Here is a 57671-nt window from a genome sequence, read left to right on the forward strand (position 1 = left end):
AAAAAGATATATTTGTAAAAATTAATTTATCATTTTTGCTTTGAAAAAAAATCTTTTAAAAAAAATTCCATCATTTAACTTACAGGAAATGTTGATTGTTCTCGCCATTATTGGAATTTTACTCTTAATAGCTTTGCCTAATCTAATGCCTTTGATAACTAAAGCTAAAAGTGTAGAAGCACAGGTGCAGTTGAAGGCAATTTATAATGCTGAAAAGCAATATTATTTTATGTATTCTAAATACAGTCCTAATTTTACTGAAATAGATTTTGAAGCACCAAAAACTACAAAAGAAAACGGAAGTGCTAATTACAGCTATGAAATTATTCAATCTACCAATAATGAGTTTAAAGTAAAGGCAACAGCAATTACTGATTTTAACGGAAATGGAGTTTTTAATGTTTGGGAAATTGACCAAAATGGTGTTCCAAAGCAAATTGTAAATGATTAATGTGGTACCTCAAATTAATATTGGTACTGGTATTTGCTTTTGTGTTATATCAGGATTTTAAAACTAGATTAGTATATTGGTTTTTATACCCTATGATCGGAATACTGGCATTCTTACTCCAGACTAACGCCGTACCGCTATCAGTTGCTTTGATTAATTGCGGCATTAACTTATTTTTTGTATCGTCAATTTTATTCATAAGCTTTTTATATGTTAAATTCAGAAAGTTAAAATTTAAAAATACTGTAGGTATTGGTGATGTATTATTTTTTATTTTTATTGCCTGTACATTTGCAATAATTACATTTTTGGTTTTGTTTGTTTTTTCACTGCTGTTTTCTTTGATTTTGCATTTTATTTTTAGTCACAAAAAAGAACAGGATACTGTTCCTTTAGCAGGTTACATGTCGCTTTTTTTTTGTGTAGTTTATCTCGCTTCTTTTTACAACGATACATTTTTATACGCATATTAAATGGGAAGTTTTGATATTCCAATAGAATTTTTGCAGCTTGTAAAATCCGAACAGGCTTACCATTACAGAATAATACCAGTGGATAAAAATCAACACAATGTTGTTTTAAAAACTGATGCATCTGATATTTCCAGCCTGCATAATGAACTAAGCATATTACTTAGTTTTCAAGTTGAGTTAGAAAAAGATACTACAGAAAATATAAATCGTTATCTAAGTACAAATTATCGCAAGACTTCCAGCGACGTATCGGATATGCATTATACATCTGATTTCTTAGAGAAAATTGTATTAGATGCTAAGGAAATAGGAAGCAGCGATATTCATTTTGAACCGTATGAAAAAATTGCAAGGGTTCGTTTTCGTTTGGACGGCAAGCTGAAAGAACAGTTTCATATTTCGGTAGAAGAATATCCTGTTATTGTAAATAAAATTAAAATACGGGCACAACTGGATATTTCAGAAAAAAGACTTCCTCAGGATGGCCGTATTACAATGATTACAGATTACCATGATTTTGATGTTCGTGTTTCTGTACTGCCTACTTTGCATGGTGAAAAAGTCGTCTTACGTATTTTAAGTAAAGATACCAGTCATATAGATATTAATTCGCTCGGTTTTACCGATAAAGAATTAGCAGTTTATCTTGAAAACATAAAGCGCCCAAACGGTATTGTTCTTATTTCAGGTCCAACAGGATCGGGAAAAACGACAACACTTTATGCGACTTTAAAAAAATTGAATCTTCCAAATACAAATATTTTGACTGTTGAAGATCCGATCGAATATACACTTGAAGGAATTAATCAAGTACAGCTCAGAGAAAATATCGGGCTTGATTTTGCAGCAACATTGCGTACTTTTTTGAGGCAGGATCCTGATATTATAATGGTTGGAGAAATACGTGATGTTAATACTGCAAATATGGCAATTCGAGCTGCTCTGACAGGTCACTTAGTTTTATCAACGATACACACCAATTCAGCCTGGGCAACAGTATCAAGATTAATTGATATGGGAGTTCCAGCCTTTTTAATTGCCACTACACTCAATATGAGTGTCGCACAGCGTTTAGTTCGTAAATTGTGTAATTCTTGTAAAAAGGAAAATTCTGTTTCTCAGGAAATTTTTCCTAATGGTTTTGAAATTCCTAATTATCTAACATTTCATTACACTGCAGTTGGCTGTGAGCATTGTTATCATACAGGATATTCCGGCAGAAAGGCAATTTATGAAATCTTACCAATTGATCCTTCACTATCCATTTTAATAAAGAACAATCAACTGGAAATCAATAACTATCTTAATGATAAAGATGTTTTTACACTAAAACGCAACGCTCTGTTATTAATAAAAGAGGGAATTACTTCTGTTGATGAAGTTTTTTCACTACTCTTGTAGCATCATAAAACAAATAAAATCTTACAATACAATATAGGTTCATGAAAAATATAATTACGCTTTTTTTTATACTAATTTTTCAGATTTCATTTTCACAGGAGAATCGGATTTTGCAGCTCAAAAATAATATCGAATCGATTTCTGCCGACGCTCCAGGTTTAAATGAAAAGGTCAATATTAATATAAAAGAAGCATCATTGTCTAGTTTTTTACTGGCTGTTTCTCAAATTCATAAACTAAACTTTAGTGTAGCACCAAATTTAAATCAAATAAATATCGTAAATAATTTCTCTAATGTAACTGTTGGAGATCTGCTTATATTTTTATGCAAAGAATACAATCTTACAATTGATTTTACAGGAAATATTCTGGCAATAAAATCATATACGAAACCTGCTGAAATTCAAAAAACAAGAAATATTGATACAGCATACGACTTATCTAATAATCTACTTTCTTTGAATTTGAAAGATGATAAATTATATGATGTGTTTATAAAAATCATGGACGAAAGCGGTAAAAACTTAGTATTTGCTCCAGGTTTGGAAAATCAATTATTGACAGCTTACATTAAAAATATGCCATTTGATGCAGCGCTTAATAAATTGGCATTTTCTAATAATTTGAGTGTAACCAGATCGCGAGATAATTTTTATATTTTTGATAAACTTGAAGGAAACTATACTGCAGAAGGAACTACTGATTCTAATGGAACTATAAGGCAAAATAAACCGCAGCGTCCACGAAAATCGAACTTTTTCTTTACTATAGTCGATACTGATAAAAAGTTATTGAATGTTGATTTTGAAAACACTCCTATTTCAAGTATCGTTTACGATATAGGACATGAACTAGATATAGACATGTTTATATCAAGCCCTTTAGAAAGTGCAGGCAACGGGACTGTTAAAGCAAAAAATATAACCTTTGATGATCTTTTGGTAAAACTTTTTGAAATAAAAACTGATAATAATTCCCCTTCTCAAACTAATAATTCACAATCTTTTAATAATAATAGTTCCTCCCAATCACTATCTTCCGGCGGTAATTATACTTTCAAGAAAAGCGGAACTGTATACTACTTTGGCACAAAAGATCAATTAGTGGTTAGAAATATAAAATCGATTCCATTAATGTATCGATCGATAGAAATTTTAAGTGATCCATCAAAAGAAGGAAGAAGCGCGGGCAGATTAAACAATCCTAATAATTTTTCAAATTACAGCTCTTTTGACAGCAATAACAATAGATCAGTCTCTAACTCCAATTATTCTAATCAGAATAACAATTTTGGCAATAATGGTAATTCTAATTATTCTTCATCTTCAGGCGCAAGCAGCAGTAATCCTTCAGAATCTATACTCACTATTATTCCTGATGAGATAAAAAAAGATTTAGACATCAAAATTGACAAGGAATTAAATAGCTTTTTAGTAAACGGTCCAGCTGCTAATATTGAACGATTTGAATCTTTTATAAATTATATTGATAAAGCAGTTCCTGTTATTTTGATCGAAGTAATGCTGTTAGAGGTTAATCGAAGTAGTACTGTAGAAACGGGAATTAAAGCAGGAATAGGAGAAAAACCTGTAACAACAACAGGAACAGTTTTTCCTAATGCTGATATTAATTTAGGCGCTTCTACAATCAATAAAATTATTGACGGTTTCAGCGGATTTGGTTCTTTAAATATTGGACAGGTAGTTCCTAATTTTTATTTAAGCATAAAAGCTTTGGAAACAAACGGTAATCTTAAAGTACGCTCCTCCCCTAGATTATCCACTTTAAATGGACATAAAGCTTATTTGTCTATTGGAGAAACAACTTATTATGTTGTTACAAATCAGAATTATTACGGATCACAGATTCCGCAGGCTTCTGAAGTTAAAAATTATCAGCCCATAGATGCAGAACTTTCTGTAACTATAATGCCTTTGGTTTCTGGCAACGGGCAGATTACTATGGATATCAAAGTAATACAATCTAGTTTTAATGGCCAGAAAGTAGATAAAGATGCTCCTCCCGGAATTAATTCCCGAGAATTTACATCAATTATCAGAGTTAAAGATCAAGACTTAATTGTTTTAGGAGGACTGGAAGAATCTATAAAAAATGATTCCGGATCAGGAACACCTTTATTATCAAGAATTCCCATTATAAAATGGATATTTAGCTCTCGTAAACGAGAAGACTCAAAGAAAAAATTAAGTGTACTAATTAAACCTACTGTTATTTATTAATGGCTTTATTATTCTTAAATACTTTTTTGTTAGGAAGACACTATATCGGCGTTGAACACTTCAGCTTAAATAATGAAGATAAGACTGCAATATTATTAGTAGAAAAAAACAAAGAGGGACTGATAATTTTAAAAAAAGACAGAGTTAGTTATAGTAGAAAAATTGCTGAAAAATGGAATTCTAAATTACCTTTTTTCTTAATTATCAATTCAAATCAGATTATTCAAAAAGAAATTTTAGGAATTGATGGATCAGATGAAAAACTACTTCATAAATCTTTTCCGAATTCCGATTGGGATGAATTTTATTATGAAATCTGGAGATTAAAAACAAAATCTGTAATTGCAATTGCAAGAAAGTCTTATGTCGATGGAATATTAAAAAATTATAATAATCAAAATATAAAAGTTGCCGGAATCAGTCTTGGCATTTGTTCTTTAGCTGATATTATTGAATATACAGATGAGCATGAATTATATACCAATCATCAGCTCATATCAAAAGAGGAAGATCTAATAATCTCTACCAATTCTTTAGAATCTGCAGTAACTTATAATATTAATGATCTTGAGATTGAAAATAGACAATTATTGGCTTTTTCAGGTGTTTTGCGATTGATTTTGAATAAGACGCGGAATACTGGTTCTATATTATCTTTCAGTAATTTACTTTACGATGATTATAATCAAAAGATGTTTTTCAATAAAGGCATTAAAATTATGGTTAGTGTTCTCCTTGGAATATTACTCCTGAATTTTGTGTTTTTTTCTCATTATTACAAACTTGCTCAGGAATCATCAGAAACATTGTTAGTTAACAAGTCTTCAGTTAAAGATCTTAATAAAATAAAACAAAGAATTATTGTAAAAGAAGAAAAAGTTAAAGACATTGACGATAGAATGATGTCCCAGAGTTCTCTCATTATCAATGAAATTACAAATAGAGTTCCATCCTCTATTCTATTGACTGAATTAATTTACAATCCGTTAGAAAAGAAAATAAAAATTGACGAGCCCATACTAACCAAAGATAAAACTATTGTTATTTCAGGAACAGCTATTGTGAATCAAGACTTTACAAAATGGGTCGAGAATATCGAAAAACTCAAATGGGTCGACAAAGTTCTAATTACACATTTTGGCAAAAATGAAGAGAATGAAACTACGTTTTCTATAAATTTAACATTAAAATGAATCTAAACAGAACAAATAAATTGCTGCTTGTTGGTTTCTGCATCGTACTTTACATTTGTTATTCTTTTGCAATTTCAAATACAATAATGTACTATACTCAATATAAAAAAAAACAACAGGAGATAGCCACAGACAGTTCTATGCCAAAACTGACTATGCAATTAGTCCAAAAAGAAAAACAGCTGGATGAAATATTATCTAATTATGATATAAACATATCAGAATCTTTTCAGAATGACTTATTGAAGCAGTTGACATTATACAGTAATAATTATAGTCTCAAGATTGTTGATTTTAAAGAACCGCATATTGTATCGCAAAAAGGATTTACTGTTACCAGTTATACGTTTTCTCTTGAAGGTTCCTTTAACGGCTGTCTGGCATTGATTAACCAAGTAGAAAATAACCCAATGCTGGGAAATATTAAGCATTTAAACTTTAGTAAGAAGCGAAATTATAAAACCAATACGGACCAATTATTTTTAGAAGTTGTAATGCAAAAAAATAAAGGTATTTAAAGTAAACTCACTGAAATTATAAAATAAAATGAATTTAGGGGAAATGAAATTGTTACAAAAAATTGAAGTACTTACTCTTTATACAATTGAACTAGAAAATAAAAATAGGATTTAATATCAAGAAATAGATTTGTTAAAAAAAGAATAATCAAAAATTTGAATTAATTCTTGAAAGAACTATTAAATTAAAAATCAATCAAAATAAAATTTTACCATATGAAAAATATATTTATAATTATCGTGATAATAACATTTTCATTATCAATAAATGCTCAAATTTATACGCCCGCCGGTATAATTCAAGGCGCGTCAATAAATGATAATATAGGAATTGGAACTAGTAATACAATAGCAAAACTTACTATTCAAGCAGGACCAAATAATTATCCCACTCCTCTAAAAGCTATTAGTATTTGGGGACCGACTTCGCCTGCAAATTCAAATTCAGCTCAGGATATAAGTTGGGATTTTGCAGCTGCAGGCTCGGCAGTAATTCGGAGCTTTAGAGGTTCACATTGGGATACTTATTTACAATTTTTAACTAATAGCAGCTTAGGTGGAAATGCACCACAGGTTCGTATGCAGATTAATGATAACGGAAATGTTGGGATTGGTACAGAATATCCATCCCAAAAATTAGATGTAAATGGTAATGCATTATTTCAAGGAACACTTAGTAGTTCTATATCAGGAGTTATAGGAGGTCAGTTGCAACTAAAAAATCCTGCAAAAACAGCTAGTGGTTCTGCAAGTTCTTGGAATATTTATAATATGACTGAAGGTTATGGAAACAGCTTACAATTTTGGGCTTATGATAATTTAGGTTGTGGAACGGGATTATGTAATAATCGTTTTACCATCATGGACAATGGAAATGTTGGTATTGGGGCTGTAAATCCTCAAAATAAATTAGATGTAAACGGAATAATTCATTCCAAAGAAGTAAAAGTTGATATGAGCGGCTGGTCTGACTTTGTATTTAAAAAAGAATATAATTTACCAACACTTGAAGACGTTGAAAAATATATAACTGAGAAAGGACATCTGGAAAATATTCCTAATGAAGAAGAAGTTTTAAAAAATGGAATCAATTTAGGTGAAATGAATGCTAAACTTTTACAGAAAATTGAAGAATTAACCTTATATGTAATTGAGATAAAAAAGGAAAATTCTAAAATGAAAATTAAACAAAAACAGCTAGATAAAAAAATTTTACAACTTTCAAATAGATATAAATCATGAATAAAACATTTTTCACATCAATTATTGCAATATTCTGTGTGTTAAGTTTAAAAGCTCAAACATTATCAGATCTTCAGTTACAGAATGCCAGAGCTACTGGTTATGCAGTTATGGCTGCTAGAAATCCCGGCAAAAATTTTACAGTGTACATGATAAAATGGGATGGTGTAAATAGCTTAGAATACAATGCAAACAGCCAAATTAATTCACTTTGGCATGCTCAAGCAGTTGTTAAAGGAAATTACTTTGACCAAACCTTTAATAACAATAATTTTTCTACTTACAGCAGTGTAATCGTAAGCCAGTCAGAATTTGATATTTATAAATCTACTGGCACAGATTGGTGGATTGTATGTTCAACATTGCCTTCTTTTAGTAATTTGGGACCTTATGTTTTAGACAATGGAAATGTAGGCATTGGTACTACTAATCCACAAAATAAATTAGATGTAAACGGAATAATTCATTCTCAAGGAGTGAAAGTTGATATGAGCGGCTGGTCGGACTTTGTATTTAAAAAAGAATACAATTTACCCAATCTTGATCAAGTCGAAAAACATATTATAAATAAAGGACACTTGCAAAATATTCCTAATGAAGAAGAAGTTTTAAAAAATGGAATCAATTTAGGTGAAATGAATGCTAAACTGCTTCAAAAAATTGAAGAACTAACGTTATACATGATAGATATAAATAAAAAAGTCAACAAATTGGAGATTAATAATATAAGACTTGTAGAAGATAATAAAATACTTCAAGCTAAAATTAAAAGTTTAAGCGCAAAATAATTATTACAATCTATACCATTAAATTAAAATTGGAAAGAGTATTTAAAAAACATAGTTTATTAATGCTAAGTTAAATAATTACCAATAAAACTTATAGATATTTCGGTAAAATAAAAATTAAATTTAACAATATATTACATCTATTTTGTTAGATTTGTTAAAATTAATTAAAAAAAATAACACACTAAAACTGATGATTTTGTTAAAAAAATTGTTTGGTAAAATTAAAAAAGGAGATATGTTAAAAAAAATTGTTATCCTCACAATATTAACATCCATCTCCTGCCAAACCACCAAAATTAAAAATGACAACTATAAATTTTCTTCTTCAACAGTAGAATTAGGAAGCATAGGAACCTCTAAATTATCATTCAATCAAAATACTTTTGAATCAAGGGGTTTAGCTAATCTTGAAAACAATATTCGTTTAGAAATTGGAATCATTCCGTACAACAAAAAACTGAACAAAATTTATAAATCCAAAGCTAAATATAATCAAACGCAAAGAAATATTACTTATACAGACAGTTTGCCCATAAAACCGGAATTAGTTACTATAAAAATTTCAGATATTACCAGTCTTGTTCAAGAAATAAATTCAGATCATAATACCCCTATTTTAAAGTTATTGACAGATACTCAAAATTTAAAAATAATTTCAAGTCTGGCCGTTAATTTGCCTGCTGATGATATTACAAAGATAAGACAGTCTGATGCTTATTATTTAACTAATACTCAATACAAAAAATATACAATTGCACTATACAAAGCAGGAAAAAAGACAGATATAATAGATGTAAATCCAGAAACAATTGTAGCCTATCAAGTCAGCTCATTCTGCTGGGTAAAATCAATAAAAAGCAATTGGTATGTTGCTGATATTGTAAACGAAAACAATACGTGTTCTGGAATAACAGAAAGAAAAATTAAAGAAAAGAAAAACGATAAGGATCTCTTTGATATGTAATTTAACCGACAATTCTTTTACAATTATAAATTAAGCATATTCTAAAATCATGAATAAAATTACTATTACATTCTTCTATCTTCTAATAGCTTTATGTTTTATTTCCTGCGAAGAAATATTAATAGTCGATGACATCTCCGAGAAAGAGGTTTCTCTGACTGCTCCTGCAAATAATGCTGTTTTATCATTCTCTGGAGTAACATTTTCATGGGAAACAATAGATGGTGCAGACAAATATCAATTGCAAATTGCTGCTCCTTCTTTTGAAAATCCCCAGCAAATAATTCTTGATACAATAATTACGAAAAATTCATACACACAGCAATTAAATATTGGGAAATATGAATGGCGGATTAAAGCTGTTAACAGTGCTTATGAGTCTCCATATAAGAAAAGAAGTTTTGAAATTTTAAATCATGATAATTTTCAGAATAATACTGTTGTTTTACTAACTCCAAGCAATAATCTAACTACTAAAACAGCTTTACAAAAATTATCTTGGGACGCGATTATTGGTACGGTAAATTATCAGCTTCAAATTTTAGACGAAAACAATACTCTTGTAAAAGAGCAAACTTTAGAAACAACTTTTACTAACTTATCTTTTGATGAAGGAAAGTATACTTGGAAAGTTAGAGCTAATAACGGAACCGCACAAACTCTATATACTTCAAGATCAATTTTGATAGATACAAAAGTGCCAAACACGCCTACTCTATCCAGTCCAACTCAGGCAAGTACAACTACAAATACTAACATCAATTTTCAATGGACTAGAACTCCTATTACTGGAACTGCTGAAAAAGACAGCTTATATGTCTATAATGAGAGTGACTTATCAAATTTGAATTTTAAAGATAAAGGAACCAGTCCATACAATAAGACTTTAACAAAAGGAACTTATTACTGGTTTGTAAAATCATTTGATGATGCTGGAAATCAAAGCTTAAGAAGTACTGTATTTAATTTTACCATAAATTAAAACGTTACAAAACAGTAATATCCCAATATTGGCATGCTAATTTGAAATTCAATAGTAGCAATTCTTATAAATAATTATCAATTTTTGGAAATGAATTTAAAACTTTTACAGAAAACAGAAGATATGACACTCTATATAAATTGAAATATCAAAAGAATTAAGTAATCAAAAATGAAGATAAAATTGAATAAAAATTATATCCCAAGAAATTAAAATTAAAAAGTTAGGAAAGGAAAAAGATGAATCTAAATCTTTATCTATAAGGCTGAATAAAATTGAACAACATCTAAAATAATAAATTATATCAATGGAAAAAAAAATAATCTTTACGTTTCTAACACTTTTCTTATCTAATATTTTTTATGCTCAAAGTTCTTCTTTACTGATTATTAATGATACGAGAGCAACAAACGATCTTCCAAATTTTACTGAACATTCTATTAGGGCAGACTTTAAAGAACGGGCAGTAATTGGACTTCCTGGAGGTGGATTACATTCAGCTACTCTAACAATAGCACCATGGGAAGATACCGATAATTCAGGAGGAGTTAATCATCAGTTAAATTTTAATAACGATGGTCTCTTCTATAGAAATGCTTACCCACTGGATTCTCAATGGGGAAACTGGAAACAAATATTGATGGCTAATTCTAATGGAAATGTTGGTATTGGAGTATTAAATCCAAATGCAAGATTTGAAGTTTCTAACTCATTAAACACGAATCAAAATGAAGTTATTGCTTCATTAACAAGATTTGGCACAGCAACTGGAGGCAGCAGTATTGTGCGTTTCGGTTATCATAGTTCAGCTGATTTTGAAGTAAATTCAGGATATACAAATGATGGTAATAGATTCGGAAGTTATTTTGATCTTAATATTGTAAATAATCATAACGATGGAATTAATGGAGGGATAAATTTTGCTGCAAATTCCAGCGTTAAAATGGCAATTAAAGCAAATGGAAATGTTGGGATTGGAATAACTAATCCGAAAAACAAGTTAGATGTAAAAGGAACAGTGCATTCGCAAGAAGTATTGGTAGATATGAAAGACTGGTCAGATTTTGTGTTCAAAAAAGAATATAATCTCCCAACACTTGAAGAAGTTGAAAAACATATCGCTGAGAAAGGACATTTAGAAAATATGCCAAGTGAAGAAGAAGTTTTGAATAATGGAATTAATGTGGGTGAAATGAATGCTAAACTCCTTCAAAAAATTGAGGAGCTAACTTTGTATATGATTGAAATGAAAAAAGAAAATGAAAGAATAAAAAATGACATTTTAAAATTAAAAAATAAATAAAATGAAAAAAAACTTATCTATCCTAGCGTTAATTATTTTATTCTGTTTAAAGGCTTCAGCCAAAATAATACATATTGATACTACAATAGATGTAAATGAATACGAAAGCAGTGTCACTTTTCCTGCAGGATATAACATTGGGGATTATATTGAATTTGTAAGAGTGAATCCATTATCTGCTGGAGCAAGTGGTAATTATCAAATTTCTATACATTATACTGAAGATGGAATTGCCTCAGCCGCGACACATTTAGCATCGATATCACATTCGAACCCTCCATTGTGGAGAGAAGTTGGACGAGTAAATAATAATGCATACGTAGGAGTATATACAAACTTTACAGTTGATTGTAATACAGAGTTTGGAAATTCTCGATTTAGAATAAGAACAGTTGGTACTCATGCTTCAAATAGGTCTATTACAGTTTACATAAGGATTACCTCGATAAACTCTAACGGTTCTTTTACAGCCTTAAATTCAAAAGGAAATGATTCTACTGTTTTAAATTTTCTACCAATGACGTGTGAGTGGGATTTGTACGTTGGAAATAATTTTACTTCAACTGGAGCTTCTCTTGCAATTAAGGCAATCCAAAATGGAAATGTTGGTATAGGAATATCTAATCCTAAAAATAAATTAGATGTAAACGGAATAATCCACTCCAAAGAAGTAAAAGTCGATATGGATGGCTGGTCTGATTTTGTTTTCAAAAAAGAATATAATTTACCAACACTTGAAGAAGTTGAAAAACATATCGCTGAAAAAGGACATTTAGAAAATATCCCAAGTGAAGAAGAAGTTTTGAATAATGGAATTAATGTGGGTGAAATGAATGCTAAACTCCTTCAAAAAATTGAGGAGCTAACTTTGTATATGATTGAAATGAACAAAGAAAATGAAAGAATGAAAAAAGAAAATGAAAGAATAAAAAAAGACATTTTAAAATTAAAAAATAAATAAAATGAAAAAGAACTTATATATCCTAGCGTTAATTATTTTATTCTGTGTAAAGGCTTCAGCCAAAATAATAAAGATTGGTACAATAGATGTAAATGAATACGAAAGCAGTGTCACTTTTCCTGCAGGATATAACATTGGGGATTATATTGAATTTGTAAGAGTGAATCCATTATCTGCTGGAGCAAGTGGTAATTATCAAATTTCTATACATTATCTTGAAGATGGAATTGCCTCAGCCGCGACACATTTAGCATCGATATCACATTCGAACCCTCCATTGTGGAGAGAAGTTGGACGAGTAAATAATAATGCATACGTAGGAGTATATACAAACTTTACAGTTGATTGTAATACGGAATATGGAAATTCTCGATTTAGAATAAGAACAGTTGGTACACATGCTTCAAATAGGTCTATTACAGTTTACATAAGGATTACCTCGATAAACTCTAACGGTTCTTTTACAGCCTTAAATTCAAAAGGAAATGATTCTACTGTTTTGAATTTTCTACCAATGACCTGTGAGTGGGATTTGTACGTTGGAAATAATTTCACTTCAACTGGAGCTTCTCTTGCAATTAAGGCAATCCAAAATGGAAATGTTGGTATAGGAATATCTAATCCTAAAAATAAATTAGATGTAAACGGAATAATCCATTCCAAAGAAGTAAAAGTCGATATGGATGGCTGGTCTGATTTTGTTTTCACAAAAGAATATAATTTACCAACACTTCAAGAAGTTGAAAAACACATTAATGAAAAAGGACATTTAGAAAATATACCTAGTGAAGATGAGGTCTTGAAAAATGGAATTAATCTGGGTGAGATGAATTCTAAACTTCTTCAAAAAATTGAAGAGATGACACTTTATATTATTGAGCAGAATAAAAGATCTAATGAATTAATGAAGCGATTAGAAAAATTAGAAATTAAAAAATGAAACTAAATAAATTGACAATATTTATTCTTTTAGAACTTTTAATAACAGTAATTGTAAAAGCACAATCCTTAAATCAGACTCACAGTATACAGGCAATCGGATCAGCAAATACTTTTAACCAGGGTTATACTTTTTCATATGCTTCAGCTGGAACACCTTGGAACGGTGCATTAATAAGTTTTGGCGGGATGGATAATAGATATGATTGTCAAATTAGTGCTGATTACGCACCTGATGGAGGTAATAGAATTTCTTTTAGGACTAAGAATGGGGATTTTAATAATGGAACAGGGGCGTGGAATCCATGGAATGAATTGGCAACAAAAGGATCAAACAGCTACGTTGGAAATCAATTCATTAATGGCAACGTTGGTATTGGGACGTCTAGTCCTAATTCAAGACTAGATTTAGGATCTGGATACGGAGTCAAAGAGGCAAAGTTTCTTATATATAATGATGATTCAACTTCGGAATTATCAGGAACTAAATGTGGCTTTTATATGGATAATTTCACATCTAATAATTTGAATTTAGTTTTTCCTGAAGCATCTTCTTATCCTGGATTGTTTACTGTATCTGCAAAAAACACAGCCGATGATATTTTAAAACCCTATTTTTCTATTGTGGGATTAACCGGCAATGTAGGTATTGGGAAAACAAAGCCAGATTCAAAACTAACCGTTGCTGGAAACATTTCTTCACGAGAAGTAAAAGTGACTGTAGATGCAGGAGCAGATTTTGTTTTTGAAGATGATTACAATTTACCTTCTTTGGAATTTGTAGATAAATTCATTAAAGAAAAAAAACACTTACCAGAAATTGCTTCTGCCAAACAAATGCAAGAAGATGGAATTAATTTATCTGAAATGAATATTAGACTGCTTCAAAAAATTGAAGAACTGACACTTTATTCTATTCAACAAAACAAAAAAATTGAAGAACAGTCTAAAGAAATTGAATCACTAAAAAGTTTAGTCTTGAGAGTTGGTAAAATTGAGAAAGAATTAAGCAAGAAATAATAAAATGAAAAATAAAAAAAACATATACATTCTGCTGCCAATCGTTCTATTGGTTTGGGGAGCTGTTCTGTTTCAGGTCTTTTCATTTACCAATCGTGATGACATTTTACCAGAAAACAATCAAGAATTCATTATTAAAGCCGTAAAAGTTACTAAAAGAGAAAAAATTGCTATAAACGTGAATTACAGAGATCCTTTTTTAGGAAAAACATATGCTTCACAAACAGCTTTAAAGACTAAAAATACAAATCCTAAAATATCTACAGTTAAAAAACCTGAAGCTGTAGTATGGCCAAATATTTTTTATAAAGGCTTAATTGCCGACTCAAAAGGAGGCAGTAAGATCTATATGATCATTATAGACAATAAAAACTACTATATGAAAATAGGAGATACAGAAAGTGAAATTTTTTTAAAATCGGGTGATAAAGAGTCTATATACGTAAGGTATAAAGGTAATCTTAATATTATAATGCTTCAGGATTGATAAAAAAAATTAAATCTGGGGCTTTACAATTTACAGTATTCATTTCTGTATTGATTGCTTTGCTTTTAGCCGGCCTCATTTTGTATGCCTACACTTTTCTTTATATGAAAGAACAGTCAAAGGGAGCGATTGAAAATATTCAGATTGCTGATATTGGAATGCAGTCTCTTTTAGAACAAAAAGAACTTAATCTTGATACTGCTCAAATTGACTTCTTTAAAAAAGAAAATCAAATCATCAAAACTTACTTATCTCAGTGGGGAGTATTTCAAAAAGGAATCACAATAACTCAATTTAGAAAAAAGAAATTTAGTAAAGCTGCTATAATTGGATCTGTTCTCATTGCAGATAAATCCCCTACTCTTTATTTGCAGGATACTCACAATGCCTTAACTGTTGTAGGGAATACTAAAATCCAAGGTATTGCTTACCTGCCTTCACAAGGTGCAAACTCGGGTTATATAGCCGGAAATAGTTATTATGGTTCACAATTAATTTATGGTCCAATAGAAAAAAGTACTTCCGAACTTCCTAAACCAGAAAAAAGTTTCCTTGATGCTGTCAATTTTTATCTTAAGGAATATAAAATAAACGATGAGAAAGATTATATTAATTTAAATACTGGTCTAAAAATCATAAATTCTTTTAAAGAAAAAACAAAAGGATTCTATTCTCAAAACTCGATTACAATAGAGAATAAAATCCTTTCTGGAAATATTATAATTAAATCCGAAACCTCAATTATAATAAAAAAAACTGCTTTGATTAAAGATTTGATTCTTATTGCTCCCATTATTCAAATCGAAGACCAGACTATAGGCTGCTTTCAGGCAATTGCTTCAAAAAAAATAATATTAGGTAAAAAGTGTAATCTATCTTATCCTTCGGCTCTATTATTATTTCAAGATAATAAAAACACTCAAGACTATACCAATTACAGCAATTTAAAGGACAATCAAATTTTTATAGATACTGGAAGCACTGTTAGAGGTACCATAACTTATATACAGACAAAACAAACGCCCGATTTTCAGACTCAGATTGTATTAGAAAAAGATTCAAAAATTAAGGGACAGGTATACTGCAATGGTAATTTTGAAATAAAAGGAACCGTATCAGGATCAGTTTTAACCAAACAATTTACAGCGAATCAGGCAGGTTCTATATTTGTAAATCATGTTTACAATGCGTCTATAAATACTGATAATATTCCTCAAGTTTACGGCGGTATAATATTAGAACAACAACCAAAAACTATTCTAAAATGGCTGTATTAAAAAAAATCAGATCAGCGACATTAATTGAAGCAGTGGTTGCTACAGTTTTAGTAGTTATAATATTTATAATTTCAAGTTTAATACTGAACAATTTGGTTTTTAATACTTTCTCAAAAAATACTCATCAAATTGAAACTAGAATAAACGAATTGGAATATCAGGTACAAAATAAGATAATAGAACTGCCCTATCAGGAAAATTTTAAAGACTGGAATATTCAGATTGAATTAGAAACAATCTCAGTAAAAAAAATTATCTCAATTTATGCAGTAAACAATATTTCTAAAAAAGAAATTATAAAAAAACAAGTACTATGGCAGCCGGAAAATTAAAATCATTTACACTATCAGAATTAATAGTTGTTATGATCATAACTGCTATTGTGGTTGGCATGGCATTTAGTGTTTTAAGGATTGTTCAGAAACAAATTCATGCGATTCAAACCAATTTTGAAAAATCAAGCACATTAGCTCTTTTCGAACAAAAACTCTGGCAGGATTTTAACGAGCAGCATACTGTTATTTATGAAAATGATAAACAAATATTGACCATGATCTCAGAAATTGATACCATAACCTACTCCTTTCAGGAAAAATTCAGCATGAGAAATCTTGATACTATAAAATTGAAAATCACTCCAAATGAAGTTTTTTTTGGCGGAAAGAAAATAAGCTCAGGTCCTATTGATGCTCTATCACTTTTTGCAGAAACAGAATTACCGGGTTATCAAATTTTTGTTTCAAAAAAAAACGATTTAACCTTTTTTATGAATCAGGAAGATGGCCTTTAAAATAGAAAATACACCAAATATAAAGACTGTTCAGCCTAAAGGCTCGAACAGTATAGAAAGCTTACTAAAAAAAGAAATCACTTTTTTTGGAGAAAGTTTTAATAATAAAAAGAAGCAGGCATTTTATCTTGAACTGGCGGTACTGCTTAAAGCTGGAGTTAGTTTTAAAGAAGGATTATCACTAATTATTGAATCACTTAAAAAAAGTGCCGATAAAGATTTGATCCAGACTATCCTCAATGATGTTGTAAATGGAAAACCATTTTCAGAAGCAATGCGAGTTTCGAAATCGTTTACAGAATACGAATATTATTCTATTCAAATTGGGGAAGAAACAGGAACTACCGCTCAGGTATGTAAGGAACTTGGTCATTTTTTTGAACGCAAAAATGAGCAGAAAAGAATTATAACTGCTGCCCTTACCTATCCTTCTATCGTATTAAGTACAGCCGTTTTGGTCGTGATATTTATGTTGAGTTACGTTGTACCAATGTTTCAGGACATCTTTAAGCAAAACAATATGGAACTCCCAATTTTAACACAATTTATTGTAAAACTTTCTGTCTGGACAAAGAGTTATGGTTTATACTTTTTATTGGTTACCATGAGTTTTATTTTTTCAACTCAATTTTTTAAGGATAATGTTAGTTACAAAAGAGCGCTTCACTATTTTTTAGTTAAGATTCCTATTCTGGGGCCTTTTATGGTCAAGGTTTATCTCGCACAATTTACGCAGGCAGTTACGCTGCTGACCACCGCTAAAGTTCCATTGTTAAACAGTATTCAAATGGTAAAAAAAATGATTCAGTTTGTACCCCTACAAGAGGCATTAGAGCAGGTGGAAAACAGCATAATGAAAGGAAACAGCTTAAGTTCAAGCTTAAAAAATACTCCTCTCTTTGATAACCGAATTATATCGCTCGTAAAAGTAGCAGAAGAAACTAATCAAACAGAATATGTTTTTAAACAGCTCAGTGAACAATACAACCAGGAAGTTGTACAGCAGTCTAAAGTTATGACTACCGTGCTTGAGCCCTTTATAATTCTATTTGTGGGAGTTTTGGTGGCTATTTTATTGGTTGCAATGTATTTACCTATGTTTCAATTGAGCAGTGCAATTGGGTAGGATTTTATATTGCAATAAAAGATGGTAGTGTTACAGATTAGGTGTTTTTATAATATAATCCGATCGCTTAGATTTGTAAACAACAATAGCGCGGAAATTCTTTCCGTACCCACAAAGAGCATCAACATCAACGAAGAATAAAACAAAAACCTCGCCAGTTGGCGAGGTTTTTGTTTTATTCTTCGTTAAGTTGGCTTGTTTTTTCTGGAAAAATGCTGTCTTTATATTTTCAACTGGAAAAAAAAGTACTGGGCATTTATACAGTAAAAACAAGCATAGCCCTTGTGCTACTTGACAAAATAAAAAAACTTACCTAGTGCGTCGGCAGAAGTGGTGGCTGGAAGCGGATATTTTACATGATAAATTATTGTGNNCACAATAATTTATCATGTAACATTGCTTAAGAAAAGTGTAGGCTGGGCTTCGGCTTTGGAATCCTTTATTTTTCTTTTGATAGCTTAGAAACCGAAAAGACGTCAAAAAAACTTTAAGATCTTTGTTCATTATTCAGAAAATGCTTTTTTTAGCTTTAAAATTTTGAATATATGTATCGATCAAATTAAAGAGAATACTTTATATGTCGTTATCAAGATTTTGAATATCATTAATGCGTTTTATTACTCTTTTATCAAAGGTTGTATTTTGTCCATCACCGACAATTGCATCCGATGAAACTTCAAAAGCGTCAGCTATTTTTTAGCTACTTCAATAAACTGAGAAGTGTCACTCTTTGATATTTACCATCACTTGAGAAATACCTACTTTCAGAGCTAGTTCAGACTTAGATAATTTACTTTTTTCCCAAGTAAATTAATTTTTACAAATATATCTTTTTATTGAGAAAACGCAGAATACAAATATAAGATTTAAATTGTTAAAAAAAATACAAATTATAAGATTTTTTTTACTATTATTGCTCCTTAATTCTAATATACAAAACACTAATAAATAACTAACCTTACTTTTAATTTAAATCTTTCTAGCCAAATGAAAATTAATTTTACAATCTTCTTTTTTATAAACTCTTTATTTGCTTTTAGCCAGAATAATGAAACGCCGTTACTTCCACAAATTATTTCTGCATCTCCCGAAGCATCAAGTCTCGGACAATATGGTAGTGTCCCAGTTAATTTATCTGCAGGTCAAATAAATTATACAATACCTATTTACACTATAAAATCTGGAGATTTTGAATATCCCCTAACTCTTTCTTACAGTTATAACGGTTTTAAACCTGAAAATGATCCAACTATGGTAGGAATGGGCTGGGTCGCTAATTTTGGAGGAGCAGTAATTAGGCAATTACAAGGTGCTGCCGACGAAGATATGGCAATTGGTTATCTAAAAACTGGAAAAACATACGAAAATTTAGCTTCTCTATCAATATCAGATAAGGTTTATGCCCTTAAAAATGCCGTTGACCATGGTTTCGATACTCAGCCAGATAACTTTATTATAAATACCTCGACTATAAACGGAAATTTTAGGTTTAACACTGATAAAATACCTATATTCTCTGAGCACAGAAATTACAAAGTTAATCTAGCTAATGACAGCTTTAAAATTACAGACGATAAAGGAGTTCAGTATAATTTTAATGATACTGAATATACTGAAACACAAGTTTGGTTAAATGGTGGTTCTGAAACTTCATATTTGAGTTCTTTCATGTTAAGTAATATATTGTTACCCTCAAATAGCTCTCTTAATTTTGAATATGACTACTACTCCACTAGTCATATTTACAATACGGTGAGTAAAGAAGTTAAAACATTTCGTCGATTCTACAATGGCCCTGGTTCTGGAGCAGGAACAGGTGGGGAGGATCAGGGAGTTTTTTATTCCCATATAACTGATGACAAAACACTCTCGAAAATTATTAAAAAAATCACCTTTCCCAATGGGTATATATTATTTGAACAAAAAAAAGAAGTATTTTCAGGAAATACAGTCGGAATAAATATAAATTTTGGAGCCACAGATAGAATAAAATTACAATCTGTAAGTGTTTATAATTTAGATGATAAATTAGTAGAAAAATTTATTTTTAATTATTATGATTGTGGGTATTACTATTTCCTAAAATCGATTAAGAAAGTTACAAATAATGGAGATCAAATAGATTACTATACATTTGAGTATTCAAATTTATCTGACATTCCATATAATAGAATATCAAGCAATCAAATTGATTTATGGGGATTTTATAATGGTATTATATTAAATGAAGCTAACCCACAGTCTTCATTAGATCCTATATTTGATAAAGGAAAAATCGGTGCCTTAACAAAAATAACTTATCCTACTAAAGGGACAACAGAAATTCAATATGAGAATAATGAAATCAATAGAACTAATTATTACAATCCATCTAATCAAATCTATAATGTTTCAGAATCTTTGAAATTTTCTGCTGAGGAAACAATTCATGAATGTGATAGCAGAGAAAAACTTATTACAATTCCTTTTGATCAAATTGTGCGAGTTACACTTGAAGTAAATGTTACCGCAGAAAAAAGTTGGGCAAGAAGTACTTTTTTCAGCACTACAAATCAAGAGCTAGCTTCAATCTCAAGATCTGAAGAAACTTTAAGATTGTATGGAGGAAGCACTTATGTGACGCAAGAATTTTCTTTAGATTTAAAAGCAGGCACTTATAAGTTATTCGCTGATCTTTGTGAAGATAGGACTAGGAATAGGAACACATTATGCAAAAACAACTATAGATTATAGAAATACGCCATATTATGACAATTCCAATCCAATTGAAATAAATGAAAATATTCAAATTGGAGGAATTAGAGTAGCTAAAACTACAGATTGTCCTAACCACTTAGACAATAACTGTATTATAAAACAATATAAATATGTAGATAATTCTAATAATCTAATTTCTAGTGGATATCTAACTCAGTCTCATCCAAGATTTATAAGTAAACGAATTGCAAAATTAAATATAAGAGGGCAATTCGCTGAAACTTTAGGCGGATCACTTTTAATATACAATCAAGCTGGCTGGGAAAGTTACATTTCTCATACAGAAAGCTTTAGACCTCTCACTTCTTTAACTTCTTTAGGAAGCCACATTCTTTATAAAAATGTCAAAATTATCAATCAAGATGAGAGTCTGGGTAAATCTGAGAATGAATATTCTATTGCTGAGAGATCTGTCTACAGTGATGATTTCCCTACTCTATATACTGATGTCGATTTCGCAATTGGAAAAGTCCTTTCTCAAAATTTATTTGAAAATAAATCTGGTAATCTGTCTCTTAAACAGACACAGCAAAATATTTATGTTGAAACAATTATTAATCCTTCAAATTATGCCAGCGATTATCAAATTAAAAGAGCTCCTGAAGAAATTACTGTCACTGACCCTTGGACTGGAAGTGTAGGAAAAGAAAGTGCACCTAATACGTTTCTTATAGGCTCAGTAAAACATTTTGCGAAAGAATATCAAGTAAACTCGACAGAAACAAAACTTATACAAGAAGGTCAAACAATAAATACTAAAACAGATTATAAATACGACCCTTCAACAGGCTATAAAGTCGAAACTAAAATACTAAATAGTAATGGCAGTGAAGTAATTAACAAAACCTATTATCCAATAATTCTTCCAGAATTTATCCAGATGGCAAAAGGTACAAACAATCTCGATGACCGCATACAATTTCACGATTATTATTCGAATGGAAATTTAAAAGAAGTTTCATTAAAAAATGGAACACATACTATTTATTTATGGGGATATAACAAACAATATCCTATTGCTAAAATAGAAAACTGTAGTAATTCACAAGTTATTTTGGCATTGGACGTTTCTAGCCTTGAAAATGTAAATGAAAATAATTTAAATGCTATAAATAATTTAAGGAATTCCCTTCCAGATGCCATGGTCTCCACTTTTTCCTATATTCCACTCGTTGGTATAAGCACGATGACAGACCCTAAAGGACAAACCACAACTTATACATATGATTCATTAGGAAGGTTAGAATTTGTAAAAGATGCACAGGGAAACTTACTATCACAAAATCAATATCACTACAAAAACTAATAATCTAATGAGAAAAATCATAAATAAAACAGTAATATTATTGGTATTTAGTGCAACAAGTGTTTATTCACAAACACCAGTAGTTATTAACAAACCCGAACCTTCTGCAACAGATTACATTGTAACGGGAAATGAAACTTTAACAGCCACCCAAACAATTAATCTCAAACCTGGCACTTGGATTAAGTCCGGAAGCACATTTTTGGCCAGAATTACTGCTGACGTTTACATTCCGGTTACCATGAGCAATGAAAACTATATTTTCACAAGAGTCTTTCAAAGTCCTATTACAGATACCAACCGTATTGTCAATAACAAAGATGTAATAGAAAGTATTTCCTATTTTGACGGACTCGGAAGACCTATGCAGAACATAGCCATAAAAGCATCTCCAAACAAAGAAGATCTTATAACCCATATCGCTTATGACGGATTCGGAAGACAAGATAAAGATTATCTTCCTTTTATGATGCAAACAGGAGCCATAGCTTCTTATAGAAGCGGTGCAGATGCGAGTACCAGCAATTATTATACTACCAATTATCCTTTAGACATCAATCCCAATGCTCCTAACCCCTTCTCTCAGAAAAAATTTGAAGATTCTCCGCTTAACCGTCTCCTTCAGCAGGCTGCTCCAGGAAAAGATTGGGCTTTAGGTGCAGGACATGAAATAAACATTGACTACATGACCAATCAAAATAATGACATTAAATTATTTAATGCCTTGTCTTCATGGAATAATACAACCAAAATTTATGACATATCACTTGAAAACGCTCAAGGAAATGTTTTCTATCCTGCAAATGAACTTTACATAACGATAACCCAAGATGAAAACCGAGCCAATACAACACAGGAAGTAAAAGACAAAGAAGGCCGTGTAATTCTTAAAAGGACATATGGGACTTCGATTGTTAATTCAATTCCCATTGAAACCTACCACGATACTTATTATGTCTATGATAGTTACGGAAACTTAATCTATGTCATTCCGCCAAAAGCTGATGGAGCAATTACAGCATCGGTATTGAATGATTTGTGCTATCAATACAAATACGACCATCGCAATCGGCTGGCTGAGAAAAAACTCCCTGGAAAAGACTGGGAATATATTGTTTATGACAAACTCGACAGACCTGTACTTACCCAGGATGCAAATTTAAGGGCACAGAATAAATGGCTGTTTGCCAAATACGATGCCTTTGGAAGGCCCGTATATACAGGAGAATACAGTGTTTCCAGCTCACGTAAAGAGGCGCAGGATAATGCAGACAATTCTGCAATTTTCGAAAACCGTTCTGCTGTGCGAGACATTGGAGGAACCAATACATATTATAGCAATAATGCATTTCCTAATTCTAATATCAATCTTTTTACCATAAATTATTATGACAATTACAATAACATTGAACTGGAAGGCGCAAACCTTTCTGTTACTTACATATCAAATGCAAAAGGGCTTATTACAGTTTCAAAAGTTCGTATTTTAGGTACTTTAGACTGGAGTACTGACGTAAATTACTATGACAATAAAGGAAGAATCGTATATACCCATAACAAAAATAATTATTTGAAAGCGATAACTACTGCTCAGAATACACTTGATTTTGCAGGAAAGGTACTGGAAACTGTTTCTATACATAAAAAAGGCGCTTATCCTGTGATTAATTTAATCAATACCTTTACTTATGACCATATGGGAAGGATGCTCTCACAAAAGCAAAAAATCAACCAGCAGCCTCAGGAAACCATTGCTTCTAACACTTATGATAATCTGGGACAGCTGGTCTCAAAAGCAGTCGGTGGCGGTATCCAAAACATTAATTACAAATACAACATCCGCGGATGGCTTAAAAACATTAATGATGTCAATAATTTAGGAAACAATCTTTTTGCTTTTCAGCTCAACTATAATACAGCCGATTTAGGAACACCGCTTTATAACGGAAACATCAGCCAGACATATTGGAGGACTGCCAATAAAGACAATACTTTGAAAAGCTATACATATCACTATGATGAACTAAACAGACTTATTGATGCCCTAGGTGAATCAGCGGATCAGCAGGAAAAACCATCCTATGATAAAAATGGTAACATAATGAGTCTTTACCGAACAGGAATAAGACCCAAAAATACAGGAACTTCAAAGTTGGTTATGCAGATCTGGGACAATTTGACCTACCACTACGACCAAGGCAACAAGCTTATCAAAGTAGAGGACAGTTCAGACAATTCTGATGGCTTTACAAACAAGGCCAATCTTCCAATAGAATATACATATGATGCAAACGGTAATATGAAAACTGATGCCAACAAAGCCATTAGCAGTATAACATATAATCATCTAAATCTGCCTACAACTGTGACGCTTTCTGGCGGAACGATTTCTTATGCCTATGATGCCACGGGTGTAAAACAACGTAAAACAGTATCAGGGATCACAACAGACTACACAGCAGGTTTTCAATATGAAAACGATATACTGCAGTTTTTCCCGCAGTCTGAAGGTTATGTGAGTTATAATAACGGAAATTATGAGTATATTTACCAATACAAAGACCATTTGGGCAATGTTCGCCTAACCTATAATAAAAACCTGAGCATTATTGAAGAAAACAATTATTATCCTTTTGGGCTAAAACAATTAGATAGAAATAATGTCATAAATTTCCTAGGAAACTCCTCTGCTAATAAATATAAATACAACGGCAAAGAACTCCAAGACGAGTTACAGCTTAATGTTTACGACTATGGAGCACGTAATTATGACCCTGCTTTAGGGCGTTGGATGAACATTGATCCTCTCGCTGAAAAGATGAGAGGGTTTAGTCCTTACAATTATACTTTTAATAATCCGATGAGGTATACCGATCCAGATGGGATGTCGCCTTATGATGTAACATTAACAGGAGATAAAAGTAAAGAAGCATTAGCAGAACTACAAAAAGCTGTTGGTGATGGAATTAAATTATCTATGAATCATAAAGGAAATGTATCCTATGAAAGAAATGGACAAGGTGCTCTTAATAAAGATGCAAGTGATTTAGTAAATGCAATTGATGATCATTCTGTAATAGCAAGTGTTAATTCTTCGGATAAGGATTATGCATCAAACGGAGATCCGTTAATAGGTAATCAAATGGGAGCTACCGTAAATGATAATGGTACTGCAACAGGAAATCAGGAAATAAATCCAAATGCCTTAAGCAATATGGATGCTATTAATGGCAAACCTGGACAAACGACATTGCATGAAACTATGGAAGCGTTTACAGTGGGGAAAACTGCTTTGAATTCAGGTCAGAATATAGCACCAGCAACTTGGGCAGATGGTCAAAATTCAAAAAGTCCTTATAGATTAGCTCACGACAATGTAATTCCTCAGTCGGGGGAGAATTATATTCTAAATCAAAATAATCAGCCTTTAAAGAGTGTAAGCCCTTCAAATAAAGCAGAATGGCAGAAAGAGAAAGGTGGCGTATCAACTCTTAAATATGTCACTAGGCCTTATGGAAGTAATGGTCCAGTTACTCCTTACCACACAATAAAAGTTAAATAAAATGAAAAAGATATTCTTAATTACATTTTTAATTTTTAGTATTAAAAGTTTTGCTCAATTAACTATTTCATTAGACACTACATATGTTAAGATGTCTAAAGAAGAATATGTTAAGCTTAAAAAATATAACGATAGTATTTCTAAAATTAAAATAAGCCGAGATACAACTTCATACTATGAAATATTAAAAATTGAAGATTTAAAAACTTTTTATATAATTTATGCAAAAGGCATGGCAATTGATAAGAAGGAATATTTTTACAGAATAAAAAGTTTAAAAGTAAAAAATAAAAATGATTGTAAAGATTTAATAAAATCTGGTAAAAGTTATCAATTTGATTTAAGGGATTATAAAAACCATAATCAAAGAATACATTTTATCCCAGGTGTTGCCTTAAATCTTATTACACATGGAGGATTTAGTCCTTTTGATATTGTCATACATTTAGATGAAAAATTAACCAAAGATGAATTTAATATAGCTCTTAATTTACGAGGACTTTGTATAGTGAAGTAGAGATAAAATAACGTAGATCACATTATTAAGTATATACACCACCGGCAAGCAACTCCAAGACGGTCTGGGGCTTAATATGTATGATTACGGAGCGAGAAATTATGAACCTGCACTTGGTCGCTGGATGAACATTGATCCTCTTGCTGAAAAGATGAGAAGATTTAGTCCTTACAATTATGCTTTTAATAATCCGATGAGGTTTATCGATCCAGATGGGATGTCGCCTTATGATGTAACATTAACAGGAGATAAAAGTAAAGAAGCATTAGCAGAACTACAAAAAGCTGTTGGTGATGGAATTAAATCATCTATGAATAGTCCCCGCCTGCAATCATAGGTATTGACAATGTTGTTTAAAACGAAGGGATGTAAATTCTCCTAGAGGACAAGCAGCAGACCAAGTAACCTACTGAAAAAGGACAATTTGAAGTACCTCTTTCTGGTGTTACAGTAAAATAGTCTTATTTATATTACCAATGCTGGTATGGTGCTAATTACGAAATAACTAGAACTAAGAGATTTTAAAAAGAAGATTATGAGAAAATATATTTTATTATGTATTTATTTGAATTTATTTTCGTGTAGTCCTACTTATAATTGTGATGGACTAGCAGAAAATTATAAAACAGATGAATGTCTTTTAATTGTTAAAAAATTAACAGATAAATATAGTCGATTTAATTACATAGGAATTAATCCTGTTACTAAAAAAGAATGTAATTGTAACTCTGCTAGAAGCAGTAGATGGTGGGCTGACTACTCTGGCAACATTGAAATTGGCGATACCATTGTCAAAAAGAAAAGTGAACTTGTTTTTAGTATTCATAAAAAAGATACCGTTTTGAGTTTTAATTTTGAGTGTGATGGTAAGGTGTATAAATAAATCCGTTCTCAGAAGTGTTCTCATGAAAAGTTGCACAAATGTCTCTGACTTTGGTGGTTTTTTATTATTATAATTTATAAAATTTCAATCTCTCCATAAATTTTATGATAATTATGTAAACCAAACTCTCCAATTTGTAAAATGATATAATACTTTACTTATAATTTTACTTTATTGCTAATCAACTGTTTTTTAGCTGGAACAAATTATAAATACTATCAACATTTTATACTACTATTATGGAAAACTTAATCAATCAGGAGAATCTGGAAGATATCAGAGAATTTATTGAAAATAAAATAGCTAACGTACCGGCAAGCTATATTTTATGTGGGGCATTAGGCTCTCTAGCCTTGGCTGGTTACTTAAATAAAATAGGAAAAAAAGACGCTGCATCGGCTATTGGTAAACTTTCGATTCCGATAGTAGCAATAGGTTTAGCAAAATACAAAGACCTCTTAAAATCTGATGGTGAGTTTTCGTCTGAGTCTTTTCAACAAAATGCATAATTAGTTATTAATCTTATTTTGCATTTAAAGGAATAAAAAATTATAAACGTCTCACTATTGAGGCGTTTTTTAATTCAGGCCATGAGCAGAAAAACAGTTTTCTTTATTTAAATTCTGCTATGCGTTATTAATCTCTCCAGACTCTTTACAAGAGGTAAAAAAATCGTAAGCTCTTTTCTCTGCATACGAATGCATCGAATCACGCAATGGAAAAGCGCAGTGGCCGCCATATTTTGGGGTTTCAAGATAAACATAGGCACTGTCATGAGCTATAGCTCTCGGATAGCATCTTTCGCCTAAAAAAGGATCGTCAAGAGAATTAATAATTAAAACCGGAGTCGTAATATCTTTTAGTGAAAATTCTGGAGAAACGCGCTGATAATAGTCATCTCTACTGGCAAATCCATGCAGCGGTGCTGTAAAATAATGATCTACTTCATCAAAAGAAGAAATTTTATCAATCTGATCCCGGTTTATAAAATCAGGAAATTGTGCTGCTTTGTATTTCAGCTTTTTTTTAATATCAATTGTAAAGTTCTTCAAATAGACTCTGTTAAAACCTTGTTTGAGTACGGCTGCGCTTGTAGCGATGTGAGTGGGAACAGATATGCAGACTCCTGCTTTTACACGCTCATCAATTTTGGTCCAGCCAAAATAATTCAAAAGCTGTACACCTCCCATAGAATATCCGATTAAATAAACATCTTCGAATCCTTTTTTCAAAACAAACTGAACTACCTCATCCAGATCATCAACCGCTCCGTGATGGTAAAGTCTTGGCAGACGGTTCATTTCTCCTCCACAGGTGCGATTGTTCCATGCAAAAACTGAAAAACCTTTTTCCTGAAAATAAGCCGCACAGCTGTTATTGTAAGTTCTGCGGGAATCTCCTTCTAAACCATGACATAAAATAACTGCCTTTTTAGGATCGTTTATAATAAAATCAATAGTAATAAAATCTCCATCGTTCAGCTCTTTTTTTTCTCTTGTGTATCCTGGAACTTCAAACTTTTTAAACAAAGCTGCATATATTGTAGAAACGTGCCTGTTACGATGAATAATAGAAGGGAAATTATAATCTGATTGTTCAATTACAGGCATAATAAGAAAATTTTGTTTGTGTGTGTTCTACAAATTTAAGAAATGAATCAATATGTAATGTAAAACTGTCTTTTTTATTTCATTTAAATCACTATTCTGATTTTTTCTACGATATTTTAACAATTTAACAGATAATATTAAAACTATTAAATAAAACTTGTTTTCGCTTTCTTTAATAAAAACAATATCGTAATATTGCAATATAAAAATATTAATAATGGGAGCAACAAAAACAGATCATTTTACAGATAATCAAAACGAGCTTGCTGTCTTAGCAAAAGCTTTGGGTCATCCAGCCCGAATAGCTATCATGGAATACTTATTAAAAGTAGATACCTGCATCTGCGGCGATATTGTAAATGAATTACCGCTTTCTCAACCTACTGTATCACAACACTTAAAGGAACTTAAAAATGCGGGTTTAATTAAAGGAAATATAGACGGAAATTCTATCTGTTACTGCATTAACGAGCCGGGATTAGAAAAAATAAAAGGATTTTTTGAACACATTACTGTTCATCTTCAAAAAAAGAGAAACGAGTGCTGCTAATCTTAGAACTATGGAAATCAGAAATCTATTAACTTCTGACTGGGAACACGTCAGGTTAATTTACGAAAAAGGAATCACTACCGGAAATGCAACATTTCAAACTACTGCACCTTCTTGGGATGATTGGAATAATTCACACCTTGAAAGCTGTAGAATTGTCAGCGAAGGCGATGGTGCAATTACAGGCTGGGCTGCTCTTACACCGGTTTCTTCACGATGCGTGTATGCCGGAGTTGCCGAAGTTAGTGTATATGTTGATCCAGAACATTCTGGAAAAGGAATTGGTCTCGCACTTTTGAATAGACTTGTAAATTTAAGTGAGACTGAAGGCATATGGACACTTCAAGCCGGGATTTTTCCTGAAAACACAGCAAGTCTTCGCATTCACGAAAAAGCAGGCTTCAGGATTTTAGGTGTTCGGGAAAAAATTGGCAGACAGTACGGAATTTGGAGAGATACTGTTCTGCTCGAAAGAAGAAGCAAACTTTTGATCTAATTACAATTTTCAAAAAACATATTTAGATAACTAAAAAATTAAAAATCATGAAACTTTCAGAAATTAAACAAATACTAACTGCAGTTGAAACTGTCAATTTTGAACTCCCAAACGGAATTTTTGTTCCCGAATATTTCCACGTAACTGAAGTCGGCCTGATTACTAAAAACTTTATTGATTGCGGCGGAGTCGTCAGAAAGGAAACTGTGGTCAATTTTCAGCTTTGGGACGCCAATGATTATGAGCACAGATTAAAACCTCAAAAACTAATTCACATCATTGAACTTTCAGAAAAAGTATTAGGGATTGAAGATCATGAAATTGAAGTAGAATATCAGGATACGACTATTGGTAAATACGATTTAGGGTTTAATGGTAAAAATTTCATTTTAATAAATAAACAAACTGCCTGTCTGGCTCAGGATCAATGCGGAATTCCATCAAACAAACCTAAGGTGCAATTTTCTCAGTTAAACGCAGACAATTCAAACTCATGCACACCTGGCGGAGGATGTTGTTAATTTTCGTAATCAAATGACCAATAACGTTTTAGAACTATGTTGTATCCTAAAATAGAAAATACAATCAGCTCATTTAATTTTGAGCAGATTTCTGAAGAACGTAAAAGTATATTGCAGCCTTTGGTTGACTTTATTCAAAACAAAGCAAATAATAAAAAGGAAATCAGATTGAACTTAATCTGCACACACAATTCCAGAAGGAGCCATTTATCTCAGGTTTGGGCGCAGACTGCTGCTTTTCATTATAATATAAAAAATGTTTTCTGCTATTCTGGCGGTACAGAAGCCACTGCTTTGTTCCCGATAGCTGCCGAAACTTTAGTGTATTCTGGATTTAAGATCGTAAAAATTTCAGAAGGCAAAAATCCTGTATATTCCATAAAATTTTCATCGAACGAAGCACCTATTATCGGCTTCTCTAAAACTTATGATGATGATTTTAATCCTGAAAGTGAGTTTGCAGCAATCATGACCTGCTCACAAGCTGACGGAGGCTGTCCGTTTATTGCAGGTGCTATAAAACGAATTCCGATTACTTTTGAAGATCCAAAAGTTTCAGATGGAACTCCGCAGCAAAAAGAAATATACTTGCAGCGGAGTCTTCAAATTGGAACTGAAATGTTTTATGTATTCTCACAAATCAAACGATAAAATGCTCACCGATAATGCTGTACCGTTATCTGAAATATAGTTCAAAACAGTCATAAACTAATAAATAGCATTCATTTGAGCTAATTTTTTCAATTTCCTATTTCAACGACTGATTTTGCCTGTTTACCGAAAACCAAATATTCTGGAGAAGTTTTCTAATGACCTTTACATAAGAAAACAAAGCAATCCTGCTTATAAATTAAAACTCTAGATTATGAAAGCAACCATAGGTCTTACAGAAAAAAACACAGACGCAGTTTCTAATGAATTGGCAAAATTATTGGCCGATGAATTTGTACTTTATACCAAAACCAGAAATGCGCACTGGAATGTTACAGGTGATAATTTTCATGCAAATCACATTTTCTTTGAAAATCAGTACAAACAATTAGATGAGATCATTGACAGCGTTGCCGAACGTATGCGAAAAATTGGCCATTACGCACCAGCAACTCTAAAATCGTATCTTGAACTTACGCATCTTACAGAATACAGCGATAGAACAAATGACGGATTGGGTTTCATGAAAGATTTATTGAATGATCATGAAAGCATTATAGAGTTTATTCGCGGTAACATCACTCCTTTTGCCAACGATTACAAAGATTATGGTTCTAGCGATTTTATTACAGGTTTAATAGAAGTGCACGAAGAAATGGCCTGGATGATCCGTTCTTACTTTAGATAAAATAAATAGGAATAAGTATATTTGTCTAAACCCAAAACCAAATACCATGAAAGCGTTGATCGTTGATGACAATGATATTGCAAGAACCACTTTGTCTCATTTGGCAAAACAAATTCCGAATCTTATAGTTGTAAATGAATATTGTAATGCCATTGAGGCGTATCATCATTTACAGGAAAATCATGTAGACTTGATCTTTTTGGATATTGAAATGCCGGAAATGACTGGAATAGAATTGACAAAAAATCTATCAGGCAAAGATGTCATCATCATTTTTACGTCTTCTAAAAAGGAATATGCGCTGGAAGCTTTTGAATTGAATATCGCAGATTACATCCTAAAACCAGTTACTCCATCACGATTTTTACAGGCGATAAGTAAAGCGCAGTCTATAATAGAAAGCCGAAAAGAGAATGTGCAATTTGGAAAAGAAGAATTTTTATTTGTTAGAGATTCCAATATTACAAGACGCTTAAAACTGGATGATATTTTTTATGCAGAAGCAATGGGCGATTATGTAAAGTTTTACACCAAAGAAAAAATGTTTGCCATACACGGCAAAATGAAAACTGCCGAAGAACGTCTGCCAAAAGATGATTTCATTAGAGTGCATCGTTCTTATATTGTTTCACTGAGTAAAATTGACACTTTACAAGATGGCGGTATTATGATTAATAAAAAATTTATTCCCGTTGCCGATGCTTATCGAAAAGCGCTTAACACGAGAATGAATGTTTTTTAAACAGCATTATTTCAGCTGAAACTTCTGCCCCATTTAAATTAAAATGATCCATTGTTTGTATTTAGCAAAAAATAAACACATAGAAACATAGATTTTTTTTATATAAAAAGGATACAAAAAGAAACTCGTTTCTCACACATAGCAAAGTATGTGCGTTAAAATAAGTGAAACGCCTTTTTTTTAAAGTTTCCAAATCTATGCTTCTATGTGTTAGAATTAATTTCACTCAACGAGTTAAGATAATACAATTTCATTTACACTTATTTTATGATAAATACGTCTACCGTAATGGGCAACAAACGCTTTAGCTATTTTATAATAAGCAGCTTTATTTTGTGCAGCGTTTTATTGATCGCTGTACAAATTAATTCGGCCAGAAATACTAAAGAGCTCATACGAAACAACAATACACTTTTAAGCGAGCTGCGTTCAAGCAATCATTTAAGAGAAATCGACCGTGATATTTTGGGAGTTGAAAGCAGAATCAGAGCTTCTATTGCTACCAATGACACCACTCATCTGGAAGGAATTGATCAGAAGATTAAGCAGATTCGAAATTTTCTCGATTCCTTATCCGTAGACAATTCAGATCCTGAAGAAGAAAACTTAATTCAGAGACTGGGAGTTCTTGCGCAAGATAAAATGATTACAAAAGGAAAGCTTCTGCATCGCTATGATTCTGTGGGAAATATGGATGATAATACCTCTATAGCCAATCCGCGTGCGCGAATGATCTCTAATGAAATTACTGATATTACGGCAAAAATTTATCATAAGCGTCAAGTGCGGATGGTTGAACTCAGCAATCTAAGTAACGAAATGGGCGAACGAGCAAAACTCTATGACATTTCTCTATTAATATTATTGGTAATAAGCGGTGCTGTAATTGGTTATCATATCATGCGCCAATTTAGAAGACAGCATTTTTTGATTAAGGAATTGGATATTGCAGAGAAAAAAGCATCTGTTGCAGCACAAACCAAAGAAAACTTTCTGGCCAATATGAGTCATGAAATAAGAACGCCGTTAAGTGGTATTTTAGGATTTACCAATTTATTGCAGAAAAGACCTTTAGATGAAACAGCAACGGAATTTGTAAGTTCCATTCAGCGGTCCGGAGAAAACTTAATGACCATTATTAATGACATACTCGATTTATCTAAAATCGAAGCAGGAATGATGCGCATTACACCCGGAATATTCAGCATCAATGGATTATTAGACTCGGTTGAAACGCTTTTTTCAGAACGTGTAAAAGAAAAAAAACTAACGATTTCGAGTAAGATTGAAACTTCAATTCCCGATACTTTAATTGGTGATGCCACCAGATTGACGCAAATATTAGTAAACCTTATTGGCAACGCAATAAAGTTTACGCATCAGGGATCAGTAAGTATCGAAGTTTATAACAAAGAACAAAACGAAAATCAGGTTGCTCTGGGTTTTAAAATTATAGATACAGGTATCGGAATTGATAAAGAAAAACTAGACGAAGTTTTCGAAAGATTCAATCAGGGCGAAGATTCTACAACCAGAAATTATGGTGGAACAGGGTTAGGTTTATCAATTGTAAAAAGGCTGATTTTATTGCAGGACGGCGATATCGAAGTAAGCAGTGAACGTGGAAAAGGAACGACTTTCAGTTTTTATATTCCGTATGAAATTGCTAAAGAACAGCTTAATGCAGTTCCGGTTGCAAATGTGGATCACTTTAAAGATATTTCCAATACGGCTTTGAGAGTTTTAGTTGTAGACGACAATGCCATAAACCAAAGTTTGATGAAACATTTATTATCGCAATGGAATATTGATTTTGATATGGTATCTAATGGTTTAGAAGCCGTTGAATATCTAAGAAAAAAAGATTGTGATCTTGTTCTGATGGATTTACAAATGCCTCAAATGGACGGATATACGGCAACGCAGCAAATCCGTGAAATCTTAAAATTAGATATTCCGATAATTGCTATGACGGCGCATGCACTGCCTGGTGAAAGAGAAAAATGTCTGAGCCGCGGTATGAATGAATACCTCTCTAAACCTATTAAAGAAGAAGAGCTTTTTAAATTAATTGCTAGTTTCGGACTGAAAGAATCTAAATCAGAAGAAATAAACGTAAGAGAAACTAATCCAGTTTTTGAATACATTGATCTTACTTACATGAAGTCAGTTAGCAGTGGTAACAAAGCTTTTGAAGAAACCGTGACCAAGCAATTTATTGACAATGTGCCACGGCATTTGGAACAACTAAAAAAAGCTTATCAAAATCAGGATTTTAAAATGACAAAACTAACTGCTCACGATTTAAAATCTAGCGTCGCAATAATGGGTTTGTTACCGCTTTTAGAAGAAAAACTCGACATTCTTGAAACGGCTTCAGAGCAAAATACAACTTTACAACAAATTTTAGACGATGTAGAAAGCATTCTCAATTTATCACTTGTTGAAGCAAAAATATTCTTAGAATCTCTGTAAAAAAACAAATAGTTTTCAATTCAAAAAAATCATCTTACTATATATTATTCACTAAGAGACTGTTCGAAAAAGCAGTCTCTTTTTTTATTTTTTCCTATCTTCAAACATAGCCCGAGGTTTCAACCTCGGGAAACGCATTCTATGCAAATTATGATCCTAATTGTGCTTTAATAATTGTGATGTGATCATCATTGCGTCCCACTCCCAGTGGTTGAAACCACTGGCTATGTTTCCCTATTATTGAGATTTATTATTCTTGTTTTTTTTTTCATTCCTATTTTCAAACACAGCCCGAGGTTTCAACCTCGGGAAACGTATTCTATGCAAATTATGATCCTAATTGTGCTTTAATAATTGTGATGTTATCATCATTACGTCCCAGTCCCAGTAGTTGAAACCACTGGCTATGTTTTCCTATTATTGAGATTTATTATTCTTGTTTTTTTCCATTCCTATTTTCAAACACAGCCCGAGATTTCAACCTCGGGAAACGCATTCTATGCAAATTATGATAACAACAAACGATAGATTTTGCTATTTAAACGAGTGTTTCTGCCCATTCGATGAATAGTCTAATGCAGGCTGAATGTAAGGAGGTAAATTTACTTCAGTTAAACATTTAAAACCAAAGAAATTATGGAAATCATTCAAACCAAAGAAAACGCATTATCACATTCAGCAGTAACTGCAGTTATCAATGCTCCAATTGAAAAAGTAAATATCGCAGACTGGCTTTTAAATCTTCCTGATGCAGAATACCAACGCTGTTCGACACAACATATTGGCGCGGGAATTACCAGCACTTATGACGGCCAGCCAATGTCTATCAATGTAGAAACAATAGGCGACGCATTAATGGTGCAGCATTATGTTGCAACTGTTTATCGCCCAGATTATTGCCGTATGTTATCAATCTCAGATTCTATTACCCAAAACGGACGTACCAAAGTGCAGGTTTTATGGGAACTTAAAGTAACCAAAATCGACGAAAACACTTGTCTTTATACTAACGAAATTCATGCAACTGCCACACCGCAAATGTTTGAATATCTAAAAGAACACGGAGTAAATCTAGCCGGTGCAGCCGCTTCAAGACAAGCTGCTTCTGATGCTCACAATCACGAAGAAACGCCTAACTTTGCTAAAAGCATCGAAAACAAAGCTTTAACAGGTAAATACAATCAGCCTTTTTAATGATAATAAAAACAGAGCGTGCTAATGTACGCTCACTTTATTTTTGGGCATCATGAAAAAAAACTTATTTGAAATACTAATCGGATCTTGGACTTTGGTTGAATTGATTGAAGTACCTTTAGATGGCGGAGAAATCATATATCCGATGGGCAACAAACCGAAAGGCCTCATAATTTATAGTGGCGATGGTTATATGTCGGCACAAATAATGAATACTGATTTTGAAAATTTGGATTCAAAAAACAATGCCGCTTATCTCGCCTATTCTGGACCTTTTCAAACTGATGATGAAAAACAAACAGTCAGCCATACGATGTACGTTTCGCTTTTTGAAAATTGGAGAGACCAAACACAAAACAGGAAAGTTATTTTTAAAGACGGATTGCTGCATTTAGAAACCGATAAACCTTTTACGAGTAATTCACAATTAGTAATTCATAAACTCACTTGGAAAAGAATTGAACAATCTAACAAAAACCATTAATCAAAAATCAAATGAAAGCAATAGTTATAACCCAGCCTGGAGCTCCGGAAGTACTGAAACTACAAGAATATCCAATGCCGGAAATAAAAGGTGATGAACTTTTAATTGAAGTAAAAGCTGCAGGCTTAAATCGTTCTGATATTTTTCAGCGTGAAGGTAATTATCCGGCACCGCCTGGCGTTTCTTCAGAAATCCTAGGTTTAGAAGTATCTGGAATTGTAATCGAATGCGGACCAGATGTTACTGATTTTAAAATTGGTGATAAAGTTTGTGCAATTCTTGCAGGCGGCGGTTATGCAGAATATGTCATCGTGCGCGAAGGTCAGTGCCTTCCAATTCCTTCTGGACTGACTTTTGCCGAAGCTGCAAGTCTGCCGGAAACCGTTTTTACAGTGTGGTCAAATATTTTTCAAAGAGGGCAACTTACATCTGGAGAAACGCTTTTGATTCACGGCGGCAATAGCGGTATTGGCATTACAGGAATTCAGATTGCTCATGCTTTGGGTATTCGCGTAATCGTAACGGTCGGTTCTGATGAAAAAGGACAAAATTGCCTTGAACTTGGTGCCGATTCGTTTATAAATTACAAGACTCAGGATTTCGAAATCATTTTGCAGGAAGAAGGAGTTGATGTTATTTTAGATATGATCGGTGGTGATTACCTCAGCAAAAATGTCAACATCCTTAAACCAGAAGGCAGATTAATACATATTAACGCCGTAAGCGGAAGTCATGTAGATCTTGATCTTTGGAAAGTGATGACAAAACGTTTAACTATTACCGGAAGTACATTAAGAAGCAGAGATTATGAGTTTAAAAAACAATTGGCTAAAGAAGTGCAAAAAAATGTCTGGCCTTTAATAGAATCCAAACAATTCAAACCCATTATTTTTAAAACATTTCCTTTTACAGAAGCTCCTGAAGCACACCGATTGTTAGAAGAAAGCAGACATACAGGCAAAATTATACTAGTTAGATAATTTTTAATCTGATACAATAATCGAAACCAACTTTTATCAACCTAAAACAAATAGTAATATGGAAAATCAAGGCGCATCTGTTGTAATAACCCACCATATTTTGGATGGTAAAGAACAACAATATGAAAAATGGCTGGATGAAATCGTTCCCATTACCAAAAATTCAAATGGTTTTATCGATTTGCAGATTGTGCGTCCGATTCCGCATTTAACGTTTGTTTACACTGTTATTATCCGATTTGATACTATCGAAAATCTTAAAATCTGGATGGAATCTGACGACCGAAAAATGCTGATTAAAAAAGCAAATCCTTTCTTTAGAAAAAATGATAAGTACCAAATAAAATCAGGTTTAGATTTTCTTTTTAATGCAGAAAATGAAGGAAATAAAATTCCCGTTCGCTGGAAACAATTCTTGGTAACCTGGTCGGCCATTTATCCATTATCGCTCGTGATTCCATTACTGGCACTCCCCTTTTTAAGGTTTTTACAAATTCCGGCATATCATTATTTTGATGCTTTGGTAAACTCCGGTTTTATCGTCTTTTTGATGGTATTTGCCGTAATGCCAAATTATACCAAACTGATCAAGAAATGGCTTTATAAATAATAAAACACATAACTGCTGGGTGTAAATTAATGTTCTTTAAACACATAGAAACATAGAATTTATTTATAAAAAAGTGAATAAAAAGAAACGAGTTTCTAACACATAGTTAACTATGTTTATTTTAAAAAAGTGAAACGCCTTTTTTAAGTATTCTAAATCTATGTTTCTATGTGTTAGAATAATTGACAACTGGTTAAATACATCTTTATAATTTACGAAATCACTGTCTTACGCAGTGATTTTTTTTATTTAAACACTAATAAACAAATATTTACCACTTTAAAATCTATCGAGATCTCTAAATGATTTCCTAAAGTTTCTCTTACTAAATTCAACGACTCATTTTGCCCATCTAACGAATTCAAAACATACTCCGATCATATCTTCAATAGCTTTACAATAGAATTAAAAACCAATGTTTGAGATACAACAAGGAGAGCTTCTTTAAAAGATTTTTCCGATTGTGGTAGCAAACCAAAAAAACTAAACCTTAAAAAATAAATCTTATGCTGCAGAAAAATGAAGTTGCGCCAGATTTTACATTATACGCAACACCCGACCAAAAAATCACTTTATCAGAATTCAAAGGAAAAAATGTGATTTTAGCCTTTTATCCTGCCGACTGGAGTCCGGTCTGCAGTGATCAAATGGCACTTTACAATGAGATGCTTAAATTTTTCAAGAAATACGATGCCGAAATTTTTGGTATTTCTGTAGACAGCAAATGGTGCCACACGGCTTTTTCTCAATCTAGAAACCTGCACTTTCCTTTATTGGCTGATTTTGAAAGTAAAGGAGAAATCGCAAAAAAATACGGCGTTTATAATGAAAAGGAAGGCGAATGCAATCGCGCACTCTTTGTAATTGATAAAAACGGAATCATACAATGGAGTTATCTGTCGCCAATGGCTATAAACCCCGGAGCAGATGGAATCTTAGAAGCTTTAGAAAAACTTTAAAACTAACATGTTGAGTTTTTTTTAAACACATAGAAACATAGTTTGATAGATTTAAAAAAAGGCGTTTCACTTGCATTAATGCGCATAGTTCTCTGTGTGAGAAACGAGTTTCTTTTTATATTCTTTTCACCAGGAAAATAAAATCTATCCCGAAGCTTCGGGACTATGTGTTAAAAATCTACTATCAACAAATTAAAACCAATTAATTATGTCACTAAAACCAGCAGTCAGTAAAACTGACCATATCCAAGGAAAAAAAGATTCAGATATCGTAATTGTAGAATACGGAGATTATCAATGTCCGTATTGCGGAGCAGCGTATCCTGTTCTTAAAGAAATGATGAAAAAATACGGAAGTAAGATCCAATTTGTATTTAGAAACTTTCCGTTATCTGAAATGCACCAATACGCACGCCCGGCGGCAATTGCGGCAGAAGCTGCAGCATTACAGGGAAAATTCTGGGAAATGCACGACGCTATTTACGAAAATCAGGAATATTTGAGTGAAGCTTTTTTATTAGAATTAGCAGAGAAATTGGAGCTTGACCCTCATCAATTTAATACGGATATCAAAAAGTTAGAAGTAGCTACTAAAATAGATTCTGATTTTGAAAGTGGTATTATGAGCGGCGTAAATGGGACTCCTTCCCTATTTGTTAACGGAAGAAAATTTAACGGAAGTCCGGAAGATTTGTTACAGCTGATGAGCGAAATCGCCAAATAAATACAGACGGATGCGCCGTTTTAAAATCAAATAAAAGCCTTTAATTATAGAGGAAAGTCTATTTTCTGATGTTATTTTTAATTAAATTTACGTAGCAAACTCAATTACAATCTTATGGAAATAAATTATTCGGAATTAGTTTCCATTAAACATGTAAACATTCAAAGAATAGACGGAACTAAAATTTCAGAGCTTTTAGATACACTTTCAATTGAAGAACCTCTTGAGATCAGAATATCCTATGGTACTGATAAAGAGCGAATCCAAAAGAATATTTCGGTTACCATGCGCACTCCGGGCAATGATATAGAACTGGCAATTGGTTTTTTGTTTACAGAAGGAATTATTACTTCTTTTGAAGATATAAAAGAAGCTTATCCCATCAAAATGAATTGTTTGTCGCAAAAACAAAATATTGTTCAGATTGATCTAAAAGAGAATTTCAGTCCAAATTTGATGCAGACCGATCGCAATTTTTATACTACTTCAAGTTGCGGTGTATGCGGGAAAAGTTCTATTCAGTCTATAAAAACGGTAAGTCCGTTTGGGAATCTAGTGAGACCTAAAGTTAAAATTGAAGCTTCTGTATTTTATCACTTACCTAAAAAATTAAGAATGGCTCAAAGTGACTTTGCTTCTACCGGAGGTTTGCATGCTTCTGGACTTTTTACTACCAAAGGTGATCTGATTCTTTTAAGCGAAGATGTAGGAAGACACAATGCCTTAGACAAATTAATTGGACAATCACTGATGAATAAATCGCTGCCTTTAAATGAGCATATTTTACTTCTCAGCGGAAGAGCCAGTTTTGAATTGATTCAAAAAGCCGCAATGGCAGGGATTTCTATAATTGCTTCCATTGGTGCTCCGTCCAGTCTTGCGGTAGAACTTGCACAAGAATTTAATATCACGCTTTTGGGATTTCTAAAAGAAGACAGATTAAATATCTACAGTGCTTCTGATCAAACTGTTATAGTGACTCCCTGAAAATAATTTACGCCGATAGCAAAATCGTACTACCAATTAAACAAAAATGCAATGAAGGAAGATAAAGAACAAAACACAGATAGTTTGGCAAATAAATTAACCGAAGCCGAAAATCCATACCAGCTTTCAAAACTTAAAATCACAAAAGTAGAAAAATGGGCTGCAGGCGTTCCTGCTGTTCTGGCTGCAGTGAATGATCTTATTGAAGATAAAGCAGTTCTTAGAGGTGGTAAAGCTTTGTTTAAGATGAATCAAAAAGGCGGTTTTGACTGTTCCAGCTGTGCATGGCCGGATCCTGATGACGATCGATCTCCTTTGGGTGAATATTGCGAAAACGGTGCAAAAGCTTTGGCAGAAGAAGCCACGACCAAAAAAGTTACGGCAGCTTTCTTTAAAGAAAACTCTGTTTATAGCCTTTCAAAATTAGACGATTATCAAATTGGAAAAATGGGAAGGCTGACCGAGCCGATGTATTTACCAGTTGGCGGTACACATTATCAGCCAATAAGTTGGAATGATGCTTTTGCAAAAATTGCTTCACACTTAAATGCACTTGAATCGCCAAATGAAGCTGCGTTTTATACTTCGGGAAGAACCAGCAATGAAGCTTCTTTTTTGTATCAGCTTTTTGCAAAAGAATTCGGAACCAACAATATGCCGGATTGTTCTAATATGTGTCACGAAACTTCTGGAACTGCTTTGAAAACCACAATCGGAATCGGAAAAGGAACCGTTACTTTAGAAGATTTTTATGATACCGATGTGATTGTAATCATCGGACAAAATCCGGGAACTAATGCTCCGCGAATGCTGAGCGCTTTAGAAAAAGGCAAGAAAAACGGAGCGAAAATTATTGCTGTTAATCCGTTGCCCGAAGCTGGTTTAATGGGATTTCATAATCCGCAGGCCATAAAAGGAATTATAGGTTCAGGCGGAAAACTTGCTGATCTTTTTCTTCCAATAAAAATAAACGGCGATATGGCATTTTTAAAAGCCATTGAACTTTTATTAATCGAATTAGAAAAGAAAAATCCGGGTGAAGTTTTTGATCATGAATTCATCAAGGATAAAACAACTGGTTTTGAAAATTTCCAGAAACAATTTGAAAATTTAGATTTAGATCATCTTGCCTTTCTTTCTGGTGTTCCTAAAGATTTAATTATTGAAGCCGCAGAAATAATCGCCTTTAAAAAACGAATCATTGTTTGCTGGGGAATGGGACTCACACAACAGCCAAACGGTGTTGACATGATCCGAGAAATCGTCAATATTTTATTGATCAAAGGAAGTATTGGAAAACCAGGCGCCGGAGTATGCCCCGTTCGTGGGCACAGCAATGTTCAGGGAAACCGAACCATGATGATTGATGAGAAACCTACCAATGAACAATTGGACCGACTACAGAAATATTTTGGTTTTAATCCGCCACGAGAACATGGTTATGATGTTGTTGAAACCATAAAAGCAATCCACGAGGAGAAAGTGAAATTTCTTTTTTGTATGGGAGGAAATTTTCTATCAGCAGCACCAGATACCACTTACACCGCAGAAGCATTCAGAAAACTGAAACTTCTTGTATGTGTATCTACAAAACTTAACAGAGGTCATTTAGTACACGGGAAAGAATCTATTATACTGCCTACCCTTTCGCGAAGTGATATGGATGTTGTAAATAACGAAATACAGATTATCAGCACCGAAAATTCTATGGGTGTCGTGCAGTCTTCAAAAGGCGTGCTTAAACCAATATCAGATCAATTTATAAACGAAATGCAAATTGTCTGCCGTATGGCAATGGCAACGCTTGGTGCTAAATCAGTTGTAGATTGGAAACGTTATCACGACAGTTATGATGACGTGAGAGAAGCCATAGAAAATTGCATTCCGGGTTTTGAAAATTACAATAACAGAGTTCGGGAAAAAGGCGGTTTTTATCTCCCAAATGCGCCGCGTCATGGTGAATTTAAAGCTAAAGAATCGGCTGACAGAGCTTCTTTTACGATAACTGAAATTCCTGATAACGAACTGGAACCAGATGAATACATGATGGCCACAACACGCACGCATGACCAGTTTAACACCACTATTTATGGTATGGACGATCGTTATCGCGGTATTAAAAATGAACGCAGAGTAATTTTCATGAATCAGAAAGACATTGAAAAAGCGGGACTTAAACCTGGAGAAAAAGTAGATTTATTTAATTATAATGATGGAATCGAAAGAATTGCACCTTTATTTATTATCGTTTCTTATGAAATTCCAGAGCGAAATACAGTCACTTATTTTCCCGAAACGAATGTTTTAGTTTCTGTAAATAATGTGGTCAAAGAAAGCAACATGCCGGCATCTAAATATGTCAAAATAAAAGTAAAGAAACACGATCCAGCTATTTATGAAAGGATAAATCGAATGTAATTCTTTCAATACGAATATTTAGCAGAAGACTTTAAGGCACTTATTTTAGATTAAAAAAAGTAATAGCGCTGTTACAATTCATTAGTTAATCTAGGTTAATCGAAACGTCTTCGCTTCATATATACATTTGTAAAAGAAATCTAAGTCAAATAAAACAAAGAAACACTTAGATATTAATTACAATACAAATTAGGATACCTCCTAAATTTATTAATCTTAAAACCAAAGAAATGAGTACAATTACAGTAAAAGACGGAACACAAATTTATTATAAAGATTGGGGAACAGGACAACCGATAGTTTTTCACCACGGATGGCCTTTATCTGGAGATGATTGGGATGCACAAATGATGTTTTTCCTGAAACAAGGATATAGAGTTATTGCTCATGACAGACGCGGACACGGTCGTTCTGGTCAAAGCTCAGAAGGAAATGATATGGAAACTTACGCAGCAGACGTAGCAGAATTGACAGAAGCACTTGACTTAAAAGATGCAATACATATTGGTCACTCCACTGGTGGAGGAGAAGTGATACGTTATGCTTCAAAATATGGAAAAGGACGTGTTTCAAAAGCAATTATAATTAGTGCAGTAACGCCGATAATGATTCAAAACGAATCAAATCCAGAAGGTGTTCCATTATCTGTTTTTGATGAAATAAGACAAGGTACAGGTTTTAACAGAGCACAATATTTTTACGATTTCCCTATTCCGTTTTACGGATGGAACCGCGAAGGAACAACTGTTCACGAAGGTATTAAACACAATTGGTGGCGTCAGGGAATGATGGGTTCTGTATTGGCTCATTATGAAGGAATTAAAGCGTTCTCTGAATCAGATTTCACAGAAGATCTTAAAAGTTTAGATATTCCCGTTTTGGTATTGCACGGAGAAGACGATCAAATCGTTCCTTTTAATCAGGCACCAAGAGCTGCAAAACTTCTAAAAGATGGAAAACTAATTTCGTATCCAGGATTTCCTCACGGAATGCCAACTACTGAGGCTGAAACTATTAATAAGGATATTTTAGATTTTCTTAAATCTTAAGCAAGATCCAGTTACATTTTGAGTTGTTCTAAAAAAGAGGAACAATTTGTACTACTAAAATTAGATAAATCGGGACAGAATTAGTTTTGTTCCGATTTCTTTTTTTCTGTTTTTTAGGTTTGATTTTTATTTTGAAATTATTCTTTTCTTTATTTTCTGAACGTATTAAATCTTCATTGGAATCTTGCTGAATTGAATCAATTTTTAAAGTAATATACTTAACTTTGGGAAACTTAAATCATAATGAAAATTAAAATTTTTATTTTATTCATAGTAATTTTTTCTATTAATCTTGTTTTATCTCAAGACAAAAAGAAGGAAATTATTGATTGTCTGAAAAAAGAAATGGATGAAAAAAAAATTCCAGGCTGTCAGCTGGTGGTACTTAGAGATAATAAAATTTTATTATCTGAAGTACTTGGAACTGCTTCTCTGCCATTTTCAATACCTGTTAAAAAAAACACCATTTTTTCTATAAATTCTATTTCTAAAGTTTTTACTTCTGTTGCCGTAATGCAATTACAAGAACAAAATAAAATCAATATAAACGAACCTATTTCCCATTATATCGATTCTATCCCCGAAAATTGGAAAAAAATAACCATTAAACAATTGATGAGCCACACATCTGGACTTCCAGACATCGAAGATGATAAAGGTTTGATTGGAAATAAGGGACAAGATTCTGCATGGTCCATTGTGAAAAAATTACCCATGCAATATAAAGTGGGAGAAAAGTTTAATTATAATGCGACCAACTATTTTATTTTACAACGTATTATTGAAAAGTACAGCGGGACAACATTTGAAAAATTTGTTCGCAGAAATCAGTTTGATCCATTGGGAATAAAGCAGTTGTACTATGGAAATTCTTATGATGTAATTACCAACAAATGTCCCACTTATTCCTATTATAATCAGGATCTTATAACCAATGAATATATAAAAGGCACCAAATTAAAGGAAACATATGAAGAATTCCCATCAAAAATGATCAGTGATGCCGGTGCTTTTACAACAGCCGAAGAAATGGCAAAATGGATAATTGGTCTTCAGTCTGGTAAACTTCTTAAAACAAATGAAGAAGTGGAGACCATTTGGGAACCTGTAAAACTGAACGATGGATCTTTTGATGGTTTTGGCGGACTTTTAAATGCGTATGCGTTGGGCTGGCCCGTAATTGTCCGTAAAAATCATCCAGCAGCTGCCTCTGTCGGCGGAGGCCGTGCAGCTTTTATTATTTATCCAAAAGATAATCTTACGATCATTCTTTTTTCTAATCTTACCGGTATTTTTCCAGAAGAAATCATTGAAAAAATAGCAAAAATTTACGTTCCGGATATAGGCAATTAACTTTATCCTTTTACGATCTCATCTACTATACGCTCAGAAGCCGCTTCACAGAAATCCAAACCAGAATAATCGGGATTAAAACCGCCTATATAAGGTACCGCCATAATATATATGTTTTTATTATAGGCACCGTATTGATCAATAATTTGGTAATTGTCATTAATTGCTATTCCGGATACATGAAGAAAATAATCACCCTGAATATCTTTCTCGACAATTTTATTATTTTGTGTGAATGCATTCTGACCAGCTTCATCGGATTTAAATTTCAACCGAGCCGGACTAATGGCTTTCTGGGACAATAAACTTTTAAAAGGAAAATCATTATAGGACAAATGCGGCTGTCCAGCACAATCGATAAATGTTTTATAAAAAACAGAATGATTTTCATTAGCATCGTCTGAGAATTTATAGAGAATACCTCCTTCATTTTGCGGTTCAATGGTACTATCTTCTCCAACCGGAATAAGATCTAATACTCCAGCTTGATGAAGCGCAAGAAGTTCCTCGCAGGATTTCTGAGGAACAAATGCAATTACAATAGAAATTAAAGGCATAAGAACTTTTTGAAGCCGCTGCATATCTTCTGCGGCAAAATATTTAGCCGGATGGTTCATTGCAAAACTAAGAACGGCAAGCATTTCTTTCCAATAAATTGACTCTTGTCTTCTAATTGATTTTTCTGCCTGAGTGTATTCTGCTCTTAAAAGCTGAAATGGATCAAGGCGTTCACGAAGTTCCATCATATCAGCAACAAATTCTTCAATTGAAAAATCTTTAATACGCTGATAAAATTCAGGATCCTTTTGGCGGAAGATTTCTTTAAAATCTTTTTCAAAAAGAAAATCAAGCGACAAAAATCCGTTGTTGTTTTTTTTGTGTATTTCTATTTCTTCCTGCGTCAATAAAAATTTATTAGAAAGATGTGAATCCTCCAGATGAAAACGCACTGCAGGAAGCAGACCGCTTCTGGAATGCATCATGATTTTAAACTCTGTACTTTCTGGAAACAATTCAAAATAAAGGTTTCCATCTGTTCCTTTTTCAAATACCCCGTTATGTCTTGCAAGTGTTCTTACGGCATCTATCGCAGTTAAGGATGAACCTTTTACAGCAATAGCATGATTGATTTTCTGCAAAAGTTTCTGAGGCGGATAAGGCGCGTCAAAATAACCGGGTATAATGCCTTCATAACGTATCGGCCAGTTATGCCCCGTGCAGATAATGGCATAATCAAATTCTTTATTAATCTCATTTGAGGTTTCAATTCTTACAACAGCATTTTCTGTATCGTAACTAATATCGGTAACTGCAGTCTCAAAATGCACCGTCGTATTGATTTCTGCATCTTCGGCCATTTTTCGCAGCAAATCAAATTGTCCTGCAAGGTAATATCCAAAGAGTAACCTCGGAAGTACCTTATATTCGTTAAATTGATCGGGATCAATTTTAAATCTTTGTAATAATTCAACAGGAGCAGTTTTTATCCATTCTGATATTGGTGTCACAATATGAGGCACTTCATTATCAGACACATTGGTTATATGCTCATCATTTGCTCCTTCCCTGCTGTAAGGCATTCCGGAGCCCAGTTCTGTTTTTCTCTCAAAAATATCAATCTCAAAATCATTTGCTCCAGATTCAATTAATCTTTTATAAGCAAAAAGTCCGCTTGGACCGCCGCCTAAAATTGCAATTCGTTTTATTTTACTTTTGATATTCATTAAATTGAAAATTAAAATTTTCAATAAAAGTACACACTGCTTTTATGCCCGGCTTACATAATATTTTCTAAAAGTTATAAAATACCTTTGATAAACTAATATTGTAAAGTTTAAATAACATCGTAATTCTATTCTTGATTTTCTTCTAAATCGGCTGCACTTTCAAATTTCTTAATAATCACTTTCCTCAAACGTTCCTGATTACCATCTCCCCAGCTTCCTAAAGCGCCTATTACAGGAATCAGACTTTCGCCAAATTCAGTAAGACTATATTCAACTTTTGGCGGTACTACAGGATATATCTTCTTGACAACCAGTTCATGTTGTTCTAGTTCGTTCAACTGAATATTCAAAACCCTGCGAGAAGCGTCTGGTATTTTACGCTGTAATTGGCTTGGTCTTTTATGACCATCATTAATAAACCAAAGCAAACGTATCTTCCACTTTCCGTAAAGTACTTCACCAATCAGGTCAAGTCCGCAATTTAAGTTCGGTATTGTTTTTCTTTCATACATATTGTAAAAGTAAACGTATGCTCTGATTTATGCAATAGGGGAATAATTTATCCCTATCTGAATCGTAATTCCGTACTTGTGAGAAAGTTGCATACTTCTCAAATTTGTACAAAAGAAATCAATTATGGAACATACACAAAATTATCAGAATGAGTTATCAGGTAAAATTGCTTTGGTAACTGGCGGAACAAAAGGAGCTGGAAGAGCCATTGCCGAACGTTTAAAAAATGCGGGAGCTAAAGTAATTATCAGCGCAAGAACACAACCCGAAAAACCAGATGAGGATTTGTATTTTATTTCGGCAAATCTAAGTAAACCAAAAGATGCCGATAAAGTTGCTTCAGAAATATATGAGAAATTCTGTAAGCTGGATATTCTTGTAAACAATCTTGGAAGCTCTGAAACTCCCGGCGGAGGATTTGCTGTACTGACGAATCAGGATTGGGAACAAACCATACAAACCAATCTTCTGGCTCCAGTTCGGCTGGATAAGGTTTTTCTTCCTCAGATGATTGAAAGCAAAAGTGGAGTAATCATTCATATTGAATCGATTCAGGGAAAACTGCCTTTGTATGATTCTACTCTGCCCTATGCTGCCGCAAAAGCCGGATTAATCAATTACAGTAAAGGTTTATCAAAAGAAGTATCTTCAAAAGGCGTACGTGTGCTAACCGTTTCTCCAGGCTGGATTATGACCGAAGCATCACAAAGAATGGTGGAACGCATTTCTCAAAGCAGTAATATATCTGTTGACGAGGCTGAAAAAAGCGTTATGGATGCCTTAGGCGGAATACCTTTCGGAAGGCCTGCCCAACCAGAAGAAGTCGCTGAACTTGTCGGATTTCTGGTTTCTCCAAGAGCAGGTTATCTGACCGGAACGGAGTTTATCATTGATGGAGGAACAGTTCCAACAGTATAATTTTATTACAAGCAAAAAAAACAAAAGACTGATCTTAAACATACATCAGAGAATCAACAAGAAATTATTAATAATAAAACAGACAAATTATGAACTTACCAGAAGTAATAAAAGAGTTAGTAAACGCTCAGAACGATTTTAACAGTACCGATTTTGCCAATTGTTTTTCTGAAACTGCAAAAGTATTTGATGAAGGCAAAAACTACACGGGCAAATCAGAAATAAAAACCTGGATAGAAAAAGCCACCAAAGAATATAATTCAGTAATGAAACCAATAGTTTTTGAAGGAAATACAGAGCAAGGCAGTTTAAAAACAGAAGTGTCAGGAACTTTTCCCGGAAGTCCTATTGTACTCACCTATAATTTGAAATTTGAAGATGGGCGCATTCAGTCCCTTAAGATTGACTAATGAGTGCAAAAATTGCCAGTGCTTATTAATTTGAAAAGAAAAAAAAAGAGCTGTGTTAAACAGCTCTTTAGGTCTTTCAATTCTACAAACTAACTAATTCAAAAGTTTTAAAATAAAAATTTATGAAAAACCACTATTATAATGCATTAAAAACCATTACTTTCCTTTTGGTTTCATAACAACTTCTACTACATTCGGATCAGCAAAAATATTTTTTGCATAATTCCTGATATCTTCAGCCGAAATACTGTTTACAACTTTTTCGTATGCTGTTTCATCGATTATTTTTTGGTTGTAAAAGGAATTATTAATCAGGGCGCTCAACCAGAAATTGTTTTTATTAATATTTTCTTTGTTGAGTTTCAAAACCGTATTTTTTATTGCTTTGATGTCTTCGGCACTACTTGGATTTTTTTGGATTAATGCAATTTGATCGTATATAATTTTCAACAATTTAGCTGCTTTTTCAGGATCGCTGTCAAAACTAATTTCCATTGAAAAATTAGACGTTGGAAGTCTTTTAAACGAACTCGAAACATTTACGCCATAACTTCCGCCTTCTGATTCCCTGATGATCTCAAGGTATTTTTTAGACAATAATTCTTTTATAAAATACAACTTTAGATTATCTTCTAAACTATACGGAATTTCTTTGGTCATTCTGAGATAAATAGAAGCTTTTGGCACTGCCATATCACGTAAAATGGTGCTTTTGCTAATTCCGTTTTTTGGTGCAATCGGAATAGTTTTATACGACTCTAATTTATTTTTATCTGATGAAATGCTTCCAATATACTGCTGTACTAATTCAAGCATATTATCCGGAAAATTCCCTACGAAGAAAAAATTAAAATCGGCAGCATTCTGAAAACGCTCTTTATAAATCTGACGTGCTTTATTAAAGTCTAACTGACTCATGAATTTTTGATCAAAAATTGGCACTCTCACATTGCGATTGCTGTTAAGAAGCGAGATCGTATCTGTAAATATTTTGTAATCATTTGTCAGGTTATTATCCAGCGAATTCTGAAGTTTTGTTACAATTTTTGCATATTGATTTTCATCAAATCTTGGATGTTCAAACTGAAGATACAGCAATTGTAATAACGTTTCTACATCTTGTTTGCTGCTGTTTCCCTGAAATCCTTCCTGAATAGAATTGAGAGTTGGTTTTATAGCCGCATTTTTTCCCGTCAATTTATCCGTTAAAGCTTCAACATCAAAATTGCCAATTCCGGAATTATCAGATAAACTGATTGCGATTTGAGACGACGGAATATCTTCGGTTTTTATCAAAGAACTGCCTCCGTTACTGTATGCAGAAAATAAAACCTCGTCCTGAGATAAAGCCGTTTTGTATAAAACCACCGTCGCTCCGTTTTCTAAAACATATTTTTTTGCGTTCGGAAGATCTTCTATTGCAGCTTCTTTTACTATTTTAGAACCTTTCAGCGTTTCTGAAATTAAGTTCTCTTCTACAGAACTTTCTTTGTAAGGTTCTAACGGAATTGTTTTTACAGCGGCAAGTATCTTTTCAAAAGCGGACTGCGTTGGGTAAACCACATTTTCTTTATCAGAACCTGTTACCGATAAAAATACATTTTCGTTGGTTTGCAATTCTTTTACGGCCGCATTGATCTGCTCTAAAGTTATGGTGTTTAAACGTTTTTTAGTCTCTTCAAAACTTACTTTATCTTCTAGAAAAGGATCTGCTTTTAAGAAATAATAAGCCAATCCCATAGATAAATCATCGCTGTTTAGTTTGTCCTGATTTCGAAGTAAATTTTCATAATAGCTTATGATTTCCTTTTTGTTTCTTTCGAATTCACTTTCAACAAAACCAAATCTTTTTGCTCTTTCAAATTCTGTCATCATTTCCAGAAAAGCCGCTTCCGTTTGTCCGTTTTTAGGCGACACATACAATCCAAAAGTATACTCTAATCTTGAAATTCCAGATTCTCCGGTTTGAATCGATAATGCTGCTTTATCTCCGTTTTTTAAATAATTCTGATAACGCCTGTTAAGCATATTAGCACATAAAGAATTAATTAATTGTTTTCGCTGCCAGGCATCGTCTTTTACTAACGGATATTTCTTTTTGAATGCCAAAGCAACATTCATCTGTCCTACTTCTTTATCTTTTGCAATTACAAAATCTAATTTTTTGTTTTCAGGAATTGACACATAATAACGTTCTGCAGGATTTGCAGGCAGCTGAATGTCTGAGAACATGGCCGTAATTTTATTTTCGATCACTTTTGGATCAACATCTCCAACTACAACAATAGCCTGTAAATCTGGTCGATACCATTTTTTATAATATTCTTTAAGAGCATTATATTTGAAATTATTAATGATATTCAAATCTCCTATAACATCTCTGTCTGCATATTTTGAACCTTTGTAAAGTACTTTGTCCGTTTGAAGTCTTAATCTAAAATCAGCCGTTCTTCTGGTTCTCCATTCTTCACGAATGACTCCTCTTTCTGCATCAATTTCTTTGTTATTTAAAGATAAAAAACCAGACCAGTCGTGTAAAACCAGTAAACAGGAATCTATTAATTTTTCGTCTTTTGCAGGAACATTACTCAGGTTATAAACCGTTTCATCTACATCTGTATAAGCATTTATATCGTCGCCAAAACGAACGCCTTTTTTCTCCAGCATGTTAATTATGCCTTTATCCGGAAAATTTTTAGTTCCGTTAAAAGCCATATGTTCCAGAAAATGAGCCAATCCGTTTTGATTGTCGTTTTCTAAAATGGCTCCAACATTCTGAACAAAATAAAAACAGGCACGTTCTTTTGGCCATTCATTATGCAGTACATAATATTTCATTCCGTTTTTTAATTTTCCCGAGACAACCTCTTTATTCAGCGGAATTGTCGTCGAAAATTGGGCGGCGCTTTTAAATCCGATGAAAAGGAGAAAAAGCCAATATTTTGATTGAGAGATTTTCATTTGATAATTATTATTGTTGAATTTTATTTTTTAAACACATAGTATGATAGGATTTAGATGCTCTAGAAAAGGCATTTGGAGTTATATTTAATTTTAACCGCAAAGTTCGCTAAGGTTTAATTTTACCTTACGCATCGAAAACACATCCCGAAGTCTCGGGACGCAAAGCTAGATCAACACAAAGATTTGCGAACTTTATCAAACTTTGTCAAAGTTCAAAACTTTGACAAAGCTGACATTAACGTAAAGCTATGTGCGAAGAAACGAGTTTCTTTTTTATACTCTTCTTATTAAGAAAAAAAACCTATGCCTCTATGTGTTTAAAAAACTTATTTTTTTTCAATTTGGGCTAAATTCTACACGCGGATTTATAGACCTTAAGGATTCTCAAACTTTGTCAAAGTTCAAAACTTTGACAAAGCTGAAATTAACGTAAAGCTATGTGTGGAGAAACGAGTTTCTCTTTTATACTCTTCTTACTAAGAAAAAAAACTATGCCTCTATGTGTTTAAAAAACTTATTTTTTTCAATTTAATCTAAATTTTTACACGCGGATGAAAACTGATTCGCTATCACGAAAACGCGGATTTATGCAGTTTTAATGTTTATAGAAAAATCCGTTTTTATCAGCGTCTTTACGAAGTAAATCCGTTTCATACGTGTCCCAAATTATTTTTTAAAGTTCCCTATTCCTTCCTGAAGCCACTCATAATATCCATTAATATCTGGATTATAAGCCGATGGCGTATTTAAATCTTTTTCGTTATGATCCATTAAAACATAATAAGGCTGTGCATTTGTTTTATATTTCAGGATTTGAAGTTCGCTCCACTTCTGCCCTGTATATTTTAAAACCTTTCCTGTAATTTTAGAAACAACTTTTTCATTTTCAGGTAATTCACGCTTATCATCTACATACAACGAAATAAGTACGACTTCATTATTTAATAAAGCAGAAACTCCTGCATCGGGCCAGACACGTTCTTCCATTTTACGGCAGTTTACGCAGGCGTATCCTGTAAAATCGATCATTACAGGTTTGTTTACTTTTTTGGCGTACGCCAAACCCTGATTATAATCATGAAAAGTCGGAATTCCGTTTGGACCGCTTTCTGCACCTTCCGGTAATGCTGTTTTTTCGCTGTTTATTGCGGTTGCATTTCCAAAACCATTTGGCGATTCACTATATTGTTTTGCCGGCGGAAAACCACTAATATATTGCAAAGGCGCACCCCAAAGCCCCGGAATCATATAGATTACAAAAGACAGGACCACAATTCCCAAACTGAGTCTTCCGACAGAAATATGGGTTATGGGAGAATCGTGCGACAGCTGTATTTTTCCGAATAAATACAAAGCCAAAACAGAGAAAATAGCGATCCAGATGGCGAGAAATACTTCTCTTTCTAGTAAGTGTAATTGCAAAACTAAATCGGCGTTGCTTAAGAATTTTAAGGCTAAAGCTAGTTCTAAAAATCCTAAAACAACTTTTACCGAATTTAACCACCCGCCCGATTTTGGCAGTGAATTTAACCAGCCCGGAAAAGCGGCAAATAAGGTAAACGGCAAAGCAATTGCCAATGAGAATCCAAACATTCCGATGATTGGCGCGATTCCTGCCTGACTTGCTGCCTGAACTAATAAAGTCCCAACAATTGGTCCTGTACAAGAAAAAGAAACTACGGCTAAGGCCAAGGCCATAAAAAAGATTCCGAATATCCCTCCTAATTCTGATTTCTGGTCTACTTTGGTTAACCAAGAACTCGGAAGTACAATTTCGAACGCTCCTAAAAAAGATAAAGCAAAAACCAAAAGAAGTAAGAAAAAAACAATGTTAAAGACCACATTTGTTGCTAAGGCGTTGAGCGCATCGGCACCAAAAACGGCAGTTACCAAACTTCCTAAAATAACATAGATTACAATAATAAAGAATCCGTAAAGCATGGCATTTCTTATTCCTGCTGCTTTTGTTTTGCTTTGTTTGGTAAAGAAACTAACGGTCATTGGAATCATTGGGAAAACACAAGGCGTTAACAAAGCGGCAAGGCCTCCTAAAAAACTCAAGAAAAACAATGTCCATAAATTTTCATCAGAAGTTTTAGTTTCTGTAACGGTTTTTGATGTTTTTACTGGTTTTTCAGGAGTTGCCTCAGCACTTTTACTAACAGGATTTGTTGTGTTGTTTAGGCTTTCCTGTTTAGTAATAGATTCGGCTGTAACCAAATCTTTAGTATTTTCCTCTTTTGAAACTGCTGTTTCTTCTATTGTATTTTGAACTGAAACTGATGTTTTTTTAAACGTAAACTGTACTTCTTTTTCAGTTGGCGGGAGACAGCTGTTGTCATTACAAACCATAAAAAATACGGTTGCATTGATTTTAAACGCATCTCCAGATTTACGTTCTATATTTTGTGTAAAAACCGCTTTGTCTGCAAAATATTTAATTCGCATCTGAAAAACCGGATCATCTACTTCATGTCCTTCAGGTTCTGCAACTGTTCCTGTTTTTTTATAATTTTTAGAAGATGAAAAAGTAAAACTCGTTGGCACGGGTCCGCCTTTTGGAACGCTTTGAGAATAAATATGCCAGCCTTTATCAATCTTGGCGGTAATAATTAATGTGTATTTATTCTCACCAATTTCTTTGACAGAACCTGTAAACGAAACCGGATCATAAATTTGGGCAGTAAGGTTACTTATCGCAAAGAAAATTGCAATAAAAAGAAATATTTTTTTCATGATGTTAGAGAAATATACTTATTGTATTTTTTTTATCTAAATGCTTTTAAACACATAGAATCATAGGATTTTAAAGCTTAAAAAGCATTTTATTTGTTTAAATAAACATAGACCTTAAGAATCTCAAGCTTTGTCAAAGTTTTGAACTTTGACAAAGCTGACATAACGTAAAGCTATGTGTGGAGAAATGAGTTTCTCTTTTATACTCTTCTTACTAAGAAAGAAAAACCTATGATTCTATGTGTTAAAAAAAATCTTGCAGTCTGTAAATCCTTGACAAAAGCTGAAACTTTGACAAGATGCTTATGTTATTATTTTTTATACTGGGACAGAATCCACTTAGAAACATCTTCCAGAACTTCCGGCGCAAAAACCTCATCTATATTTTTGACTTCTGCACTGGTGCACAGCGTGCAATGCTGGTACATATGATTGAGTCCGGGATATATTTTGGTGGTGACATCTTTGCTTTTTAGGTATTTCTTAAAATTATCCAGATTTTCTTTTGCCGGAACCTGAATATCTTTATCTCCGTTTATTGCCAAAACCGGAATGGTAATTTTTGGAAGATAGTCCTGCGGATTATAATGAATGGTATAACGATACCATTTACGCTCTGCATCTTTAGAATAACGGTACAAAAAAGTCTGATCGCGTCCGTCCCACATTTGAACTTCTTTTAATGTAGTTGAATCCTGCAGTTTCATCCAGTTTTTTAGTTTTTCTGCCAATACAGGTTTTACCGAATCTGTGGCTTTTAAATTGTAAACCGCCTTAAACATAATGTTGTACATTTCCATTTGTTTGGTGACTACTTTTTCTGAAAAACCAAAACTTTTTAATATTGCCGTGTTCTGAAGGTTCAGCATTTCCAGACCGCTCACGCCAACGCCAGACATGCTAACCATGAATTTTACGTCTTTGTTTCTCGAACTCACGATTGAGGCAATCATCCCGCCTTCGCTGTGTCCGATTAAACCAATTTGTGAAGCGTCTATGTTTTTATCCGTTTTTAAATGGGCAATCTGTTCGTCTACATCATCTGCAAAATCTCCTGTTGTAGAAGTTTCAAAATTTCCTGTTGTTTTACCCATACCACGGTCGTCTACGCGTAAAGACGCGATTCCTTGTCTTGCCAAATAATCTGCTAAAACGGTAAACGATTCTCTGCCCATAAAGGTATAATTACGATCGTGCTGTCCGGTTCCGGAAATAAGTATGGCTAAGGGATATTTCTTTTTGCCGTTCGGAATTGTTAAGGTTCCTCCGTATGTTAGTTTTGTGGTTTTTCCTAAAAAAGTCATATCAATAACCTGATAAGGATATGGCTTTTTGGGATGCTGTGCAAAATATAACGGCTGAATAGTTTTTTCTTTCTTGAAAACAACAGCGGCGTTTGGAATGGAGTAATAATTAAAAACACCCGATATTTCTGTTTTATCTGAATTGTATTTTCCTTTAAAAGTAAAACCATACATTTCATTCTTAAAAGAAACACTATCTGATACAACTTTAATAACCGCGCGGACAGAATCCATTCCAAGTTCTGGAAAACTCACTTTAATCGAATCTAATTTTTTGCTTTCTAAATCGCCAGACAAAATAATTCGATACGAATGATGTTGTCCCTGCCAGATAATTTGTGCAAAACTATACTGGCAAGTCATCATCAGGAAACTTAAAAATCCTAAAAGAATTCTGTTTCTCTTTATATGTTTTATGAATGAAGTTTTCATTATTTATTTTCTTCTTTTAAATAAGAAACGATGATTGAAATTTCATCCAAAAGTTCGCTTGGGCTTCCAAAATAACCATTAGACATCCATCTTAATTTTCCATTTTGGTCGATGATCATTTTTTCTGGAATTCCCGAAAATTTGAATGCTTTAGAATATTTATAATACACTTGGTCTAACTTTCCGGTTTTTGGATTTTTTCCATCATACAGAATTGTAAAGTCAAATCCTTTTTCTTTAATAAAGGCTTGTGTCTGAGCTTTAAAATCTTTAATATATTCCTGCGTATCTACAAAGTAAAATTTTACGTTATCATCATTCTGATATTTTTTTACTGCCATCTGCATTCCCGGCATTGCATTTTTGCACGGTCCACACCACATTGCCCAGAAATCAAGCACTACGATTTTTCCTTTTTGATCGGCTAATTTTACTTTACCGCCTTTACTGCTTTCTAATTCAAATCCTTCTATTGGCAGATTGATTAGTTCAGAAATCAGTTTCTTTTTATGATCCTGAATATTACTTTCTGATTTTAAAGATTGTAAATAAGCCTCAAAACCAACTTCGTTCCCACCTTCTTTTAAATAAATTGCTTTTAAAGAAGCTAATATTTCCGGAGTTACCTGATTTTCTTTTACTGCAGCTGCTATATATTCTTTAGCTTCGACTGTTTTACCTTTTCTCAATAACATTCTGGTGTAAACTTCATTGTAAGAAGCATCTTTATAACCAAAGAACGGTTTGATTTTGGCTAAATATTTTTCTTCTAAATCATATGCTTTTGTCGCTTCCAGAAGTTTAGCACGAGTAAAATATTCTCTTGCTGCATAATCCAGAACCTTTGCCTGCCACTCTTTTAGTGATAATTTTCCGGCATACATTTTTGGCACATATGCTTCTCTGCTTTCCATTTCTGCAATAATGGCATCCGAGTATTTTCTCAGCGTTTCTATGTTTGCTTTTTCAATTCCGTCACTATCTCTGTTAAAA

At 33.0% G+C, this 57671-nt stretch carries 50 protein-coding genes and 1 pseudogene (1 of these 51 running past the window's edge); 44 read left to right on the forward strand and 7 right to left on the reverse strand.

Translation table 11 applies throughout. From position 1 onward, the window contains the following. Positions 1–40 precede the first annotated feature (40 nt). The 25 genes and pseudogenes from B0A68_RS08910 to B0A68_RS09040 all read left to right on the forward strand — a co-directional run bounded on the left by B0A68_RS08910 (position 41) and on the right by B0A68_RS09040 (position 27692). Entirely contained in the window at positions 41–451 is a 411-nt protein-coding gene (locus tag B0A68_RS08910; protein ID WP_035689924.1) for a type IV pilin protein, read from the forward strand. Between the two features lie 473 nt (positions 452–924). Beyond that, positions 925–2325 carry a GspE/PulE family protein gene (locus tag B0A68_RS08920; RefSeq protein WP_035689920.1) on the forward strand — a complete coding sequence of 467 codons (1401 nt, stop codon included), beginning with the start codon at positions 925–927 and terminating at the stop codon, positions 2323–2325. A 41-nt stretch (positions 2326–2366) separates the two neighbouring features. Next, on the forward strand, positions 2367–4565 hold the full coding sequence (locus B0A68_RS08925) for a type II secretion system protein GspD (RefSeq protein WP_035689918.1): 2199 nt from the start codon (positions 2367–2369) through the stop codon (positions 4563–4565). Beyond that, positions 4565–5758 (forward strand): RNA polymerase beta'' subunit family protein, encoded by a 1194-nt coding sequence (locus tag B0A68_RS08930; protein ID WP_035689917.1) that lies wholly within the window; start codon positions 4565–4567, stop codon positions 5756–5758. Before B0A68_RS08925 ends, B0A68_RS08930 begins: the two co-directional genes overlap by 1 nt. Further along, entirely contained in the window at positions 5755–6276 is a 522-nt protein-coding gene (locus B0A68_RS08935; RefSeq protein WP_035689915.1) for a hypothetical protein, read from the forward strand. Before B0A68_RS08930 ends, B0A68_RS08935 begins: the two co-directional genes overlap by 4 nt. Positions 6277–6492: 216 nt before the next feature. Further along, the gene (locus B0A68_RS24680) at positions 6493–7518 is read left to right on the forward strand and encodes a hypothetical protein (RefSeq protein ID WP_051892987.1); all 1026 of its coding nucleotides are present in this window, start codon (positions 6493–6495) and stop codon (positions 7516–7518) included. After that, positions 7515–8306 (forward strand): hypothetical protein, encoded by a 792-nt coding sequence (locus tag B0A68_RS08945; protein ID WP_051892985.1) that lies wholly within the window; start codon positions 7515–7517, stop codon positions 8304–8306. The genes B0A68_RS24680 and B0A68_RS08945 overlap by 4 nt, the downstream gene beginning before the upstream one ends. 238 nt (positions 8307–8544) lie before the next feature. Next, a complete protein-coding gene (locus tag B0A68_RS08950) occupies positions 8545–9273 on the forward strand; it encodes a hypothetical protein (protein ID WP_035690091.1) in 729 nt (242 codons plus the stop codon). 49 nt (positions 9274–9322) lie between these two features. After that, positions 9323–10255, forward strand: a complete 933-nt coding sequence (locus tag B0A68_RS08955) for a hypothetical protein (RefSeq protein ID WP_035689914.1) — start codon at positions 9323–9325, stop codon at positions 10253–10255. 307 nt (positions 10256–10562) lie between these two features. After that, positions 10563–11558: a hypothetical protein gene (locus B0A68_RS08960; protein WP_051892983.1), complete on the forward strand. Its 996-nt coding sequence runs from the start codon at positions 10563–10565 to the stop codon at positions 11556–11558. A 1-nt stretch (position 11559) separates the two neighbouring features. Next, a complete protein-coding gene (locus tag B0A68_RS08965; RefSeq protein WP_089069713.1) occupies positions 11560–12519 on the forward strand; it encodes a hypothetical protein in 960 nt (319 codons plus the stop codon). A 1-nt stretch (position 12520) separates the two neighbouring features. Then, positions 12521–13459, forward strand: a complete 939-nt coding sequence (locus tag B0A68_RS24685) for a hypothetical protein (protein ID WP_243394140.1) — start codon at positions 12521–12523, stop codon at positions 13457–13459. Continuing rightward, positions 13456–14478 (forward strand): hypothetical protein, encoded by a 1023-nt coding sequence (locus B0A68_RS08975; RefSeq protein ID WP_089069714.1) that lies wholly within the window; start codon positions 13456–13458, stop codon positions 14476–14478. The genes B0A68_RS24685 and B0A68_RS08975 overlap by 4 nt, the downstream gene beginning before the upstream one ends. A 4-nt stretch (positions 14479–14482) precedes the next feature. Further along, entirely contained in the window at positions 14483–14965 is a 483-nt protein-coding gene (locus tag B0A68_RS08980; RefSeq protein ID WP_089069715.1) for a hypothetical protein, read from the forward strand. Between the two features lie 104 nt (positions 14966–15069). Further along, positions 15070–16242 (forward strand): hypothetical protein, encoded by a 1173-nt coding sequence (locus tag B0A68_RS08985; RefSeq protein ID WP_243394143.1) that lies wholly within the window; start codon positions 15070–15072, stop codon positions 16240–16242. After that, on the forward strand, positions 16230–16574 hold the full coding sequence (locus B0A68_RS08990; RefSeq protein WP_089069717.1) for a hypothetical protein: 345 nt from the start codon (positions 16230–16232) through the stop codon (positions 16572–16574). Before B0A68_RS08985 ends, B0A68_RS08990 begins: the two co-directional genes overlap by 13 nt. Beyond that, on the forward strand, positions 16556–17032 hold the full coding sequence (locus B0A68_RS08995; RefSeq protein ID WP_089069718.1) for a PulJ/GspJ family protein: 477 nt from the start codon (positions 16556–16558) through the stop codon (positions 17030–17032). The genes B0A68_RS08990 and B0A68_RS08995 overlap by 19 nt, the downstream gene beginning before the upstream one ends. After that, complete coding sequence (locus B0A68_RS09000; protein ID WP_089069719.1) at positions 17022–18158, forward strand: type II secretion system F family protein; 1137 nt, start codon at positions 17022–17024, stop codon at positions 18156–18158. The genes B0A68_RS08995 and B0A68_RS09000 overlap by 11 nt, the downstream gene beginning before the upstream one ends. Positions 18159–19145: 987 nt before the next feature. Continuing rightward, positions 19146–20891: a hypothetical protein gene (locus B0A68_RS09010; protein ID WP_089069721.1), complete on the forward strand. Its 1746-nt coding sequence runs from the start codon at positions 19146–19148 to the stop codon at positions 20889–20891. Next, the gene (locus B0A68_RS09015) at positions 20836–22221 is read left to right on the forward strand and encodes an RHS repeat domain-containing protein (RefSeq protein WP_089069722.1); all 1386 of its coding nucleotides are present in this window, start codon (positions 20836–20838) and stop codon (positions 22219–22221) included. The genes B0A68_RS09010 and B0A68_RS09015 overlap by 56 nt, the downstream gene beginning before the upstream one ends. A gap of 7 nt (positions 22222–22228) precedes the next feature. After that, entirely contained in the window at positions 22229–25783 is a 3555-nt protein-coding gene (locus B0A68_RS09020; protein ID WP_165770639.1) for a DUF6443 domain-containing protein, read from the forward strand. Between the two features lies 1 nt (position 25784). Beyond that, positions 25785–26300, forward strand: a complete 516-nt coding sequence (locus B0A68_RS09025; protein WP_035680049.1) for a hypothetical protein — start codon at positions 25785–25787, stop codon at positions 26298–26300. A gap of 43 nt (positions 26301–26343) precedes the next feature. Beyond that, a pseudogene (locus B0A68_RS24835) lies at positions 26344–26521 on the forward strand (RHS repeat domain-containing protein); the annotation flags it as partial. A gap of 314 nt (positions 26522–26835) precedes the next feature. Beyond that, a complete protein-coding gene (locus B0A68_RS09035; protein ID WP_035680046.1) occupies positions 26836–27183 on the forward strand; it encodes a hypothetical protein in 348 nt (115 codons plus the stop codon). Between the two features lie 239 nt (positions 27184–27422). Continuing rightward, complete coding sequence (locus B0A68_RS09040; RefSeq protein WP_035680044.1) at positions 27423–27692, forward strand: hypothetical protein; 270 nt, start codon at positions 27423–27425, stop codon at positions 27690–27692. A gap of 117 nt (positions 27693–27809) precedes the next feature. Here B0A68_RS09040 and B0A68_RS09045 read toward each other — a convergent pair whose 3' ends face one another. After that, entirely contained in the window at positions 27810–28793 is a 984-nt protein-coding gene (locus B0A68_RS09045) for a YheT family hydrolase (RefSeq protein ID WP_035680042.1), read from the reverse strand. A gap of 217 nt (positions 28794–29010) precedes the next feature. Between B0A68_RS09045 and B0A68_RS09050 the strand changes: the two genes are divergently transcribed. From B0A68_RS09050 to B0A68_RS09130, 17 genes are all read left to right on the forward strand, one after another. Further along, positions 29011–29343 (forward strand): ArsR/SmtB family transcription factor, encoded by a 333-nt coding sequence (locus B0A68_RS09050; RefSeq protein WP_035680041.1) that lies wholly within the window; start codon positions 29011–29013, stop codon positions 29341–29343. Positions 29344–29353: 10 nt separating this feature from the next. After that, complete coding sequence (locus B0A68_RS09055; RefSeq protein ID WP_035680040.1) at positions 29354–29839, forward strand: GNAT family N-acetyltransferase; 486 nt, start codon at positions 29354–29356, stop codon at positions 29837–29839. Between the two features lie 47 nt (positions 29840–29886). Further along, positions 29887–30360: a DUF6428 family protein gene (locus B0A68_RS09060; protein WP_035680038.1), complete on the forward strand. Its 474-nt coding sequence runs from the start codon at positions 29887–29889 to the stop codon at positions 30358–30360. A 36-nt stretch (positions 30361–30396) separates the two neighbouring features. Next, on the forward strand, positions 30397–31011 hold the full coding sequence (locus B0A68_RS09065) for a low molecular weight phosphatase family protein (protein WP_035680036.1): 615 nt from the start codon (positions 30397–30399) through the stop codon (positions 31009–31011). 214 nt (positions 31012–31225) lie between these two features. Beyond that, positions 31226–31699, forward strand: coding sequence for a Dps family protein (locus B0A68_RS09070; RefSeq protein WP_035680033.1), 474 nt, complete (start codon positions 31226–31228; stop codon positions 31697–31699). Between the two features lie 46 nt (positions 31700–31745). After that, a complete protein-coding gene (locus tag B0A68_RS09075) occupies positions 31746–32441 on the forward strand; it encodes a LytR/AlgR family response regulator transcription factor (RefSeq protein ID WP_035680030.1) in 696 nt (231 codons plus the stop codon). A 267-nt stretch (positions 32442–32708) separates the two neighbouring features. Further along, positions 32709–34916, forward strand: coding sequence for an ATP-binding protein (locus B0A68_RS09080; RefSeq protein WP_035680027.1), 2208 nt, complete (start codon positions 32709–32711; stop codon positions 34914–34916). 636 nt (positions 34917–35552) lie between these two features. Then, on the forward strand, positions 35553–36110 hold the full coding sequence (locus B0A68_RS09085; RefSeq protein ID WP_035680025.1) for a hypothetical protein: 558 nt from the start codon (positions 35553–35555) through the stop codon (positions 36108–36110). Between the two features lie 52 nt (positions 36111–36162). After that, positions 36163–36594: a lipocalin-like domain-containing protein gene (locus tag B0A68_RS09090; RefSeq protein WP_035680022.1), complete on the forward strand. Its 432-nt coding sequence runs from the start codon at positions 36163–36165 to the stop codon at positions 36592–36594. Between the two features lie 11 nt (positions 36595–36605). Further along, positions 36606–37574, forward strand: coding sequence for an NAD(P)H-quinone oxidoreductase (locus B0A68_RS09095; RefSeq protein WP_035680019.1), 969 nt, complete (start codon positions 36606–36608; stop codon positions 37572–37574). Between the two features lie 58 nt (positions 37575–37632). Then, positions 37633–38184, forward strand: coding sequence for an antibiotic biosynthesis monooxygenase (locus B0A68_RS09100; protein ID WP_035680016.1), 552 nt, complete (start codon positions 37633–37635; stop codon positions 38182–38184). Between the two features lie 506 nt (positions 38185–38690). Then, positions 38691–39143 (forward strand): redoxin domain-containing protein, encoded by a 453-nt coding sequence (locus tag B0A68_RS09105; protein ID WP_035680013.1) that lies wholly within the window; start codon positions 38691–38693, stop codon positions 39141–39143. A 208-nt stretch (positions 39144–39351) separates the two neighbouring features. Continuing rightward, on the forward strand, positions 39352–39867 hold the full coding sequence (locus B0A68_RS09110; protein ID WP_035680011.1) for a DsbA family protein: 516 nt from the start codon (positions 39352–39354) through the stop codon (positions 39865–39867). A 114-nt stretch (positions 39868–39981) separates the two neighbouring features. Further along, on the forward strand, positions 39982–40854 hold the full coding sequence (gene fdhD / locus B0A68_RS09115) for a formate dehydrogenase accessory sulfurtransferase FdhD (protein ID WP_035680008.1): 873 nt from the start codon (positions 39982–39984) through the stop codon (positions 40852–40854). A gap of 51 nt (positions 40855–40905) precedes the next feature. Next, complete coding sequence (locus B0A68_RS09120) at positions 40906–43272, forward strand: FdhF/YdeP family oxidoreductase (protein WP_051892415.1); 2367 nt, start codon at positions 40906–40908, stop codon at positions 43270–43272. A gap of 230 nt (positions 43273–43502) precedes the next feature. Further along, positions 43503–44321, forward strand: coding sequence for an alpha/beta fold hydrolase (locus B0A68_RS09125; protein WP_035680006.1), 819 nt, complete (start codon positions 43503–43505; stop codon positions 44319–44321). 243 nt (positions 44322–44564) lie between these two features. After that, complete coding sequence (locus B0A68_RS09130; RefSeq protein ID WP_035680003.1) at positions 44565–45674, forward strand: serine hydrolase domain-containing protein; 1110 nt, start codon at positions 44565–44567, stop codon at positions 45672–45674. A 2-nt stretch (positions 45675–45676) separates the two neighbouring features. Here the strand turns inward: B0A68_RS09130 and B0A68_RS09135 are convergent, their stop codons facing one another. Both B0A68_RS09135 and B0A68_RS09140 read right to left on the reverse strand, forming a co-directional pair. After that, positions 45677–47398: an FAD/NAD(P)-binding protein gene (locus tag B0A68_RS09135; protein ID WP_035680000.1), complete on the reverse strand. Its 1722-nt coding sequence runs from the start codon at positions 47396–47398 to the stop codon at positions 45677–45679. A 128-nt stretch (positions 47399–47526) separates the two neighbouring features. Next, positions 47527–47913 carry a winged helix-turn-helix transcriptional regulator gene (locus B0A68_RS09140; protein WP_035679998.1) on the reverse strand — a complete coding sequence of 129 codons (387 nt, stop codon included), beginning with the start codon at positions 47911–47913 and terminating at the stop codon, positions 47527–47529. A gap of 124 nt (positions 47914–48037) precedes the next feature. On the opposite strand from B0A68_RS09140, the gene B0A68_RS09145 reads away from it, so the two are divergent. Further along, positions 48038–48832 (forward strand): SDR family oxidoreductase, encoded by a 795-nt coding sequence (locus tag B0A68_RS09145; protein ID WP_035679995.1) that lies wholly within the window; start codon positions 48038–48040, stop codon positions 48830–48832. Positions 48833–48921: 89 nt separating this feature from the next. After that, complete coding sequence (locus tag B0A68_RS09150; RefSeq protein ID WP_035679993.1) at positions 48922–49242, forward strand: nuclear transport factor 2 family protein; 321 nt, start codon at positions 48922–48924, stop codon at positions 49240–49242. Between the two features lie 156 nt (positions 49243–49398). Here the strand turns inward: B0A68_RS09150 and B0A68_RS09155 are convergent, their stop codons facing one another. The 4 genes from B0A68_RS09155 to B0A68_RS09170 form a co-directional block, all read right to left on the reverse strand. Continuing rightward, entirely contained in the window at positions 49399–52203 is a 2805-nt protein-coding gene (locus tag B0A68_RS09155; protein ID WP_051892414.1) for a M16 family metallopeptidase, read from the reverse strand. 669 nt (positions 52204–52872) lie between these two features. After that, positions 52873–54942: a protein-disulfide reductase DsbD family protein gene (locus tag B0A68_RS09160; RefSeq protein ID WP_035679990.1), complete on the reverse strand. Its 2070-nt coding sequence runs from the start codon at positions 54940–54942 to the stop codon at positions 52873–52875. A 311-nt stretch (positions 54943–55253) separates the two neighbouring features. Beyond that, the gene (locus B0A68_RS09165; RefSeq protein ID WP_051892413.1) at positions 55254–56678 is read right to left on the reverse strand and encodes an alpha/beta hydrolase family protein; all 1425 of its coding nucleotides are present in this window, start codon (positions 56676–56678) and stop codon (positions 55254–55256) included. Further along, positions 56678–57671, reverse strand: the 3' end of a protein-coding gene (locus B0A68_RS09170) for a TlpA family protein disulfide reductase (protein ID WP_035679988.1). The gene runs 1013 nt beyond the window's last position; 994 of the gene's 2007 nt are visible here — the last part of the coding sequence; its start codon lies beyond the right edge, outside the window — the gene reads right to left on this strand; it ends in the stop codon at positions 56678–56680. The genes B0A68_RS09165 and B0A68_RS09170 overlap by 1 nt, the downstream gene beginning before the upstream one ends.

Source organism: Flavobacterium reichenbachii, assembly GCF_002217435.1.
GTDB classification, from domain to species: Bacteria; Bacteroidota; Bacteroidia; order Flavobacteriales; family Flavobacteriaceae; genus Flavobacterium; species Flavobacterium reichenbachii.

What these genes read in the sequence shown, in the direction of transcription:
- B0A68_RS08920 (WP_035689920.1), top strand. Translation starts at nt 925, where the DNA reads ATGGGAAGTTTTGATATTCCAATAGAATTTTTGCAGCTTGTAAAATCC.
- B0A68_RS08925 (WP_035689918.1), top strand. Translation starts at nt 2,367, where the DNA reads ATGAAAAATATAATTACGCTTTTTTTTATACTAATTTTTCAGATTTCA.
- B0A68_RS08930 (WP_035689917.1), top strand. Translation starts at nt 4,565, where the DNA reads ATGGCTTTATTATTCTTAAATACTTTTTTGTTAGGAAGACACTATATC.
- B0A68_RS08935 (WP_035689915.1), top strand. Translation starts at nt 5,755, where the DNA reads ATGAATCTAAACAGAACAAATAAATTGCTGCTTGTTGGTTTCTGCATC.
- B0A68_RS24680 (WP_051892987.1), top strand. Translation starts at nt 6,493, where the DNA reads ATGAAAAATATATTTATAATTATCGTGATAATAACATTTTCATTATCA.
- B0A68_RS08945 (WP_051892985.1), top strand. Translation starts at nt 7,515, where the DNA reads ATGAATAAAACATTTTTCACATCAATTATTGCAATATTCTGTGTGTTA.
- B0A68_RS08950 (WP_035690091.1), top strand. Translation starts at nt 8,545, where the DNA reads ATGTTAAAAAAAATTGTTATCCTCACAATATTAACATCCATCTCCTGC.
- B0A68_RS08955 (WP_035689914.1), top strand. Translation starts at nt 9,323, where the DNA reads ATGAATAAAATTACTATTACATTCTTCTATCTTCTAATAGCTTTATGT.
- B0A68_RS08960 (WP_051892983.1), top strand. Translation starts at nt 10,563, where the DNA reads ATGGAAAAAAAAATAATCTTTACGTTTCTAACACTTTTCTTATCTAAT.
- B0A68_RS08965 (WP_089069713.1), top strand. Translation starts at nt 11,560, where the DNA reads ATGAAAAAAAACTTATCTATCCTAGCGTTAATTATTTTATTCTGTTTA.
- B0A68_RS24685 (WP_243394140.1), top strand. Translation starts at nt 12,521, where the DNA reads ATGAAAAAGAACTTATATATCCTAGCGTTAATTATTTTATTCTGTGTA.
- B0A68_RS08975 (WP_089069714.1), top strand. Translation starts at nt 13,456, where the DNA reads ATGAAACTAAATAAATTGACAATATTTATTCTTTTAGAACTTTTAATA.
- B0A68_RS08980 (WP_089069715.1), top strand. Translation starts at nt 14,483, where the DNA reads ATGAAAAATAAAAAAAACATATACATTCTGCTGCCAATCGTTCTATTG.
- B0A68_RS08985 (WP_243394143.1), top strand. Translation starts at nt 15,070, where the DNA reads ATGAAAGAACAGTCAAAGGGAGCGATTGAAAATATTCAGATTGCTGAT.
- B0A68_RS08990 (WP_089069717.1), top strand. Translation starts at nt 16,230, where the DNA reads ATGGCTGTATTAAAAAAAATCAGATCAGCGACATTAATTGAAGCAGTG.
- B0A68_RS08995 (WP_089069718.1), top strand. Translation starts at nt 16,556, where the DNA reads ATGGCAGCCGGAAAATTAAAATCATTTACACTATCAGAATTAATAGTT.
- B0A68_RS09000 (WP_089069719.1), top strand. Translation starts at nt 17,022, where the DNA reads ATGGCCTTTAAAATAGAAAATACACCAAATATAAAGACTGTTCAGCCT.
- B0A68_RS09010 (WP_089069721.1), top strand. Translation starts at nt 19,146, where the DNA reads ATGAAAATTAATTTTACAATCTTCTTTTTTATAAACTCTTTATTTGCT.
- B0A68_RS09020 (WP_165770639.1), top strand. Translation starts at nt 22,229, where the DNA reads ATGAGAAAAATCATAAATAAAACAGTAATATTATTGGTATTTAGTGCA.
- B0A68_RS09025 (WP_035680049.1), top strand. Translation starts at nt 25,785, where the DNA reads ATGAAAAAGATATTCTTAATTACATTTTTAATTTTTAGTATTAAAAGT.
- B0A68_RS09035 (WP_035680046.1), top strand. Translation starts at nt 26,836, where the DNA reads ATGAGAAAATATATTTTATTATGTATTTATTTGAATTTATTTTCGTGT.
- B0A68_RS09040 (WP_035680044.1), top strand. Translation starts at nt 27,423, where the DNA reads ATGGAAAACTTAATCAATCAGGAGAATCTGGAAGATATCAGAGAATTT.
- B0A68_RS09045 (WP_035680042.1), bottom strand. Translation starts at nt 28,793, where the DNA reads ATGCCTGTAATTGAACAATCAGATTATAATTTCCCTTCTATTATTCAT.
- B0A68_RS09050 (WP_035680041.1), top strand. Translation starts at nt 29,011, where the DNA reads ATGGGAGCAACAAAAACAGATCATTTTACAGATAATCAAAACGAGCTT.
- B0A68_RS09055 (WP_035680040.1), top strand. Translation starts at nt 29,354, where the DNA reads ATGGAAATCAGAAATCTATTAACTTCTGACTGGGAACACGTCAGGTTA.
- B0A68_RS09060 (WP_035680038.1), top strand. Translation starts at nt 29,887, where the DNA reads ATGAAACTTTCAGAAATTAAACAAATACTAACTGCAGTTGAAACTGTC.
- B0A68_RS09065 (WP_035680036.1), top strand. Translation starts at nt 30,397, where the DNA reads ATGTTGTATCCTAAAATAGAAAATACAATCAGCTCATTTAATTTTGAG.
- B0A68_RS09070 (WP_035680033.1), top strand. Translation starts at nt 31,226, where the DNA reads ATGAAAGCAACCATAGGTCTTACAGAAAAAAACACAGACGCAGTTTCT.
- B0A68_RS09075 (WP_035680030.1), top strand. Translation starts at nt 31,746, where the DNA reads ATGAAAGCGTTGATCGTTGATGACAATGATATTGCAAGAACCACTTTG.
- B0A68_RS09080 (WP_035680027.1), top strand. Translation starts at nt 32,709, where the DNA reads ATGATAAATACGTCTACCGTAATGGGCAACAAACGCTTTAGCTATTTT.
- B0A68_RS09085 (WP_035680025.1), top strand. Translation starts at nt 35,553, where the DNA reads ATGGAAATCATTCAAACCAAAGAAAACGCATTATCACATTCAGCAGTA.
- B0A68_RS09090 (WP_035680022.1), top strand. Translation starts at nt 36,163, where the DNA reads ATGAAAAAAAACTTATTTGAAATACTAATCGGATCTTGGACTTTGGTT.
- B0A68_RS09095 (WP_035680019.1), top strand. Translation starts at nt 36,606, where the DNA reads ATGAAAGCAATAGTTATAACCCAGCCTGGAGCTCCGGAAGTACTGAAA.
- B0A68_RS09100 (WP_035680016.1), top strand. Translation starts at nt 37,633, where the DNA reads ATGGAAAATCAAGGCGCATCTGTTGTAATAACCCACCATATTTTGGAT.
- B0A68_RS09105 (WP_035680013.1), top strand. Translation starts at nt 38,691, where the DNA reads ATGCTGCAGAAAAATGAAGTTGCGCCAGATTTTACATTATACGCAACA.
- B0A68_RS09110 (WP_035680011.1), top strand. Translation starts at nt 39,352, where the DNA reads ATGTCACTAAAACCAGCAGTCAGTAAAACTGACCATATCCAAGGAAAA.
- fdhD (WP_035680008.1), top strand. Translation starts at nt 39,982, where the DNA reads ATGGAAATAAATTATTCGGAATTAGTTTCCATTAAACATGTAAACATT.
- B0A68_RS09120 (WP_051892415.1), top strand. Translation starts at nt 40,906, where the DNA reads ATGAAGGAAGATAAAGAACAAAACACAGATAGTTTGGCAAATAAATTA.
- B0A68_RS09125 (WP_035680006.1), top strand. Translation starts at nt 43,503, where the DNA reads ATGAGTACAATTACAGTAAAAGACGGAACACAAATTTATTATAAAGAT.
- B0A68_RS09130 (WP_035680003.1), top strand. Translation starts at nt 44,565, where the DNA reads ATGAAAATTAAAATTTTTATTTTATTCATAGTAATTTTTTCTATTAAT.
- B0A68_RS09135 (WP_035680000.1), bottom strand. Translation starts at nt 47,398, where the DNA reads ATGAATATCAAAAGTAAAATAAAACGAATTGCAATTTTAGGCGGCGGT.
- B0A68_RS09140 (WP_035679998.1), bottom strand. Translation starts at nt 47,913, where the DNA reads ATGTATGAAAGAAAAACAATACCGAACTTAAATTGCGGACTTGACCTG.
- B0A68_RS09145 (WP_035679995.1), top strand. Translation starts at nt 48,038, where the DNA reads ATGGAACATACACAAAATTATCAGAATGAGTTATCAGGTAAAATTGCT.
- B0A68_RS09150 (WP_035679993.1), top strand. Translation starts at nt 48,922, where the DNA reads ATGAACTTACCAGAAGTAATAAAAGAGTTAGTAAACGCTCAGAACGAT.
- B0A68_RS09155 (WP_051892414.1), bottom strand. Translation starts at nt 52,203, where the DNA reads ATGAAAATCTCTCAATCAAAATATTGGCTTTTTCTCCTTTTCATCGGA.
- B0A68_RS09160 (WP_035679990.1), bottom strand. Translation starts at nt 54,942, where the DNA reads ATGAAAAAAATATTTCTTTTTATTGCAATTTTCTTTGCGATAAGTAAC.
- B0A68_RS09165 (WP_051892413.1), bottom strand. Translation starts at nt 56,678, where the DNA reads ATGAAAACTTCATTCATAAAACATATAAAGAGAAACAGAATTCTTTTA.